This is a genomic window from Pseudoalteromonas sp. PS5 (genome assembly GCF_004103255.1).
Classification (GTDB): domain Bacteria; phylum Pseudomonadota; class Gammaproteobacteria; order Enterobacterales; family Alteromonadaceae; genus Pseudoalteromonas; species Pseudoalteromonas peptidolytica.
Window position 1 is genome coordinate 1 of the sequence record NZ_RCSQ01000005.1, and the last position, 57,671, is coordinate 57,671.

The following is a 57,671-nucleotide window of genomic DNA, read 5'->3' on the forward strand; positions in this document are numbered from 1 at the left end:
ATCTCGGGTTAATTAAGCAAATTGGTATTACTTATTAAAAAGTCATCACACTACACGCAAGCCCAAGCTCTTTAGATAATGGATGATGGTGATCCGCCACCAATAAAAAAGGCTGCAACCTTAGTTGCAGCCTTTTAGCAGTGAAAGTAACGTTGTTCGATTAACCGTTCAAGCTACTTGTCGCACTGTCTTACTCACCACTTTTGAAAGCGGTTTGTTGAGCGCTTTCTATATACCGCCAGTAGCATGATCAAATATATCCATATCGATACCGCACCAGACGATTTGTTTTGCACTTTAACATTATTGGTGTCCGAAGCTTTTACAGTCACACTAACGGTACCAGCAACAGCGTTACCATAACCATCACTAAGCATGTATGTAATAGTGTCAACACCAACAAATCCAGCTTTTGCAATATAGGTTAACACCCCATCTTGAGAAATGCTGACCGTACCTTGAGCCGCTGACGCTTCGATAATCGTTAGCGTGTCTCCATCAGCATCACTGTCATTTGCTAGCACATCAATGTTAATGCTAGCACCAGCATTAACCTGAGCTAAGTCTGGTTTTGCAATTGGTAGACGATTAGCAATTACCTGAATTTGCACCGTACCGTTGCTACTTGCTCCTTGCGAATCGCTCACTACATACTTAACTGTATCAACCCCAGCAAACCCAAGGTTAGACAAGTAGCTGAGCTTCTCACCCGATATAATTGTTACTTTACCATTAGTCGCTGAAGCTGAGCTAACGGTCAAGCTATCACCATCTGGGTCGCTGTCATTTGCCAATACATCAATCACTGTCGCTTTGTGGTGCATGGCTGTCACTAGCTCACCCTGTACAACAGGCGCTCGGTTACCCATTACTTCCACCACTACCTGACTATGCGCAGTACCGCCTTGGCCGTCGGTAATACTATAAGTAATTACATCTGTGCCAACAAACTGCTCTGCTGCAACATACATCAGTGTTTGCTGTGCTGTAATTGTCACTTCACCAAACTGAGCAGAAGCTTGAGACAGAGATAAACTATCGTTATCAGCATCACTATCATTCGCTAACACATCAATTTCAATGCTGCTATTCCAAGGTAAGCTTGCGTTGTCTGCATTAGCTACTGGCTTAGCATTATCACTGTGGTAAACCGCAACACCACTTGGATCCACCACGGTACCATTAGCTTCTCCATCTGCGTCATTTGGTCCGCCATCTTGTACGACAATCTGAACACACCAATGACCTTCTGTTAGACCCGGTTGCCACTGCGTAGCTCCCGGTGGAGGACAGTAACCGATAGCACCAGCAGAGCTGAACACTTGGTTGTTTTCGTCTTCAACAAAGTCGCTCCAGCCTTTGGCTTGGGTAAACTTACGGTAAACTGCATTTGCTGGAATTGGTAACTGCTGCGGTAGCACCAAGCTATAGTTTTGACCTTGCTCAGGTAATCCATAAGCGATGTAGTCATAAATACCACCTACGTTAGTCGCTTGTGTATCATTTACAAGACCGGTTTGCGATCCAGATTCAACCTGCAAGCCACCGCTGCTGCTTAGTACCGAAACCGCTCCACGACGTAAACAAACACCAGGATCACCTTCAGCTAAGAACGCAGTTTGATTATTAACTTGTGCAGGTACGACATTACACTCGTTAATCGCATCAAGATAATCGGCAATACCGTCACCATCACTATCTTGGTAACCCTCTTCGCTATCCGGGATAAGATCACCATCTGTGTCCGTATCATTCAAAGCAGCTAACTGCTCGACAACTTCAACATAGACTGTCTCAGAGGTATTTAAGCTAGGTGAACCATTGTCAGTTACCATTGATTTCACCGCGTGTACCCCAAGCGTTGTAGCGGTTGGATCAAACACAAATTGCGTAGGTTCGGTACTGAGGTTACTTAAATCTGATGACCAACTTACCGTTAATGTATCGGTTTTATTAGCATCTTTGGCCGCTGCTTTAATGGTTACAAGTCCACCAGCTTGACTTACCTTGATTCTCGTTTCGTTTTGTTGCCAAACGTTGAGATCTAACGTTGGTGCCACATTACTTTCACGAATAGTAATCGTAGTTTGATGTTTATTGCCCAAGTTCAATGCAGATGACAAGCTAACCGTTACCGTCTCGTCTTGCTCTGATGCACCATCGGCTGCCACATCAAAACTGATTTCCGCCTGTGTTCCCTTATCTATAACGACTGTTCCACTTCGTGCAGTATGGTCATCAAAAGATGCAGTACCACCAATGGTATAACCAATTTCTAGTGGATAAGTCGGTGAAGTTCCGTTTAGCAGTACCTGTACAGTCACCGTTGAACCTTCAGATACAATTTGATCCTTACTCAAAGAGATAAGCGGGTTTACATTCAGCCTTTGAAGTTCAATAGACTCAAGTCCAGAGCTATCCACAGTACGCCAATAGACATCATGTTTACCCGGAGCAAATACCATTTTTGAGTCAACTAAAGCTACTGGCAGTACATTACCCTGTGCATCTTTTGCTGAGGCAACACCTAGGTTTACCTTGGTGTAAAGTGCTGTGGCATCTACCGTCAGATCCGCCGGTACTGTAAGGGTTGGTGCTTGAGTATTATCATTGCCCTCTATCACCAAGTTAACTTTCGCACTCGCGCGACCCTTATTGCCATCGGTTACCGAATATGACAGTGACACTGAGCCTGTAAAATCGTCAGGTGCTTGATAACTTATTGTTGCACCGCTTACCGTTGCGGCACCAATACTTGCTGTCACTCCTTCAACTTTCAGTACATCACCATCAATATCGGCGTCATTGCCTAATACCGCAATGGTATAGTTATCATTAGCCGTTTTGTTGAGTGTTAAACTATCGTCTTGTGCAGTCGGTGCGTCATTCACAGGGTTAACTGTAATTGTGACCGTTGCAACATTGGACGTAAGCGCTTCATCACGGGCTACGTATGTAAAACTATCTTGACCATTGAAGTTGGCATTAGGAATATAAATCCAGCCATTTTCAACTGCGCTTAATACACCATTTTGAGGCTGCGTTTGCGCCGTTAATGTCAAACTATCGTTTTGTGCATCACTTGCCTTGGCGACAATATTCACACGGCTGTCTTCATTAACCTGTACTGCTTGGTCATCTGCAATTGGCGCTGTATTTCGTACAGTCACTGTGAGGTTAAATGGCGCCAATGAATCTGACAGTGCCCCATCTGATACACTGATCAACACATTAGCTGTCACACCAACATCACTACCCGTAGGCGTGCCTGATAGCTCACCAGTTTGCGGATTAAATGATGCCCATGACGGTCTGTTAGTAATACTGAACGTTAAGTTCTGGCTATCAATATCTGATGCGCTTGGTGTGAAGCTATAACGGTCTCCTTCAACTACTGAACGTGCAGGCTGACCTGAAATCGAAGGTGCATCATTCACATTAATCACAGTCACAGAGAAGGCTTCAAGGCTTGCTTGTAATGTACCATCAGACACCGTCATCACCATCTCACCGGTCGTGCCTACATTGCTTTGACCAGGTGTACCAGACAATGTACCTGTATCACTATCAATAGTAAGCCAGCTTGGTTTATTGGTAATGGTGAATGTCAGCTTGTCACCGTCAATATCTACCGCTTCAGGAGTAAAGCTATATAACTGCCCCTCATTTACTTGTACTTTTGGTGAACCGGTAATTGTTGGCGCATCGTTGACATTTGTTACCGTCAAATTGAATGCTGCCAAGTTTGTACTTAACTCACCGTCTGAAACAGTAATAACAATCCCTTCGTTATTGCCAACGTCAGCATTACTTGGCGTACCACTTAGTTTACCGGTGTTCTCATCAATAGTTAACCACTGCGGGTTTTGCTTAACAGAATAAGTAAGCTGAGTTGAGTCAACATCTTGTCCGATAGGAGTAAAGGAATATGCAGCCCCTTGCGCAACCGTCGTCACTGGGGTGCCTGTAATCGTCGGTGCGTCGTTCACCGCCTTAATGACAATAATGATTGAATCAGAAACAGTACCTGCGAGTGCATCAGTCAGTTCCACGGTAACACTTCTGTTCAATGTGGAAGGATTCTCTGATGTGTTCTCATAGCGAAGCGCTCTAACGAGCGATTGTACGATAGCATTATTCGCTGCGCTTAAGTGCACAGTTAACTTATCACTCGCAGTCACCACACCGTCATTCTCGGTGCCACTTGTCTCTTCAATAGCGCCGATGATTGTACTTTGGTAACTAATGTTGCCATTGCTGATGCTAAAGTCGCCACCTGTGGCAATACTTAAGCTATCTTGCGCCAATCCATTAGTTGTCACTGAGGCAACTAGTTTAGCCCCATTGCCTTGCCAGCTATTGTCTCCATCTGCGTCATCCGCAGTTGCTTGAGAGTCAAGTACTGTCGCCGCAGCATTTTCTGTGTATTCTACAGAATCTGCTAAAGCCAAAGTAGGCGCAGTGTTCACTGATACATTAATCGTCACATCAGCGTGAGCAGAAGTACCACCTTCACCGTCAGTTAGGACAAAACGCACAACACGTTCGCCCGCCGTACCTGCTGAGTTTTGGCTGTTATCATACTCTATTGCGTTAATCACAGTTGCGACAATCGCATTGGTCGCACTGTTGTTAAACGTAATAGTCAGCGCGCTGCCGTTACTACCGCCTGTGTAGCTACCCACACTTGTTTGGTTGTATTCAACTTGGCCATTGTTAAGCGAGATTTCAGTACTACTGTCATCAATTGCTAAGACGTCTTCCGCAGTTTGTGCACCACTGGCAATCGACACAGTTAACATCCCACCATTGAAGGTGTCAGTATCAATGTCAGTAACAGTAACTGCACTGTTTTGATTAACAATCACAAAGTTTTGCGCTGAGGCATTGTAATCAAACTGATCACCATTAAGGTTATTGATAACAGGTGCGTCGTTGACATCGGTAATATCAATATTCACTGTTGCCAGCTGCCCTGAACTACTGCCATCACTGCCGCTGATAGTGATCAGTGCTTGATCATTACCTTGGCTATTAGCCTCACCTGTGTATGTAAGATTTGAAACCGTATTGAGGTAGGTATCAATCGCACTCGGTGCCCCTGTTAAAGTAATGGTTTTCCCATCTGATGATAAGGTAGCAGTTACACCAACCGCCGAACCATCAGCAGGTGTATCAAATGACCCCTTATCCACTTTAATCGTCAATGTCACGCTCGCGCTATCTGGGTCAATAATCGTTATAGCCGATAAATCCAAGCTCGAGCTCGCATCTTCTGTTACAGAAACATTGGCAGGCGGTGTCGTTACAGACACAGCATCATTAACTGGATACACGGTAAAATTGAAGGTTTGCCCAGTCACTGGTGCCGCATTGTCCTCACCACCATCAGCAAGCGAGAATACAAAGCTATCTGATGTGGTTTCACTGCCATCATGCACATAAATTAGCATCTTGTCGTTGACATTTTTTTGCGTGAAGGTTGTGTTGAGCGACAGTTTTTCGCTGTCAATTGGATTCTTATCTTTATTTGCATCGATATACAAATCGCCATGTGACGGTAATGTAGTCACTGTATAAGTCAAACTTTCGCTATCATCATCTACATCCTCAGCCATGAATCTATCTTTTAGGATAAAGCCTTTGCTACCTTCGCTTATGCTCAAGCCAGAGTTGCGTAACTGCTTTGGTGCATCATTGACAGATGTGATAGTGATTGTTGCTGTATCCGAGGTATTTGAGAATGCGGAAGTACCACCTTTAGATGTAGCATCAAACGTGCCACTAGCTGTACCCGCCGATTTATCCCACGCAACAAAAGTCATTCTTGATGTACCGTTGTAGTTTGCATTTGGAACAAAGCGTACTTTATGTGTATTTGCGCCACTGAGCGACCCATCTAGCAAGCGAGCTACGGCTGTTAGGTCAACAATTTGGTCTGATGTCACACTGAAATCATCCCAAGAGCTACCGTTATCCGTAGTATATTGCCATTTACCATTGGTATTATCGACTGTGGTAACGGCAATGGCTTCAACGGCACTGCCATCAACATCACCGATTGAGTTATCAACCACTAGCGTAGCAATATCAACACCAACGTTATTGGCATCTGATACGTCTTCAATAATTGATGTAAATACAGGCGTTTTGATATCATCTAATGTTGGTGCATCGTTCACTTCCGTAATGCTAACAACCGTTTGATTTGTACCCGCACTAGTTGCAATACCATCGTTAAATGCCCACACAAGTGTGACTGATGTATCTGGCGCTTCAGAGCTATTTGAGTAAGTAATACTTTGCAATACACCTGCAACAATGGACGTTGTGGCGCTGCTGTTAAAGGTCAACTTCAAGGTACCAGCGCTGTTAGTGGTAACCGTACCTACAGCAACATTACTGTACTCAATATTCTGGCCTTGCACTAATGCGCTTAACGCACCTGTGTTGGCAAAAACATCGCTGGCATTGGCCGCACCGCTTCGTGTGATAATCAGGCTTGCACCATCATAATTACCACTGTTACTGCTCAGAGCATCAAGCTCCGTATCCGATACCGATACATTAGCATCTAAGATCACTGCTGAGCCATTTTCAGTAAATGTAGGAGTACCATCAAGGTCAGCAAAGACTGGCGCATCGTTTTCATCCAACGTAATAGTCACCGTTTGTGTGCCAGACTCAACAGCATTATTTGTTGTGATTGCTGCAATGTCGATGATCACAGTTTCGTTATCATCAACAACACTGTCATCCACCGCAGTTACTTTAAATGTTTTAGAGGCGCTGCCTGCGGCAATTGCCACACTGCTGCTGATATTGTCAGAGAGACTGTAATCAGTACCTGAGCCTGTAGCCGTGCCTGTTACATTGATACTGACCGTTACCGCATTGGTTGCTGTTACCGCGTTACCAGCTGAATCTTTCAAAGAAAGCGTTAACGTTGCAATGCCGCCTTTTTCATTGACTGTTGTATTATCAACACTCAACTCTACATTCGGCGCAACCGTAAAGGCAAAGCCGGTATTATTACTGAAACCTGCAAAGGCATTACCGCCATTATCGGTTAAAAAGCCCGCATCCATACGGATGGCATAGCGCAACCCTGCTGACAGATCAGCACTTGGGTTAATCGTTAAGGTATCACCTGATAAGCTGATCTTAGGACTGTCAACTGCAAAGGTTTCAATTACATTGCCGTTACTATCTACCAACGTGATAGTGCCGCTAGTGCCAAGTTGCATCGCTTCTGTGAACTTCAGCGTTAAGTCACCAGTTGCTGAAACACCAAAACCACCATTGGCAGTTGAGGAGCCAGCAGTGTCAATAGCAGGTGCCACACCATCAATAACTAACGCCTTGCTGGCAGCAAGCGAGTTGGCCGCACTTGGTGTTGCCAGCGTTAATGTTGCATCATTGCCCGCCGCATCTTTAATTGTGCCACCGTTCAAACTCAGCGCAGTCGTTGAAATATAATCAAGGTCACTGCTAACATCACCCGTTTTCACGGTGTAGTTAAAGGTTACAACAGAATCAGATACCGACGTGAAGTGTACAACTCTATCAACATCACCGGTTTCAAGCGTTAAAGTGGGTGCGCCTGTTACAGTGATATTTTCAGAAAACGTCACCTGAATCGCAATTTCATCACCCACTTTATAAGTACCATCAGCTTTTGAGGAAGAAACACTCGAAACCGTAGGGGCAATGGTATCAACCAGTACGTTGTCAGTATTAACGCTACTTAGCGTGGTATCAAAGGTATTGCCTGCCGTATCGTTCAGAGTTGCGTTGTTCAGCGCAAAACTGGTGATACTGATTCCATCTAAATCTTCATCGCCTTGCACCACAGTATAAGAGAATTGTAATTGGCTAGTAGGCGATGTGGTTGTGCTGGTATCAAGTGCAACCGCTTTGCTACCAATGGTCAGATTAAGTTGAGGCTTACCTGCGGAAGTATTTAGCGTCACCGACTCGGATAACGTCGCGGTAAAATCAAGCGTTTCACCCGCTGTATAGGTTTTATTGCTCGGTGGCATCAGTGAAGACACTTTAGGTTGTGTAGTATCAACACGTATACCCGTTAAATCAGCCACATTGGCCAGCGATACATTTAAACTATTGCCCGACGAATCTTGGATTGTGCCACCATTGGTATCTACCATACTGCCCAGCTCTAGACCATCTGTATCATTATCGCCAGCCTGTACTGTGTATCTAAAAGTCAGCGCGGTTTTGCTGCCGTTACTATTATGGTAACTTGCATAGCGCGTTGTGCTCCCTACTTTTAGGGCGATACGTGGAGTGCCAGAGGTTGTGGTTACATCCAATGCTTCCGATACATTAACCACAAAATCAATGATGTCATTTTCTTTATAGCTTGCACTCGTGGACGTAGTAACCGAGCTTACCGTCGGCTTAATTGTATCAACCGTGATGGTAAAGGTTTTTTCAGCAGAGGTATCCACCCCACCGTTGGCCGTACCGCCATTATCTTGTACTTGCACCGCGATAGTTGCAGTGCCATTCACATTCAATGCTGGCGTGTAAGATAACTGACCACTTGTGTTAATTGCTACATTGGTGACCACATTATTCGCATCACTTTGTTCACTCACCAAGTAACTAGTGACCGATTGTACTGCGTTCGCGTCACCATCACTGCTCATTGACGCAAAGTTAGCAACCACTTGTTGATTACCCGCTGCTGCGTCTCCGCCAATTGAAATATTGCTACCCAAGCTCAGCGTTGGTGCATCATTCACTTCGGTAATATCAATGTTTACCGTTGGGTTGCTCGCCAAGTTATTAGTGCCATCGTTGGCGGTGATGGTGATCAGTGCTTGGTTGTCACCACTGGCATCAGTTGCTGATTTATAAGTGATATTGCTTGCGGTATCTAAAAAGGCGTTAATATTCGCAGCACTGCCAGCAAGGGTGATCACTTTTTTATCACTCGAAAGTGCGCGACTAGTTAACGTACCAGCGCTCGATAAGCTTTCAAATGTGCCGTTATTGACCGTTAAGGTTACCGTGAGGGCATCGTTATCGACATCCGCAAATTGCACTGCAGATAGAGTAACGTTACTTGCAGTATCTTCTAACACACTAATATCTGACGGCGAGCCAGATACTGTCGGCGCTGCATTAGGTGCCGCTTCGGTGGTAAAGTTCAGAGTGGTGTTATCGCTGATGCCCGCAAAGGCATTGTTATAGCTGTCTAATATGGCACCGCTATCAATTTTAACCGCGTAATTTGTGCTATAGGCAAGATCGCTTGCTGGATTAATATACAATTTACTGCCACTGATACTCACCTTGCCTGCGCCAGGAGTGGTGGTTGTGCCATCCGAATTTGTGGTAACAGAAAAGATTTCTGAGCTGGCTGCGCTAACGTTATATAAGGTGATATTACCCGCGCCAAGCTTGATATTTTCGCTAAATGCTACCGTGATATCTGCGCTACGTGAAATACTGGTTGCGCCATCCTGAGGACTTGACTGCGCACTATCTAGGTTTGGAGCAGCTCTATCTACCGTATGCACCGCACCAGTAAAGCTCGTTACATAACCGTTATTGTTATTACCATTACCATCGCCATCAACAATGTTAGTATTACTGTTTAAGTCCAGCCTTAAAGTGCCTGCACCGCTGATATTGCCCACTGTGACATCAATCGTGCTGCCAGAAGAGCCCGACACACTGTTCACAAACCCTCTAGCGTTTCCCGATACGGTGGTTACTGTAAAGTCATCAATTGAGACATTTGAAGCTGACTCATCAAAAGTCACGGTGTAAGTAACAGATGAGTCCCCAGCACTTGGACTGTCTTTTAGGTTAATAGAAGAAACAACAGGGGGCGTGGTGTCAGTGTCGGGTTGCGCATTGACATTGTCAACAACCAAACTAAGGAATGAGACGTTACGAATACCTTCTCCACCCGCGTTTTCATGTACTGTAAATTCAATAGAAGAGACGCCCGCAACTGGAGAGAAAGAACCAAAAAGGTCAGCTAAACCAGCCGAAGTACTGTTTGAAAGTTCAGTCAGCTCTGTCAGTTTAAATGTTGAATTTAAAAGTGTATCACCATTGGCATTTTTAAAAACGACTTGAGTAGCTGTAGTCAGTTTGACTTGTGTTGAACCATAAGCATGTATTTTAATATCAGTGACGTCAAAGTGTGTTACATTGCTTCCATTGGCTTTAAGTATAAAAGTTTGTGGCGAGCCTCCACTCACCGGGCTAATAGTGTCATCACCTGGATCTGCTAAATTATTTGATATCAAATAGCCGCTATGGTTAGTTACGGTTCTAAACCCTGTACCGCCAGAATCGACGCCTCCAATGTCAGCGAAGCTGATTGTTTGTTCTGTATTTGCACTAATGGCAAAAGACGTTGATGTAATAAGCAAAATGGCTAGCGTATTTAGCATTCTAACAATGCTCATTGATAATCTCCATAACACTGCATATACCCTTTCAAGGCAGATTGGCGAAAGCCCACCTTAATTTGGCCGCTATACATAACTAATTCCTCAAAAATAATGAAGGCGCTCACGCTCAGAGCTAAGCGCCCTAAAAACCACTAGCTTCGTGATGGATAAACGCCATCCTCGGAAATTACAAACTTAATAACAGTGCTTGGTTGGACATTGTATATTCGCCCTGATGCGCCAGTATTTCCTACATCGACTTTAACATCAACAGTAGTATCTATCTGACTAAATCCGCCATTTATCTGTACCGCATTCCCAGCCATTTGTACATCCGATGTGGTCGAATACGCCTTGGTAATAGGCGTTGTTACTCGACCATCCACAAGCTCACCAGTTGCCCAATAAGCCCCATCGGCATTGTCGGTATTACCCAAACCGCTTTTCGCATTTACGGTTAAGTTACCAACAAAACCCTGCGCAACACTTGTCGCTTCCGTTTGTGCTGTGGCTGTATGGCTGTGTGCTGGTAGCTGAGAGGGATCCAAAGTAATAAATTCAAGACCATATAAACCGCCTTGTATTTTGGGTTGTAAACCAGGGCCGACTCCATCTCCAATCGGACCACGGCCACGAAAATCAGGCAAGCCAAAGCTTACACGGCCATCACCACCATAGATGGTGCCCAATAGCGAGAATAAGGCCGTGTTAGTACTAATACTTATAACTCCACCCGTACAAGCGAAATACCCTCGAGGTATAAAGTTGTACCCTACCATTTCGATATCGCCAATTGATGGATCTGCGCTCATTATTTTATTCCTTCTTTTTTATTTTAAATTCATTCCGGCTTGTAAGTTGGCCTGCATAGCAAAGCGGTATCCATCAAACACCCCTTCGCTACTGCTTACCACATCTACTTTTACCGCTTGTTCGTTAGTTAACGCCAGCACCAGACCGCCTGATACTGACAAAGTAATAATGGTGCCCGCTTTCACGCCGTAAGTTGGCTGCGAGCTAATAGTCACTTGTAATAACTGACACACCGCGTGACCAATGCGCAACCGAGCGCCACCAAAATACGGGTTTGCAGCACGAACTAACCTCACTATTTGCTCTGCACTGTCGGTTTGTAAATGCACAAACAAGTCTGACTCATTCAGTGCGGGCAAACTCTTCGGGGTAAATGGTCGGCAAAGCGCTGTTTGCTCCAAACTATCTACATCACTAACCAGCTGTTGTAACAGGTTAGGTAATTGCATGATTAGCTTTTTGTGTAAGGTGCCCGCAGTATCGTGGCAGTCTATCGTGACATCATGGCTCAATAAAACGGTTTGCTTTCTCACACAGACCGCTATCAACGCGCAGCTAGATTGCTGACTATAAATACTATGAAACACCGCATGTTCAGCAGTTGCATTGCTATTTTCTGCAATTTGAACCTGCACGATATTTTGTGCGCTTTGCAACTTACATAGAGGTTCATAGGGTAAATGGTAACTAATGAATCGACTCCCTTGCCAAGTTTGCTGAGCAGAAGCCAAAACATCTTCATCTAAATTTGTATGATAGGCATGTGGCACATCAAAGTGCTGCGCCGCCGCAGCATGTTGTTGAGCAACTGACTCAGGGCAGTACACGCTTAATATACCAGCAAGAGCATTCATCTGAGCTAAGCATTCAATTGCCGGAGTTGCAGCTGGTGAGCTGGCCAATAAAATCACTTTTTCCATATTAATCCCTTACGCCAAAGTAGGTAAAAAGCCAGGCATGCCACAGAGCTTGTAATAAAACTTGAGCTTATCGCCCCCTTTAACGAGTAAATCGTCTGGTTCAGACGCCTTGGGTTTAAAATCAATACACACCGACATATCCGCTAACGGGTGCGTGATCCCAGAGTCGTATTGATCAATCACCTCTTCGTCATCGACAAACAGCTTGGCGCTGAGCAATAAAATACGCTTAGACATATCTTCCACATTATGTGGAATGGTCACTTGATTTGCCTCAATCAAATCAAAACCATCGCCCAAAGGCATAATGGCAAGTTGCTTTAAGGTGGTAATATTCAGTGTAAAAATGGTGCCAAGGGAGAGTCGCTCAGCGCGGATCTGTTCGTTTATAAAACTTGAGTGACTACGCTCTTGCTCTCTCCATTGATCAACAAATTCCCGTTGTGGCACAGTAAGTAGCGCTTCTACAACTATTTCGTTTGGCAAGAGGTAAGCATCATCAGCTAGAAACGTTGCAAGGTGGCGCATAAAACTCATGTGTCCTTCTTTACTCAAACCATGCTGCATCGCCTCTATCACTAAAATATCAATCGGCACGCTTGGTTTATACTCCATTACATCCATACAGAGTATCTCAATATTGTCAGTGTCCAGACCCAGACTCTCTACAGTTCGCTCCAACACTTTTTTTGCACCGGGCTGAATGTCTATTAATGTAATCTTTAACGGGCGCTGATAACGATTATGTGCATTGACATAACACAGAAGCGGTAAAACAAGGGGGGCAAATGGACCACAAGCAGGATAAACCAGATGCAGTGGCTCTTGGCTTTGTCCTTCAACCTTTGATAGCACTTTATCAAGCCCACGAATAAACGCTTTGACCCGATAAATATCGTTGACTGTCGACACCGCATCTTTGACAGCCATCACTAATCCTGTGGCATTGACATAGGAATGTGTCACTTCTTCTTCGGGAAGCGCAAGTTCTTGATAAAGCTCTAGTAGAGACTCTGAAAAATCAGCAAAAACCGCCACCAGCTGATCATGTGTTTGTGTTTTTGCAAGTAAAGTTTCAACTACGCTACAGCAGTGTTTTATCAAGACACTACTGCTAGCAAACGCATCGCCTTTTAATTGGCGGGTAAGTTGACTACGCAGTGATTGGTTAAATAGTCGCTCTAAGCTTGGATCAACAGAACTGAGCTGTTGCTTTTCACCCCAAGTTTGAGATGGTTCGTTGCTTTTTTTCATATTCGCTTTCCTAAGCTTCGTGAAGGTGTGGACACTATATGACAATACACACGGCGGCACACTTGCATTATGATTTAAAGCCAGTTAAACCATATAAACTTTCATGTGCGATAATTCTTTTTAGTAACCTCATTCTAAGTAGCGCGAGCATATCGTATCAACAAGATTCAATGACATTAAAAGCACCCGCATTAACCTTATGAATTAGCTGATAAAAAATTAGGAATTTTGATTTTCCCATTAAATAGCATTGTTTTGATAATGTCAATTACACCCTATTACACCCAATTTCTTTATTGTTAAAAAGGCGCCACTTGCTTTCATGGTAAATAGCCTCGCTTTTTAGGCTTCATGAGAAGTAATAAATCAGATGCGTAATAAAAGTATTCCTGTTGGTGAATATTTAGGGATTAGATCACGCGGTATAGAGCGATATTCAATAAACATCGAAGGTCATAAATAGAGTCAAACTCTTCATTCAAGCGCAATTAGTGAGTATCAAAGTTCAGGATGAAGTAATCATGTACATGCCTGTAATATCAACTGAAGTATTTACCTCCCTTAAACAATAAAACAGGGCTTCAAATGAAGCCCTGTTTTATTGTTGTATATCAATGCGCCTAAAAGGCTAATTGATTTTTTGGGTTGGCTGCGTAGTGGTGGTGTCGTTTGAGTCGGAACCTGAGCCGCCACCGCACGCAGCGAGAATCGTTGCCGAGACAATTGTTGTCAATACTGCTTTGTACATGATGCTTTCTACTCTTGTAAGTCTTAAAGAATCGGAAATGCACCATGAATAAATAGCTGATAAAAACGCAATAATTCGAAATACCTTCAAATGTTGCGCAGAAGTTTTGGCATTTTCTCATTATCTGTCATAACTTTAATGTATAAATACTGTTGGAGTATGGCTGTGAAGTTTAAACACAAAGTTGTATCCGTCTCTGCGTTTGTACTTTTGTTCGCGTTACTCGTTTTATCTGTCATACAGTATCTGTCTGTACGTACAGCGATAAAAACCCAAACAGCGCAGAGTATCAATGAGATAATTCAAGGAATTGGTAATACCGTCACAGCACAAATGAAAGGGGCAACCGACTTAGCTGCGCTCACAACCAACCTAGTCGCTGCAACAAATACTTTAGAGGACTCTTTTCCCATACTATCGCAACCACAGCTTACCGATGCTTTTCTACTTATCGGGTATGGTGAAGAACAAACGGGTCGATACGTTGCCAGCGACCCCGGCTGGAACCCAGGTGCTAATTGGGATCCGAGAAAACGGCCTTGGTATACCGATGCAAAAAATGCACGTGAACTCATCATTACTTCCCCCTATGCCGATGCGGTCAGCAATGAAATCGTTGTGTCGATAGGTGCGCCTGTTTTCAAACAAGGTCAATTTAGTGGTGCTATTTTCTATGATGTGAGTTTAGCCAAACTTGGCAAAATGATTAACTCATTTAACCTGCTTGATGCTGGGTATGCGTTTATGGTGAGCAAAAATGGCTCAACTATCTCACACCCCGATGTCAACCTAAATGGCAAGCCTTCAACAGAATTCCTCGGCCAAATCAAACCATCTGAGTCGCTACAATACGTTAAGGTCGATGGCGAAGATAAATTGCTGTTATTTAAAGAAGTGACAGACCTAGACTGGTATTTAGGGGTCATGCTAGACGAAAACACTGTATTTGCCGCTCTCTCGCAACTAAGAAAAAATGCAGCCGTTTTTGCGTTTATTTCCGTTGTGCTGGCAACACTGTTGTTGTCGCTCGTTATAAATTGGCTACTAAAACCTCTTGATGAAATCAACACTGCAATGGCTGCCATTGCAAAAGGCAATGCCGATTTAACGGTACGACTAAACACAAACCATGAACCCGAGTTTTCTGCCTTAGCAACGAACTTTAACGCTTTCACCAACACATTAAGAACACTTATTGTAAATATTCAACGCTCAGGGCATGAAGTGCTCAGCGATGCTCAGCACACATCTCACGTCGCGGCTCAGTCTCGTCAAGCCATAGAAACACAATTAGAAACGATAAGGGTATTAAATAACGCGACGACGCATATGTCTGAAACAGAGCATCAAGTAACTAAGTGCGCCCAAGAGGCAGCACAAGCGATAAAAGATACCGATCAGGTTGCTATTCAGGGTGAGGCTATCGTTGCCGAAACTACCAATACTATTGGAGCATTATCGAATCAAATCAGCTCAGCTATGAATGTTGTCACAGAGCTTGAAAGTTCATCTACTGCCATCGAACAAATCCTTTCTGTGATAAACAGTATTGCAGAGCAAACTAACCTACTTGCCTTAAATGCAGCAATTGAAGCCGCAAGAGCTGGCGAGTCAGGTAGAGGCTTTGCGGTTGTTGCCGATGAGGTACGCTCGCTTGCTCAGCGCACTCAAGAGGCCACAACCGAGATCAGAGGCATGATAAACCAACTGCAATCAGGATCTGAAAGCGCAGTTACCGTTATGAAGCAAAGCCAAGATTATGTAGAGAAAACCGTAGATAAAGCTGAGCAAACTCGCCACGCGCTAGAGGATATGAGAAGTGCTATTCGCCATATTGTTGAACTTAACTCTCGTATTGCCGATATGCTACACGAGCAAAATGACATTGTAAGCAACGTTAATAATAGTAGCGCATCAATAAAAGAAATTTCTGAGTCAGTATACAGTGAAGCGAGAAGTGTTGATTCAACGATGCAGTCACAAGTTGATAAAATTACTGGTCAAGAGCAATTACTTGAGCAATTCAAAGTTTGATTATCACTAAACTAAACCGTTACTATAGAGGTAAAAGAGGCAGTAAGTGCCGTAGTGCCAAGAGATTAAAATGAAAGCAAATTTGCAGGAATTATTTGAACAGTACTTTCAAGTAGCGGAGCAGGTTCAAATAAACCTATACCCAGTAGACGATAATATGGTACCTGAAAATGAGTATCAATTAGAGGCTGCCATTCCCCCACTATTCAAGCTTGCCAATGAAATCAATGCACTGGACCTTAATGCCCTGAGGCCCCTACGCAACCTAGGCGATACCGCTAATGAACTCGCGGCCTACTTACAAGCACAATCACGCAAAATTGACCTAATCATTAGCCACATTCTTGCCACTGAAGAGCCTGACGACAGCAGCTTATACTGTGACAGCTATGGTGGTGGAGGCTTAACGGTTACATTAGAAGACGAGTATGAAGTAGGTCAGTCGCTGCGAACGAAAGTATTTTTACGCAATGAAGCTAGTGCTATTTTTTGCTACTCCCAAGTATTGGCCAAGCAACAATCAAAGTATACCCTAGTGTTCACCGCTATCAGAGAAGCTGATCAAGAATTATTGGTTCGCGCCAGTTTACATGCACAAACCAGACAACTAAAACAAAAACAGCAAAAGGAGTAAAAATCACACAATCAAACTCAGCAACCTCAATTAAACGCGTCAAAATTTACTGACACCTCTGAGGTTAATGATAAACTATAGGCTTATTATTCTATGGTGATGATTTAATGAGTTTTACTTTACTCCCTGAATGGGCAGAACAAGATGCAGTGATGCTCACTTGGCCGCATTCGCAAACTGACTGGAGAGATATTCTCAGCGATGTAGAGCCTGTCTATGTCGTACTTTGCCAACATATTACTCAAGTTCAAAAAGTGGTTATTGTGGCGCATGATGAATCGCTAAGAAAACACATTGAACGTTTATTAGCAGACGCCAATGTTGACTTAGCCCAATGCCAGTTTGTCGTTACGCCCTGTAATGACACTTGGGCACGTGATCATGGCCCGCTAACAACACAAAATAGCACCATGGAACTGTGTGTAAAAGACTTCACGTTTACAGGTTGGGGTGATAAGTTTGCCGCTGAACTCGATAACAAAATCAATAAACAACTTGCCACACAAGTGTTAAACCCCAACTGCACCTTTGAACCTGTGGATATTGTACTTGAAGGCGGCGGTATTGAAATAAACGAGCATAAAGTATTACTGACAACATCTGAGTGCTTGTTGAATCCGAATCGTAACCCACATTTAAGTAAAACCGAGTTAGAGCTGGTATTGCAAAAAGAGCTCGGTGTCGAGTCTTTCTTGTGGCTTGATCATGGCTACCTAGCAGGAGATGATACAGATAGCCATATCGATACCCTAGTGCGCTTTGCACCACACAACACTTTAGTGTACGTAAAATGCGACGACAAAAGTGATGAGCACTACGATGCGCTGAATAAAATGGAACATCAGTTACGCTCGTTTCGTACGCCATGCGGCAATCCCTACAAGCTGATTGACCTGCCGTGGCCTAGTGCTAAGTATGATAGTGACGGGGAGCGATTACCTGCCACTTATGCAAATTACCTTATTTTAAATAAAACGGTTTTAGTGCCAATTTATGGTGATGAAAAAGACCAAGAAGCACTGGGTAAAATCTCCCTTGCCCACCCTGAAAGAACAGTAATAGGCGTAAACTGTTTACCAATCATTCATCAATTCGGTAGCTTGCATTGTATTACTATGCAGTTACCCAAAGGTTTTTTAAGGTAAGTATCATGGCTGAAAAAAACATAAAAGTCGGTGTTGTGCAGCATAGCAACTCGGCTGTTCTAAAAAGCAACTTTGCTAAGACTTGTGATGGCATCAAAGCCGCAGCGGCGCAAGGCGCAAAACTAATTGTATTGCAAGAACTACATCGCAGCTTATACTTTTGCCAAACAGAAGACACCGATCTATTTGATTTGGCAGAAACTATCCCAGGTCCAAGCACTGAGACCTTAGGTGCATTAGCCAAAGAGTTGAATGTAGTTATTGTTGCCTCGTTATTTGAAAAACGTGCAACAGGGCTTTACCACAATACTGCGGTTGTACTTGAGTCTGATGGTACTATCGCTGGCAAATACCGTAAGATGCACATTCCCGATGACCCAGGCTTTTATGAAAAGTTTTACTTTACGCCTGGCGACATGGGTTTTACACCGATCCAAACTTCAGTGGGTAAACTTGGCGTCTTAGTGTGCTGGGATCAATGGTTTCCTGAAGGTGCACGTTTGATGGCGATGGCTGGAGCTGAGTTTCTTATCTACCCAACAGCAATAGGCTGGGATCCAAGAGACGACAAAGCTGAGCAAACACGCCAACGCGATGCCTGGATCATTGCTCAACGCGCTCACGCCGTGTCTAATGGTGTTCCGGTGATTAGTGTTAACCGTGTTGGTCACGAAGCGGATCCTTCAGGACAAAGCGAAGGGATCCAATTCTGGGGTAACTCGTTCGTGGCAGGTCCACAAGGTGAGATGCTATTACATGCTTCGGAACAAGACGAAGCCGTCTGTGTGGTAGACATAGATTTGGCTCGTAGTGAATCAGTTCGTCGGATCTGGCCGTATTTAAGAGACAGACGAATCGATCACTATCAAGATCTTTGTAAAATCTATCGCGATTAATAAATAGGAGTAGTCAATGGCGAACGTGCAGTGGAATAATTTACCATGGGTAAAATCTAATAAGGACAAAATCACTTGGGGTAACCTAGTTGGTAGTAGCCTGTCACTCTGTTTAAGTGAAAGCATTCAAAAACACGATAACCTCGTGGTGCTCATTACTCCTGATACTCCTTCTGCACTTCGTCTTGAGCATGAACTGGCGTACCTGTTAAACGACACGCCAGTGATGATGTTTCCAGACTGGGAAACTCTGCCCTATGACCACTTTTCACCGCATCAAGATATCATCTCGCAGCGCCTAGCAACACTAAACACGTTAAAGCATGAGAAGCAGTCAGTGCTGATCATTCCTGTGTCAACACTTATGCTGCGCACAGCGCCACCGAGCTTTATTCATGGTATGAGCTTGCAGGTTAAAAAGGGAGATACCGTTGATGCCCAAAGTCTCCGTGAGACGCTTACACAAGCAGGTTACCGACACGTTCAACAAGTTATGGAGCATGGCGAGTTTGCAGTACGCGGCTCGATTATAGATTTGTACCCTATGGGTAGCCCTCTTCCTTTTCGATTAGACTTTTTTGATGACGAGCTTGACTCAATCAGGCATTTTGACATTGAAAGTCAGCGTTCAAATGACGAAATCGAAGCGATAGATCTGTTGCCAGCTCACGAGTTTCCAACCAATGCCGAAGATATTGAGCGATTTAGGATCAGCTATCGTGAAGCTTTTGGTGCAAGCAGTGAAAAAGACAGTATTTATATGCAGGTTAGCAAGGGCAACTGGCCTGCTGGTATAGAATACTACTTGCCGCTGTTTTTTGATTCACTCGCTACTATATTTGATTATTTACCTAACGACGCCGTCATTATGCCATTTGGGGATATTGAGTCTGCGGCTCACACATTTTGGCAAGATGTATCAAAACGTTATGAAAACCGAAAAGTAGATCCGCTTCGTCCACTGTTGGCACCTGCCAAGCTATACCAACCGATAGAAACACTCTTTGAAGGCATAAATCGATTTCCGAGAATAAAGCTAAGTCAAGCAAAACTCGGGACAAAGGCTGGCCATCATAACATCAATGCAGAGTTGATAGATGATGTCCGTATTGAGCACAAGCAGAGTAATCCATATCAAAAAGTGCTTGATTACATCACTCAACAAAAGAAACAAAAATCCAGAGTGCTATTTAGCGTGGAGTCTGAAGGACGACGAGAGTCGTTATTAACTCTACTCAAGCCCACAGGCCTAAAACTAACTCCCTTCAAGCGGATCGGGGATTTTATAGCCTGTGATGCTGATGTTGGCATTATCGTCACCCCACTGGCGACCAGTGTCAGAGTGCAAGAGACTCGCTCCCTTTCTATTATCACCGAGCAAGAGCTGCTTGGTGTAAAAATTTCACAAAAACGCCGCCGAAAGCATAAATATGAACAAGGTCAAGATGCACTGATCCGAAACCTAGCTGAATTAAAAGCAGGCCAGCCGATTGTACATCTAGACCACGGTGTCGGTCGCTACTTAGGGCTAGAAACAATAGATGCCGCCGGTGTTGCTACTGAATTTGTAACAATCACCTATGCCAATGAAGCAAAATTGTACGTGCCAGTGTCATCACTGCACATGCTCAGTCGCTACTCTGGTGGTGAAGAGGCCTCAGCACCACTGCACAAACTTGGCAATGACGCGTGGGAAAAGGCAAAGCGTAAAGCGGCTGAAAAAGTGAGAGACGTGGCTGCTGAACTTCTGGATATTTACGCAAAACGTCAAAGTAAACCCGGTTATGCTTTCAAGGTTGATGCAAACGCCTACCGAGATTTTTCCGACAGCTTTCCATTCGAAGAAACCGACGACCAACGCAACGCCATCACCGCGGTATTGGCTGATATGCAGTCAAGTCTTGCAATGGACAGGCTCGTGTGTGGTGATGTTGGCTTTGGTAAAACGGAAGTTGCGATGCGCGCTGCATTTGTTGCGGTTAATGACAGCAAGCAAGTCGCGGTTTTAGTCCCTACCACTTTGCTTGCTCAGCAACATTTTGAGAACTTCAAAGATAGATTTGCAGATTTACCTGTTGAAGTGGGCGTATTATCCCGATTTAACTCAGCAAAAGAGCAAAAAGAGACTCTGCAAAAGCTCGAAGAAGGCAAAATTGACATTGTTATTGGCACGCATAAGCTTATTCAAGAAAATATAAAATTCGCTGATTTAGGCTTATTGATTGTCGATGAAGAGCACCGTTTTGGGGTCAGGCAAAAAGAAAAAATCAAACAACTCAGAGCCGATGTTGATATTCTAACGCTCACAGCAACCCCTATTCCACGTACATTGAATATGGCCATGAGTGGCATGCGAGATTTATCAATCATTGCTACGCCACCGGCAAAGCGGTTAGCGGTGAAAACCTTTGTCCGCGAACGAAATGACGAGTTGATCCGCGAGGCAATATTACGCGAAATCAAGCGCGGTGGCCAAGTGTACTTTTTACACAACAATGTAGAGACTATCGATAAAATAAGTGCTGACATTTCAGCCCTAGTTCCCGAAGCGAATGTAACAACGGCACACGGGCAAATGCGTGAAAAAGAACTAGAACACCTGATGGGAGAGTTTTATCATCAAAAGTACAATGTCCTTGTCTGTACCACCATCATTGAAACTGGCATAGATATACCATCAGCTAATACTATCATTATGGATAGAGCTGATAGGCTTGGTTTAGCGCAGCTTCACCAGCTACGTGGGCGAGTTGGCCGAAGCCATCATCAAGCCTATGCCTACCTACTAACAAAAAATGCTCAAGCGTTGACCAAAGACGCAGTTAAACGTTTGCAAGCGATAGAGCAGTTAGAGGATCTTGGCGCTGGCTTTGCCCTCGCTACCCACGATTTAGAGATCCGTGGTGCAGGTGAGCTATTGGGTGATGATCAAAGTGGTCAGATCCAAACCGTTGGATTTACACTTTACATGGAAATGTTAGAACAAGCCGTTGAAGCCCTCAAAAACGGTAAAGAGCCAACTCTTGATAACTTACTTCAACAACAAAGTGAGGTTGACCTTAAGTTCCCAGCCCTACTTCCTAATGACTATATTCATGATGTTAATATTCGTTTAAGCATGTATAAGCGGATCGCCAGTGCTAAATCTCTACAAGAATTAGATGAGCTGCAAATAGAGCTAATAGACCGATTTGGCTTACTGCCGGATGCAGCGAAAAATTTATTTGCTGTACAATCTGTTAAGCTAAAAGCAACTCAACTTGGCATCAACAAAGTTGAAGCAAACCCTAAAGGTGGTTTCTTCGAGTTTAGTAGTCATACAAAAGTTAACCCAACATTCATCATTGGCTTGATACAAAGTAGCCCTTCAACCTATAGGATGGAAGGTGCAAATAAACTGAAGTTTATGATTGAAGAAAAAAATGGCCAAGAAAGGTTAAAGCTAATAAAAGCCATGATAGATGACTTTGAGAAAAAGGCGGTAGCATGAAAATAATAAAAAGCATAAGCCTATTGGCAGCGCTAGCTGGCAGCCAGTATGCTCATGCTGTACGCTGGTTTGAGGTTGAAATAATCGCGTTTGAGCAAGCATCAGCCAACGCACTGAAAGAGGACTTTAGTATTGAACTTACGCCTCTGCCACGCAAAAATATTAAACCGCTATTGCTTGAAGGGTTTAATAACACCGGTCATCAATTATGCTTACAAGGCAGCGAGCAATTTATAGAACCGAACTTGATAAAGGCCCTTACACAGGGCAACTACTCTACTATCTGTAACCCTGATGTAGACTATGTTGCAAAGTTTGACGAGTTACCTCTTACACCCCGTGTTGAACCACAAGAGTATATGAATGCTATCTATTTGCTCGACAAAACTCAGCTAAATTTTACAAATAAGATTAATGAGCTGAAACGCAAAGGGTTAAACCCCATATTACATACAGGGTGGCGCTTTCCAGAACAAAGCAAACGACGCGCACCAAATATTGAAATCATCGCGGGTAAGCAACATAAGCCACCGTTGAGCTATACTGTCACACAAAGCGGCGATAGCTTTTCCGCCCTTACTCGCCCTTTCGATGTTGAAACGCATAATCCTCAAGCGCATTTTCAACTAGAAGGGCAAATCAAGATCCATGTAAGGCATTACCTTTACGTGACAACAAACTTAGATTTACGATACGAAGAAGGTCAAGATACTCGTACCGCAAGAATGTCTCAATATACTCGGGTGTATAGTGGAGATATACATTACTTAGACCACCCAAAACTTGGTGTGATCTTCCAGATAAGAAAATATAAACATTAGATGGGCAGCATAATGAAAAAAATAGTACTTGCATCGATATTACTCGGCCTTACAGGCTGTTCTAAAGTAACCGTTGAAAACTACAATAAACTAGAAGTTGGTATGGACAAAACTGAACTAGAGCAAATTCTCGGTTCAGCAGATAACTGTGAAGAAAAAACACTTCACACTAACTGTATTTGGGGAAGTGACGATAAACATATCAAAGTTACACTGCTTTCAGATAAAGTAACGCTGTATTCAAAAAAAGGGATTGAGTAAAGGTAACCCCTTTTCAGTGAAAAAATAAGGCCACATCAAAGTGGCCTTTTTTCGTTAATGCTTCAACTTAGAAATTGTAAGTTAAGTTAACAAATGCTCTTCTTCCCCACGGGTCATAAATTGCTGAGTCCACCCCAGAACCACCGACATACTCAGGTAGAAGTTTATCAAAAATGTTACGCACACCTAGCTCAACGGAAAGATCGTCTGTTGCTAAGTAACGAGCTGATAAATCATGATATACCGTGCTTGGTGCATACGGGTAAGCAGCATCTTCAGGCGTATCGCCTTCTTTTTTACCATCCACCGTATACGTTTCTTTCAAGTCAATGATAGCAGATCTATCGATAAAGCGGCTGCTCCAAGTCACTGATAAATCATCGAGACTATATGTTGCTCTGAAGGTTGCTTGCCACGATGGATCACCTAGCTCTCCATCTCGACGATCTGGCTTATCAGGGTTATTTTGGAACGCGTAAGTATCATACTCAAACACATGGTTTACAAATAGGTTAAACTTAGTTTCACCCGGAAGCGAGAAATCAGCAAGATCAAGATTATAGCTAAAGTCAGCCTCTACACCCGATAAAACGCGTTTTGCGGTATTCTGGTAACCAGACTCAACAAACGTAACAGAGTTGTTGTTTGGATTTCGTGTAATTTGCGAGCAGTAAATAGGGTCAAGTGCTGGACCATCAACACAGTTATTCACGACTGCTTGAGGTTTAATTGACTGAATCGCATCTTCAATTTCAATATCGTAGTAATCGATACTAAATGAAAAGTCTTCAAACGCTGTTGCAACAAACCCGACTGTAAATGAAGTAGATTCTTCCGTTGTCAAGTTTGGATTTCCACCAAGGATTACCCGTTTACTGGCATTATCTTGACCGACATGATCCGCAGGTATTCCAAGTGCCGCACAGTTTGCTGCACGATTCGGGTTATTTCCCAGTCTTGATTTATCACATGGATCCCAAACACGAGCAAAATCAGGGCTACGAGGTGAGAATGCTTCGGTTACGTTTGGTGCTCGTACCGCTTCACTGTAGGTACCACGAAGACTATACCCTTCAATAGGTGACCACATAAAGCCAACCTTCCACGCATCAACTTCACCTGCATGCGAGTAGTCTGCTCGTCTAAACGCACCGTCAATACTTAAATCATGTGCTAAGAAAGCATCTGATAGAATTGGTAGGTTTACTTCTACAAACCACTCTGACACATCATATTCACCATATGTATCTGGTGTAGCAACCTCATTCAATGCACCTGATTTGGTTAATTCGTCGGTAACTGAACCAGATGATTCCCATCGTTTTTCATAGCCAAGTGCCATTCCCATCGCACCACCAGGCAGCTCGAACCACTCAGCACTATCAAATGATAATGAACCGCCAAAGTATCTTTGTTTGATTGTATCTTGGCGAGTTACGTTAGCACTCACCCAAGCTTTCGCCTCATCAGAAACTTGATCATAACCAAATGGGTTATACGGTACACAGTTTTTCACATCAACGGTTGCAGGGCTTGAATAGTCGTCACCTTGCATAGATGGTACATTTGCGCGGCAGTCTGCTTGGCCAGTCTTGGGGTTGATCACTGCATCTAATGCCGCAACCCAATTACCTATAATTAGATCATTAGCTTGAATTCGGTCATTTTCCGTACGCCCATAAGAGTAATAGACATCATAGTCAAACAGGGTATCACTGATGGTAAAATCACCTTTAACACCTGAAACAAGTCTAAATGTTTCGCGTTTATTTCTAGCTTCTCGGTTACCGATCTCGTCGAAAAACTTATTTATACTTATTTCTTCTAGGTTAACCTTATCATTTTGCGCCGCTTTAGCCTTGAAGAAGTCTAGTGTTTCTTGCGATACAAAAGGGTTTTCTAATAAGTTAACGGTATCACCATCACCAAAACGATACGCTGGCTGAGCCTGCTGAGTAATATCAGAGCGCACGTATTTTACATCTGAGTAAAACTTAACGTTGTCATTGATTTCGTAGTTAAAGAACGACCCTACTGTGACCTTGTCACGCTCTGGAAGGAAGTTTTCATATCTTGATGTTGAAAAACATAGCTCACAGCCATCAGGAAAACTACCAAAAGCTTGCGAATTAGACAAATCTCTCGTAGGCATTAATTGACCGTTGCCTGCGTTATCAAAAGTGTAATTCGTTCTATTATAATCTAAAACCGCAGTCTGACTGATCCACTCTGATAGGACATTTGGTGCCCACACCTTATCAGGAATACCATCATCTTCTCCAGTATCTGCTGGATTATCAGCAATGCTACTTTCAGTATAATGGCGCATATCACGCTCCATTACTTCAGCAACAGAATCCTTAGTAATATATACTGTAGCGTTACCTCTACCGTCTGCTGTAGATGCGCCGCCCACTAAGCTAAATGTCTTGTTTTTATTACCAATACCGTGCAGTGAGTCACTATAGCCAACTTTTAGTTCAAGCCCTTCAAAGTCATCTCTGGTAATAATGTTTACTACACCAGATACCGCATCAGAACCGTAAATCGCAGAAGCACCACCTGTGATAACCTCAACACGTTTAATCATTGATGTTGGGATTGTAGATAAATCAACTACGGCCGAGCCTTGCTGACCTGCAACGTGACGCTTACCATTTACAAGTACCAGTGTTCTATCTGTACCTAAACGGCGTAAGTCGATTGTACTTGAACCCGCATTTTCACTGCTACCAGTGTTAGCTCTTAATGTACCTGTCGCACCAATTGCTGGTAGCTCTGAAAGCACCTGTGCTAAATCAGGTATACCAGCTTGTTCGATTTGCTCACCTGTTAAAGTAATAGTAGGTGAAGGCTGAGTAAGCTCATACCGCGCAATACGCGAACCTGTGATCTGAATTCTTTCAAGCTCCTTGGCTTCGTTATCATTCTGCTCGGCTAATGCCGTTCCAGACAACGTTGCCGCAGCAAGAAAAGACATTTGAATTGAGCTAAGAATTTTATTTTTAGCAAACATCGAATTTCCCTTTGTTGATATTAATTATTATTTTAAATAATGTTTTTGCGATGTTTAGACTTGGTAACAACCAAACTAACCCTTTCTTTTTTACCTGTTTTGAAAACAAAATAAAAGCACACTTTCTCACATTTTTTGTCATATACGCTCACTTCCGTAAACTTATCAAAACAAATTAACCAAAATGGGAGCTATTTCTAATCACATGAAATAAATGGATATTTTTAAAAACACCACAGAGCCTGTAGTAAAAATGTAAAAATTAACAAACTGTCAAATTTGTAGAGCTAGCTATAGAAGTGCTTAATTATGAATGATAATTTTGGCTGATTAAGACATAGCCAGGCCTTAAACCTATTCGGTAAAATCTAAACAAGTTGAAATATGGATTAAACTCTATTTTATGAGATACAGAAATTGTTTTATTTTTAGAAACAATCTACTTCACACTGTTCTCGATAAAAAGTTTCCAATAGATCACTAAAAATTTTCTACTGCAAATTTTTCACTCGAACTAAACCGCTAGTAAACGATTGATTAACGGGCTGAGATATATAATCGCGCTCGGGGTGACTCTATCTGATATAGTTCATGAGTATTGAAACTGCACAGGCTGCGAGCCAACTTCAGACTAACTTAGCGCCGAAGAAGGCAGTTATAACTGACAGAAACATCGATACTGCGGGCGCTTATGGAGGTTAATATCCGCTTGTTTTTATAGCTTATCTTTTATGACGTGAGAATTACTTACCGGTATATGATGACAGTTTATACTTTCTAGAGCTACAAATGATCAACCGATAGCCAATAAAAAAGGGTCATAATGACCCTTTGCAACAAGTAGAAACTAGCAAAAACAAAGATCAGCGCATTGCCATCATCATTTTAGCTGGCTCCTCTAGGAAGGACTTCCACAAATTATTGAATCGCGCAATTGTACCACCATCAATAATACGGTGGTCACCAGACCAACTTACCTGCATAATTGAACGTGCAACCACATTCCCTTTGGCATCAAAGCGCGGTAGCTGCTGAACCTTACCAAGTGCAACAATAGCAACTTCAGGTTTATTAATAATAGGTGTCGCGACTGTACCACCAATTGCGCCTATGTTAGAGATAGAGATAGTACCGCCTTTAAGTGAATCAGGAGATACTCGCCCTTCCCTAGCCGCCTCAGTCAACTCAGTAACTAATTGGGCGACGTCCACAATAGACTTGTTTTGGCATGATTTAATATTCGGCACCAATAAACCCAGTTTACTGTCTACAGCCATACCAATATTGTGGTCATCGAAGTAAGTTACTTCGGTGCAATCATCATTTACTTTTGCATTTAAGATAGGGAACTCGTTGATTGCAAGTGATAACGCCTTGATAAAAAATGGCATCATCGTCAGCTTGATACCTTGTTTAGCATATTGCTCTTTTAAGGTTCCACGCAGTGCAATTAAATCCGTCAGATCAATCTCATCACAATATGTAAAATGCGGAATAGTCGATACTGAAGCCACCATCTGTTTTGCCATTGCGGCTTTCATACCGCGCAGAGGTTCAACTCTTGTTCCACCTTCTGAGGTAGACAGCGGCTTTGGCGTTTCAACTGGTGCTGCTTTACTTGACTCAGACTTGACCGTATCGCGATTAACACCGTGCTCAAGGAAATGCTCGATGTCCTTTTTGTATACACGACCATTTTTACCAGAACCGGGCACTTCACACAGGTCAACGCCTACTTCACGTGCCTTTCGGCGCACTGCTGGCGAAGCAATCGCTTTACCATTTTTTGGAAGACTTCGCGTCGCATCACCAGTTGCCGTCGCAGATTGCTCTTTGCTTTCTTTGGGCTTGTGGATGTCCGCCACTGGATCACCTGATTTTCCAGCATGTGATGATGCCAACCTCATCTGAAATAATGGGCTATGTACCTGTGCAATCTCACCTTTTTGGTAATGTAACTTTTCCACAATACCGTCGTATTTTGCAGGGATTTGCACCAGTGCTTTGTCCGTCATCACGTCGCAAACGGCTTGGTCTTCTTTGATTTCATCGCCCTCGGCGACAAGCCATTCAACAATCTCGCACTCAACGATTCCCTCACCAATATCTGGTAGAATAAAATCCTCTAATACTGAGTTTGCTGAAGTGCCTGATGAAGACTGAGGTGCCGACTGCTCCGCTGGTGATGTTTGCTCGCCAGCAACGTCCATTGCAAACAAAGGTTCGTGCACTTTCGCAATTTCGCCTTTTTCGTAATGTAGCTTTGTGATCACACCATCATGTACCGCTGGGATCTGCACTAGTGCCTTGTCAGTCATGACATCGCAAATTGGTTGATCTTCTTTTACCTCGTCACCAACAGCCACTAACCATTCAACGATTTCGCACTCTACAATGCCTTCACCAATATCGGGTAAGATAAATTCTTTAGCCATAACTTATCCTTAAAACTCCATAGAACGTTTAATAGCAGCAAACACTTTAAGTGCATCTGGCACATATTCTTTTTCCAGTGCTAAAGGATATGGCGTATCTAATCCACAAACCCGCTCAATTGGCGACTCTAAATGTAAAAAACACTCTTTTTGAATGGTAGCCGCGATTTCTGCACCAAAACCATTAGTAATTGGCGCTTCGTGGCTCACAACTAAACGGCCGGTTTTGATCACTGATTTTGCTACCGTCTCAACATCCCAAGGAAGAATGCTTCTTAAGTCGATTATTTCACAGCTAATACCTGCCTCTGCTGCTTTTTGCGCTGCTTGTTCGATGATCTCCATTTGCGCACCCCAAGCAAGAAGCGTAATATCCGATCCTTCCTCTATGACTTCCGCCTTGCCAAGCTCAATGCTGTAATCTTCTTCTGGAACTTCACCAACAGACGCTCGATACAAGCGCTTCGGCTCAAAGAAAATAACCGGGTTATCGTCTTTAATCGCAGCACGTAGTAAGCCTTTAGCTTGGTAAGGGTTACGAGGCACGACAATCTTAAGACCAGGTGTATGGGCAAAATAAGCTTCTGGTGATTGTGAGTGATATAAGCCACCTGCAATTCCGCCACCGTATGGCGTGCGAACCGTTAGGTTACCTACATTGAACTCATTACCTGAGCGGTAACGGAATTTTGCAGACTCGTTTACTATCTGATCAAACGCAGGAAAGATATAATCAGCAAACTGGATCTCAGCAAGTGCAGGAGCACCAAATGCCGCTAGGCCATTGGCAAAGCCCAAAATACCTTGTTCGGTCAACGGCGTATTAAAAACACGGTGCTTACCATACTTTTCTTGTAGACCAGAAGTTGCACGAAATACACCGCCAAAGTAGCCAACATCTTCACCAAAAATACAAGCCTGTGGGTGCTCTGCCATGGTGATATCTAACGCCGAATTAATGGCGTGTAACATGTTCATTTTAGCCATTATTTTATTCTCCCTGCGGTAAGTGGATATGCGTCAGGATAGGTTTTAATATGTGCCTTCAATTCTTCATATTGTTTTTGTAATGATGGAATTGGGGTGTCATAGACATCAGAAACCAAATCTTCTAGCGCAGGTTTTTGTACTTTTTCTGCTACCTTTAACGCTGCTAGAATATCTTCGCGGATCTTTTCTTTTTCGAGATCATCCTGCGCTTCATCCAGCCAGTCTTGCTTTAGGAGCCATTGCTTAAACCGATTTACCGGACAGCTGTTTTTAAACTCAGCTTCTTCATCTTTTGTACGATAACCAGAAGGATCATCAGAAGTAGAATGAGCACCCAAACGATATGCGATAGATTCGATCATCACAGGCTCACCATTTTCTACAGCAATTTTACGCGCGGCTTGTGTCGCAGCATATACTGCAAGAGCGTCAGCACCATCTACTCGAATCGTTTTAATTCCATATCCAACACCACGAGCAGCGATACCGTCGCCTTTAAATTGTTCATCCGCTGGTGTGGAGATAGCATAGCCGTTGTTGCGAGCATAAAAAATGACGGGTGAGCCATGCACAGCCGCCATATTTAGACCTGCGTGAAAATCGCCTTCAGACGCGGCTCCTTCGCCAAAGTAGCAAATAGTAACGTTTTCTATTTCAGACGTTAACTCCCCGGTCTCTTTATCAATATGCTTCAGCTTTTGGCCATAAGCATAACCGGTAGCCTGCGGGATCTGGGTACCTAAAGGCGATGAGATTGTCAAATAATGCAATGCCTTGGATCCGTAGTGCACAGGCATTTGACGACCTTTACCTAAATCTTTCTCATTGGAGAATAGCTGATTCATGAACTCTTCTAATGAAAAACCACGATAATGGATTGCGGCTTGTTCACGGTATTGAGCCATGATCATGTCATCTTCTTTTAGCGCTGCGGCACTTGCCGTAACGGCTGCTTCTTCGCCAAGACACTGCATATAGAAGCTAATACGCCCTTGACGCTGAGCACCTTGCATACGCTCGTCAAGTAAACGAATAAAACGCATTGTGGAATATATTCTTAATGCCGTTTCTTTATCAATTTCTGGTGCTGTTGCACCGTCTAAAACATCGCCTTGGTCACTTAAAATCTTTAATGTAGGGATATTGAGTGCATGACCATCTATAAATTCCAGCGCATGGCTGATATTTAAGGATATATTATTGGGGTTAGTCATAACCTACCTTCTCTTGTTGTCATAACAAACTTACTGAGCTCAACCCCTGTCCCCTCACATACAACCAGAGTACAGCTGATGTAAGACGAAAAGAGCCATAACTCACCTCGCATTTATGATTGTGTTAATTGGTCTTAATGACTTTTGTGGTTAGCGTGAGTAACTGGTCTAACAACTTATCAAAGACTGAATAATATTTGCGATTTAAGTAAGTAAATTAAATTAAAGCTATTCAACTTTACGTTAACGTAAACGTTATTCAACTAATCCTAGATGAATAACCGCTAAAATACATCAATGTTTTTGGAAAGATTTCGATACGATGGAAGGATTATTTTTACATTATTGATTTATATAAAGTTTTCATCCACTTCTAATGGTACTACCGTTAATAATGCACGTTGACCCAGTGCAACATTGGCATTAGGGAAGATAATTGCCTCACCGTCGACCTCTGCAAAGTATTGTTGATCTCCGTCAGTAGCCAATAGTTCGCCTCTCGCAAATCCAGTAAAATTCACCGCAGAATCAGAGAATGGGAAAGAAAATTCAGGCTGTGTCCGATTGATAGTACGGTGTACCATAAATAACTCAAACTCATCTGCATTAAATTCTTTATATTCTACATTTTTTTGGCTAATTAATGCTTTTAGCGTTTCTTTGGTTTTTGCAAAGCTCGCCATATTATTTTCACCAAATGGTTTTACCTGCCCAAGTTCGATGGTAAATGCGTCGGCCCCAAACTGGTAAGAAGAAAAGTAACTAAATGTCGTTGCCGCCGAGCGCATCATTAACACGGTGTTGACACCGCATGACAATAAAAACTGCAGCTGTGATTTCTTCCACGGCTTACCATGTAAGAAGGGGTATACTGCAAACTTTTCGTTTTTCGAACCCCGAATAGCAGTATGAAGATCGTAATGACATCGGTAGCGCTCGCTTCCACCTTTTTCAAAGAAGGCTCGAACGTATCCCTCTAGTTTTTGCGCTCTAACCTTTTCGGGGTTATCTGTTTCTTGATTATGTGCGCCGTTAAATAAGCGGTTTAAATTCTCATCGACAAAGCGCTGGCCAATGTTTATGGATTTCGGGTTACCGAAAATAAACAGCACACGCTGCGCTAACGTCAGCTTACCAGTGATAATATGTTGGATAAGCTCGTCACATATCTCTATCGGTGCTGTTTCGTTTCCGTGCACAGCGCTAGACAGTACGATGTCTTTTGTCGTCTCACCCACTGGAGTAAACTGGATCACACCGGTATCTAGCACTTCAACTAAGGTGCCATTGTTTAATGTGAAACTGACAGGTTCTAGAGTAAATTCGTTATTTCGTGTGAGTGTAAGAAAGTCACCGTTTTGTTTTAATTCTGCTAAGTACGTCATAATTCCAAATTGATATTGTTGAATAATCCGCATTGGGATACAAAAAAGCCATACGAGGAGTATGGCTTGTAGAAGCTTTTTATTAACTAATTACCGAATCCACAAGCGCTTTTGCCGCTTGTTCCAACTCAGCAAGGTGTGAATCACCTTTAAATGATTCAAGATAAATCTTGTAAATATCTTCAGTGCCCGATGGCCGTGCCGCAAACCAGCCATTTTCAGTGACGACTTTAAGACCACCAATAGCAGCACCGTTACCTGGTGCATTAGTTAAGACCTGAGTAATTTTATCACCTGCTAACGTATCTGCTTTGATGTTATCTGCGCTTAACCCCTTTAACTTGGCTTTTTGTTCACTGCTCGCTGGCGCATCAATGCGTTTATACACCGGCGCGCCAAATGCTTGCTCAAATGCCAAATAATGCTCAGATGGTGATTTTCCGGTTACAGCTAAAATTTCCGCCGCGAGTAACCCCATGATAAAGCCATCTTTGTCTGTACACCAAGTAGTACCATCTTTTCTCAGAAAAGCAGCACCAGCACTTTCTTCACCACCAAACGCTAGTTCCCCTGTTGCAAGCCCACTTACAAACCACTTAAACCCAACAGGCACTTCGTAAACTTCACGACCATTTGCACCACACACTTTGTCAATCATGGCGCTAGATACCAAAGTTTTGCCAATTTTTATCGAGCTATTCCAAGTTCTGTGCTTGATCAGATAATCAATTGCCACCGCTAAAAAGTGGTTTGGGTTCATCAGACCATCTGGCGTGACAATACCATGCCTGTCGAAGTCTGGATCGTTACCAATACCAATATCATAGTCATCTTTTAACGCTATCAAATTGGCCATCGCATAGGGTGATGAGCAGTCCATACGCACTTTGCCGTCTTTATCAAGAGGCATAAATGCGAAACTGGGGTCAACTACATTATTTACTACGCTAAGATTCAACCCGTAGTGCTTAGCAATCACCGGCCAAAAGTTAATGCCTGAGCCGCCAAGTGGATCTACACCTATATTGACTCCTGCCTTGGCTATCGCCTCCATATCAATAATATTGCCTAAGTCCGCAACATAGGGGGTGATCAGATCTTCATATTTTATAAACCCTGAACGCTTGGCCTTTGCAAACGGAAATAACTCTACTTCAACCAGGTCTTCTTGTAATAATTGATTTGCTCTATCTTCAATCCACTTTGTGACATCGGTGTCTGCTGGGCCACCATTCGGTGGATTGTACTTAAAGCCTCCATCTTCTGGCGGATTATGTGATGGCGTCACGACAATACCATCAGCAAGCTCATGAGGGTGTGCTAAGTTGTGCGATACAATTGCATGGCTGATAACAGGAGTCGGCGTATAATCATCATTTTCTTGCGTGATCACCTGCACTTCATTTGCCACTAACACTTCGATAGCCGAATTAAAAGCAGCTTCCGATAAAGCATGCGTGTCTTTACCTAAAAACAGTGGGCCAAAGATATTGTTATTTTTACGGAAGTCACAAATAGCTTGAGTCACGGCTAGAATGTGTGACTCATTAAATTTGAAATGAAGTGAACAACCTCGGTGGCCACTGGTGCCAAAAGCAACACAATGCTCCGGATGTGCTTCTAAATCCGGTTCATTCAAATAGTATGAAGAAACCAGCTTAGGAATATTAACTAACTGCTCTTGCGTTACCTTCTTACCTGCTTGCGGATGGATCGCCATAAGATTTCCTTACTTATAGGTAGTCTCTGATTTTTTCGGCAGCTTCATCTGTGTAACCTAACACCTTAGCTACTTCATGAAGCATCATTTTCTTTCTCGTTGTATTCGAGTTTGTCATTACCCAGTATTCACTATCAACAATATTTTTTGGATTCATACTGCTGCCGCTTTCAAGCAAAGCCTCTTTACTGGTTGCAAAATAAATCCGATCTCGACCTTTAATTTCGAGCACGTTGTTAAACTCAGATTTGTGGGTGCGATGTAGCGCTGAAAGTATAAATAAAAAGCGCCCTACAACTCCCTTTTGCATCGCTAATTCTTCTTTATTTAGAATATTAAAGACATTTGCAGCTGGTTTTGCAGGCTGGCTTTGCACTTTTGGTTGAGCCTCTTTTTCTGCTGTTTGAGCCTGCTCTTCTTCCTGCTGTAAGCCGGGTTTGGATTCTGTCCCAGAATTAAGTTTTAATAAACGACGTAAGATTTGCGAAGCACTTTCTCCAATACTTTGAGTATTACTTGCAATGTATTGATATAGCTCGTCATCTATTTCTATCTTTTTCATGCGTTTCCTGTCATCTATGCTAATTAGGAGCAACTCATTTCAATTGTCACGTAGTATATCCAAATTTAGCTTATTACTCTATGGCTTTGCATTTTTCCTCTTCAATGTCACAATTACCCGCAAATTTGGAGGAAGCATGCTGGTAAACTACCAACAAACTGGTGACGCAACAAACCCTGCCGTTATCATTATACATGGGCTGTTTGGGTCCCTTGAAAATTTAAACGTCGTCGCAAGAGCACTCGCATCGAATTTTAATGTGATCAATGTCGATTTGCGAAATCATGGCCGGTCATTTCACGATGTTGATATGTCCTATCCTGTGATGGCCAATGACATCAAAATACTGCTTGACGAGTTAAAGCTAGACAAAGTACATCTCGTTGGTCACTCTATGGGAGGAAAAGTCGCCATGCAGTTTGCACAGTTATTTGCTGAGCAAACTGATAAATTGGTTGTTTTAGACATCGCCCCTGTAGCTTATCACTCTCGACATGATGCAATTATTGCCGCATTAAATGAAGTACAACAACGCCAAGTATCTAGCCGCAGCGAAGCAGATGGTATTATGTCTACCTATATAGACACCCCAGGCGTACGTCAGTTCTTGCTCAAAAGCTTAGCTAAAAATGAAGCTGGACAGCTTGCATGGCGCTTTAATTTAGATGTAATTACCGAAAAGTACGACACAATAACAGACAACATTAATGAATCTCATTCTTGTTTGTGCGATACTTTGTTTATCAAAGGGAATAATTCAGATTATATCCTTCCAGAACATAAAGATAGCATCGCGCGTCTATTTCCTAACGCCCGAGCAAAAATAATACAAGGTGCAGGCCACTGGCTACATGCAGAAAAACCAGATGCGGTAAATCGTTCAATTATTGATTTTATTCAATAAAACAAATCGATTTGCCGTTATAAACTTAATTTATGCATGTAGATTGTGATATAGTAGCCGCCGTTTAAATATTGAGTAGAGCTCAGATGGTCAGTCAATTTATAAATGAATTTGAAACGCTAGGGCTATGGTTTGCGCTAGCAGGTATATTCTTTTTCATCGGTATGGCAATTCAAGACGTACTGAAAAAAGGCGATGTACCAAAGTTCGGACGTTATATTGTATGGCTCGTACTGTTTCTAGGCTGTTCAGGTTTTATCGCTAAAGGTCTGATCCAAGTATTTTGGCAAGGCGCAGGTGTGGGATAATGGCCAAAGCGGAGACAGATAGAACGACCATTGACTTATTTGAAAATGAAAAACGTCCTGGGCGTCCGAAGACAAACCCGCTTCCTCGAGAAGTGCAGTTAAAGGTTAACAAGCGCAATCAAATAAAAAGAGATCGTGCTCGTGGTCTAAAAAGAGTAGAATTTAAGGTTTCATCAGAGTTATATCAAGCGCTAAGTGATATGGCTGAGTCGCAAAACATTAGTCGAAGTGCACTCATAGAGACCATCTTACAAGAAAAGTTAGCGGTTAATAGATAGAAGGTAAGCAATTAATGGCAAGCGTAGGTATTTTTTTCGGCAGCGATACTGGTAACACTGAACACGTTGCTAAAATGATTCAAAAAGAGCTGGGCAAAAAACTGGTAGACGTAAAGGACATTGCAAAGAGCAGTAAAGAGGAAATTGCTGAATTTGATTTACTCCTTTTTGGGATCCCGACTTGGTACTACGGTGAAGCACAGTGTGACTGGGATGACTTTTTCCCTGAGTTAGAAGAAATTGATTTTGAAGGTAAGCTAGTCGCTATCTTCGGTTGTGGTGATCAGGAAGATTATGCCGAGTACTTCCTTGATGCAATGGGTATGATCAACGACATCGTTTCCGAGCGTGGCGCTATTGTTATTGGCCATTGGTCAACTGACGGCTACGATTTTGAAGCGTCTAAAGCTGTTGTAGAAGACGGTAAATTTGTTGGCCTTGGTATTGATGAAGATCGTCAGCCTGAGTTGACAGAGCAGCGTGTTAAACAATGGTGTGCGCAAGTATACGATGAAATGTGCCTAAGCGAGTTGGAAGATTAATCCATTTGCTTTGCACTTGTTGCCCTAGCAAGTTATTCTTAGGTTTAGCGTCGTGAATATTGACCTAAGACAAATTATAACCAACAGATTGAGACAGATTTAATGACTGATCACAACTTAGAGCTTAAAAAGGCTGGTTTAAAAGTAACACTGCCACGTATCAAGATTTTAGAAATCCTTCAATCTCCTGATAATCAACATATCAGTGCAGAGGATGTATATAAAATCCTTTTAGATAAAGGTGAAGAAATTGGACTCGCTACAGTATATCGAGTATTAAACCAATTTGATGATGCTGGGATTGTCACACGCCACCACTTTGAAGGCGGTAAATCTGTATTCGAACTTTCTGGTAGCACACACCATGACCATTTGGTATGTTTAAAATGCGGCAAAGTTGTTGAGTTTGAAGATGACGTCATCGAAACAAGACAAGAAGAAATTGCCAGCGATAATGGTATTAAACTTACCAACCACTCACTTTATTTGTATGGTGAATGTGAAGATAAAGAAGCTTGTAAGAAATACGCAGAAGAAAATGGTAATTAACCAAATCTTTTGCCTCTTTAAGCAATAGGCCAGCGTCAAGCTGGCTTTTTTTTATTCAAAATTGATTTTCTTGTGTAGAGGAAATTAATACCAATTATCTTAATTGAGTGGTCTATATTGAGGCGAGAAAACCTTGTCGATAACTCCGCTAACGCGACCTGTTAGCGTCAGATTTACTCCTTCAAATTGAGCAAGTATTAAGTCTAATTGGTATAACGTGTAGCATCAGTTCGTTTAACTATACCAATTGGTATCACACGCTTGATGACATAAATGCTTTTGGGTTTTTTGGAAAAAAGCTATCAGGTTGGCGCTCGCATAAGTCAAACTCACGTGTGTTCTTGTAAGGAAGCTTCATAAAGCCCGCTACACCATAATCTTGAATGCTAACAGCGTACTGCATGATCCGAGTCAATAACGATTTAAACTGTGCTTCTTTATTGGCGTCAAGTAGTCGGTAGTAATAGTGAATTTTCATCCTATCTTGTAAAGATTCAAAAATGATGCAACCAGTATGGTGAATTTGATTGAGTTCGAACACACATTGGATGATCTGTTTTGGAAGCTGAAGCTGCTCATCAGGGTCTTTACCGTCTTCAAAATAGGAGTGTGGCCGTGTAATTTCATTACTTGATATGTCACTGACACTATATTCGAGCTCAGGAAGTTGTTCAAATTGAAAAGCACTAGTGCCGTCACGAGTCAATTGAATAGTTTGACGCGCGTCGAACAAGCAGCATTTAAACAAACCTTTTTGTTTTATCCCCTGTGCAATCATTACGGCGGCGTTCAACGCGTCTTTAAATGCCAGATTCAATGTTTCATCGTGTAAAATCAGGCTTGACTCGACAAATACTTGAGTATCTTTCCAGTGAAAACTCAAGCCACCTACTACAGGATATTTTGCCAAACGGCTGATAGACGCCAAAAACGCTTTCTCGGTGTCGCCGGTATCAAATAAAAACTCTTTATAGTATCTGTCGAGCTGCGCATCATTTACATCTCTTAGATTGTGCTTATCGTCAGCACGGCGCAAAAACTGCTTTCGGGAGCTATATACTACCGTTTCTGGCTTTACTTCAGTCTCATGTGTCCAAAATGGGATGCGAGATTTTTTTTCTGAAAGGATTAACTCTGGCAGATACATTTTCGCCATTGCAGGCATGTTACGCACAAAGTAATCCCCTGCACTGTCTCTCGTTGCTTTGTCTTTGCTAAGCATGCCATCCAGCACTTGGGCAAATACCTTGGGAAGCCCCAGAGCGCTGGCTGGGAGTACCTTTGCGCCAAACCGACATGATTGTGCACTTGCCAGCGCATAAATTGTTGATGCTACTCCTTGCTCATCAAAGCGTGGCGAAGACTGCGCCCCTGACATTTGCTCATCACCAATAAAATACACATCTCCCATCCTAGCATTGGTTGTGCTCACATCAGATGACATCAAGTCCATAATATTACTCGCGATAGGCTCACCGAAAATATCGACTTGCGCATAAACCGAGCTACCCCAATCAACTAAGGAGAAATTATCTGTCGCCTCATCCCAAACAATATTAGATGGTTTTATATCTCCGTGTACAATAGGCTGAGGAGACATGCCATTGCGGCGCTCACGTAGGTCAACCAATACGTTTCTCAGTTTCAAAGCAAGACTTACTAATTCATGCGCTTGAAAGCGGCCTTTCCTGAGCGAGATTTTCTCTAAATCTTCTCCTGGCGCACGCTCCATCATTAAAATACCTTGCTTTTTTGCTCGCTCAAATGCATAAAACTTAGGGATCATTGGATTGTCAAGTTGCGACAACATGTAACCTTCGTCTTCAAGCCTGTCGCGAACACTTTGGGCAAGTGTGATCCGAGAAAATTTAAACACCCACTCCTTGCCAATATCACTTGTACCTGCGAATACAAAACCAAATGCACCAGATCCAATCACCTCAACGTTTTTATAGCCAAGTAGACTCAGTTGCTTTTTACAAATATTAAGCCACTGACGGTGTTTTTTTGCGTCAATATGAGACAGTAGATAAATAGACTGTTGCTCATTGATATAAAAGTGCTGGATGGATTTTTCAGACATAATATCGGATAACGAAAAGGCTATAAAAAAGGCCGACATAAGTCGACCTCATCAAGAGTTAACCTTGCTGTTCTATCTTAGCCCACGAATCACGCAGACCAACAGTTTGGTTAAACATCAGCGCTTCTGACTTATTGTCACGGCAGAAGTAACCTAAGCGCTCAAACTGATAACCTTGCTCTGGTTTTGCGTTTGCAAGTGCAGGCTCTAGTTTAGCATTAGCAATAGTCACCAAAGAGTCTGGGTTTAATACTTCCGTAAAATGATCAGCTGCAGCTGGGTTTGGTACCGTAAACAAACGGTCATACTGACGCACTGGCGCTTCGATACAATGTGAAGCAGATACCCAGTGAATTACGCCTTTCACCTTGCGACCATCTTCCGGGTTTTTACCTAAAGTATCAGGGTCATAGCTACAGTAAATTGTCGTAATATTACCGTTTTCGTCTTCTTCAATACGCTCAGCTTTAATCACATAAGCGTTACGAAGACGTACTTCTTTACCTAGCACCAAACGTTTGAACTTTTTATTCGCTTCTACGCGGAAGTCTTCTTGTTCAATATAGATTTCGCGCGTAAACGGCAACTCACGCTCGCCCATCTCTAATGTTGGATGATTAGGCGCTCGAAGCATTTCAACTTTATCTGCGTCAAAATTTTCAATCACTAACTTAACAGGGTCAAGTACCGCCATAGCACGTGGTGCATTTTCGTTTAGGTCGTCACGAATACACGCTTCAAGCATACCCATTTCAACCATGTTGTCCATTTTGGTTACACCAATGCGCTTACAAAATTCACGAATAGCGGCAGGTGTATACCCACGACGACGAAGACCTGCAATCGTCGGCATACGTGGGTCATCCCACCCTTCAACATGATTATTTACAACTAGATCATTAAGCTTACGCTTTGACATTACTGTATATTCGAGGTTTAGGCGAGAAAACTCAATTTGCTGCGGGTGACACTCGATGCTGATATTATCCAATACCCAGTCGTACAAACGGCGGTTATCTTGGAATTCTAGTGTGCATAGTGAATGCGTGATCCCTTCAAGCGCATCGGAAATACAGTGCGTAAAGTCATACATTGGATAAATGCACCACTTATCACCAGTTTGATGGTGGTGGGCAAAACGTACACGGTAAATAATCGGATCGCGAAGCACCATGAATGAGCTTGTCATGTCAATTTTAGCGCGCAGTACACATTCACCCTCTTTAAACTCGCCATTTCTCATTTTTTCAAATAAGGCTAAGTTTTCTTCCGGTGACGTATCACGATAAGGGCTATTTTTGCCCGGCTCAGTTAACGTTCCACGATATTCACGCGCTTGCTCGGGAGATAAAAAACAAACATACGCTTTACCGTTTTCAATTAGCTCTACGGCGTAGCTGTACAACTTGTCGAAATAGTTTGATGAATAACAAATCTCACCATCCCACTCAAAGCCAAGCCACTGAACATCCTCTTGAATAGATTTAACGTAGTTGATGTCTTCTTTTTCTGGATTGGTATCATCAAAACGTAGGTTACACTTACCTTGATAATCTTGGGCAATACCAAAATTTAAGCAAATTGATTTTGCATGACCAATATGCAAAAAGCCATTTGGCTCAGGTGGAAAACGTGTGTGCGTAGACGCATGTTTGCCACTGGCAAGATCCGCATCAATAATGTTGCGAATAAAGTTTGATGGGCGATTTTCAGTTTCCGCCATAGGAAATCTTTCCTCTGAATTATGCTCTAAGTTAACCTCGGCATTATTACAAAAACTTAGCCGAACTTACAGCAATTATCTGCGCTGTATCAGGATTTATTCATTAGGTTAAGTATTAATCAGCTTTTTGTGACAAATTTTGTTCTAGCGCAATATTTCCTTCACAACTTCATCCTATAGTTGCGCCATTAAAGTACTCAACCACCGAGTATTGCTTAAATTACGTTACCTAGGAAAGGACAAAGTAATGGCTTCAATGAATCTAAATCGTGTTTACATCTCAACTAAAGCTAGAAACAACCAATATATTCTTGCCGAGTTTAAGCCGGACGATGAATTTTATGCGTGTTTTGACTCTGTTGCAGCATGTTACGAGCGCTTATCTCGCCAATTATTTGCACTGTGTGATGAATATGAATTACATAATGTTCATGTTATCGCCAATGACAAGTTACCGGTCGTTCGATATCATGATGAAGCCTACACCATGCAAACCGACAAACAAATTTTGTTTTTTTATAACCCTAAATTTCATGAAGCGCACCAAACCTATCTCGGTGATGGTTATCAAGCACGCAAAATTCGCTTGCTATTTTTAGCCACAGGTAATGAATTACGTGCCAATGCAGCACACTTTCATAACAAAGTAAAAAAAGTACTGGATGCGCTTAAAGACGGCTTCTCTTCTGTAGAGCCACAGTTTAGAGTGCGAGACCATCAACACTTGACCTACGACGTATTTGCAAAAGCAAAGGGTGACAAGGAGTCTTATGGCTATAAGCTAAGAGCCTTGTATCCACGTTATCAAGCTCGGCACTGTGCCTTGCCTGATGTACACAGTGAAATGACTTATGTAACATTTAATATTCCTGTGTCTCGTGCAATCAAAACTGAATTTCAAAGCCAAATGCGCTCAGGTGATTACGGACAATTCTACCGCACACTTGAAGATGCGTTTTTATCTGCCTGCGCGGACAAACAGCTCAATATGGTAGCCATGGTAGCAGATGGGCGTTTACCGATTGTTAGAAGTGCAAAAATCGATAAGTCCGATACTAATCGAGAACTGCAAAAGTTAAGTTTTAATACCAGCTCAGATGATCACCAAATCTATTCACTATTTGATGAAACACACCTGGTAGATACTCTACGTTTTGTTATTGTCGCCAATGACAAGGATAAAAAAGACATGGGCTATGGCCGTTTTATGAATCACGTAGAGACTGCAATAAAACGCTTCGTCGCTCAACTACCCATCAATATTGAGAAACAAGATGTCAATGTGCGTTTCTTTCAACACATAAGTTACGACTACTAAGTGCAACGCTCGGGCGCTCACCTTCTTGGTGCTGCGCTCCTAGCTAAGGCAGTGAAATATGTTCGAGCTTATCTTCAGGGATCGTAGCAAATCTCCCTCCTCGCCAATCTTGTTTGGCTTGCTCGATACGCGCTTTGCTAAATGATACAAAATTCCAATCTATATACGGCGTTTTCGAAAAAGCTTGTCCTCCGAGTAATATCACACGACTGTTTTTACTAAAGTGTAATTTTATATCGTCCTCTTCAAGTAATATAAACGATTGTGATCCATAAGATGTATTTGACACCTCTACTTCACCATAGATCACATATATGCCGATTTCTTGTGATTGATTTGGTCTTTCAAGATAGCTGCCAGCCTTTGCCATCACATCTACGTAAAACATTGGAGAAAACGTTGGTACAGGCGCATGCAATCCATAAGCACTCCCTATAATGACTCTTGTCATCACTCCATCGAGTTGTCTTGTTGGTAGCTGCATTCGATTGACATGTGAAAAACTCGGCTCAATTTCAGCATAATCTTCAGGAAGCGCGACCCAACATTGCAAACCATGGATAGCATGGGGTTGCGCTTTGGTTTCAAACGACTCTCTCTCCGAGTGCACAATGCCACGCCCTGCCACCATCCAATTTACATCCCCAGGATGGATCTCAAGTTGATTCCCAAGAGAGTCACGATGGAGCAAGTTACCTTCAAACAAATAAGTGAGAGTTGCAAGCCCAATATGCGGATGCGGCCTTACATCGATACCATCACCAATACTGAATTTGCCGGGTCCCATTTGATCAAAAAAGATAAAAGGACCTACCATGCGTTTGGCGCGCTGCGGAAGTACGCGGTTTACTGCAAGACCACCGATATCATGTGCTTTGCCATTTAGTTGAATTGCCATTACTTTGCTCCATCATATTTTGTTTTATTATGGAGCTCAGTAACCAGAAGTAAAATGCGCAATTAAAGATACAAGCATTCTAGAAAATAGAATCACACCGCTTTATGCCAAGTGAGGCCTGAATATGGTTGCTGCTGCAAACTTTTTAACCGACTTTGCAAACTACCACTATGGATCTCAAGTTTGTGATGATCTGGGTCGAAAAAATACAAAGAATCTCCCTCACTGCTGTTTTCTTTCCACACCCCAACCCCGTTTTCTAATATCGTTTTAGAAAAAGCCGTAAAGTCTTCAGCGGTAATGTTAAACGCTATATGACTATAATCTGAGCTCGGAGCGGGCTCTCCCAAAGATAAACAAAGCCAGACATCACCGAGACTTAAATACGCGCCTTTATCCCAAGATACCCATAGTTCAAACCCTAACAAGCCAGAATAAAAATCTACTGATGTCTTGAGGTTAGATACAGCTATTGTTATGTGATTTAAGCCTGTTAGCATGTCCATCTCCCTACAAATGAAAAAAGCCGCGACCAAAGGTACAACGGCTTTAACAACCAGAATTATTTTTCTTGATGTAGGCTAGCTACAAAAAAAAGCATTACAGCGCCTGCTCAAACTCAGGTAACGCATCAAAAAGATCCGCAACCAGACCGTAGTCAGCCACTTGAAAAATCGGGGCTTCTGGATCTTTGTTGATAGCAACAATGACCTTAGAATCTTTCATACCAGCAAGATGCTGAATTGCGCCACTGATCCCAACTGCAATATATAAGTTAGGCGCCACAATCTTACCGGTTTGGCCAACTTGCATATCATTAGGCACAAACCCCGCGTCAACAGCAGCACGCGACGCACCTATTGCGGCTCCTAGTTTGTCAGCAATACCATTTAGCAAGGCAAAGTTTTCACCGTTTTGCATACCACGACCACCTGAAATTACAACCGGTGCCGCAGTTAATTCAGGGCGCTCAGATTCAGTTTGTTCAATACTCACAAACTCACTCATTTGAGCGGCAATACTTTGCGAGCGCGCTTCAATGTCACATGCAGCTTGCGTATCAGCGGCATCAAATGCTGATGCGCGTACAGTAATGACTTTTTGCGAGTCTAGTGATTTCACGGTCGCAATTGCATTACCCGCATAAATTGGACGCTTAAAAGTATCAGCATCAATTACATCGATAATTTCAGAGATCTGCGATTTGTCTAATAACGCCGCAACACGTGGCGCGATATTTTTACCTGTGGTAGAAGCTGAAAACAAAATGTGCGAAAAGTCACTTGCTAACTCAACAACCAACTCAGATGTATTTTCTGCCAATTGGTATGCGAATGACGCATCGTCAACTGCTACTACTTTCTGTACACCTGCAATCTGAGCTGAGTGTTCCGCAGCCTCGGCAATGTTGTGACCTGCAACTAATACGGTAACGTGGCTTGCGATTTTTGTTGCAGCAGCAACCACCTTAGCGGTTTCCGGTTTTAGTACACCACTTTCGTGCTCAGCAATAACTAATACGCTCATGAGATCACCTTTGCTTCTGTTTTTAACTTGTTTACTAGCTCTTCAACACTCTCAACCATCACGCCACCAGAGCGCTTGGCTGGCTCTTCAACTTTTACCAGCTCAATACGGGGAGCTAAATCAACGCCTAATGAATCCGCAGTGATTACATCTAGTGGTTTACGCTTGGCTTTCATAATATTTGGCAGTGAAGCATAACGCGGTTCATTCAAACGCAAGTCTGTTGTCACCACAGCTGGAAGTGATAGCGACACTGTTTGCAACCCGCCATCAACTTCACGCGTCACTTGCACCTTATTGCCGTCAACTACAACTTTAGAGGCAAAAGTGCCCTGAGCACGCTTAGTCAACGCCGCAAGCATTTGTCCCGTTTGATTGTTGTCTGAATCAATAGACTGTTTGCCTAGAATAACCAGTTCTGGGCTCTCTTGTTCGACGATTTTGGCTAGCAGTTTTGCGACGTGCAAAGATTCAAGTTTTGCATCTGACTCAATATGAATTGCTTTATCCGCACCGAGGGCAAGTGCTGTTCTTAGCTGTTCTTGGCAAGCTTTGTCACCGATAGATACCGCTATAACTTCAGTTGCGGTTCCTGCTTCTTTTAAGCGCACTGCTTCTTCAACTGCAATTTCACAAAACGGGTTGATTGCCATTTTTACGTTGCTCAAATCAACATCACTGTTGTCAGGTTTGACTCTTGCCTTTACGTTGTAATCAATCACGCGTTTGATTGGCACAAGTACTTTCATGGTTACTCCATCATCTGGTTATTCTCTAAGCTGACGTCTACGTCAACAAATTATTTTGCTGGATTCAGACTACTTCCTGTTGACGTAAACGTCAACCTCAAATAACCTTAGTTTAACGAAATTCAAACTAAAGCCTCTCTTTAGTTAATCTACCGTCAAATAGTGTGAGGTTAATTATGGTCGAACGAGAAACCATGGAGTTTGATGTTGTGATAGTAGGTGCAGGCCCCGCGGGCTTATCCTGCGCTATCCGACTCGCTCAACAGGCCCAGGAAAAACAAAAAGAATTAATGATTTGTGTAGTCGAGAAAGGCTCTGAAGTCGGCGCACACATTTTGTCGGGTGCCGTATTTGAGACTAAAGCACTAGACGAGCTGATCCCTGATTGGGCTGAAAAAGGTGCACCAATAACCACTAAAGTCACCGGTGATGATATTTATTTATTCAAAGATGAGCACAGCGCCACCAAATTGCCACATTTACTTGTGCCTAAAACATTTAAGAATGAAGGTAATTATATTGTTTCAATGGGGAATGTATGCCGTTGGCTCGCTGAACAAGCCGAACAGCTTGGAATTGAAATATTCCCAGGCTTTAGTGCCCATTCATTGATCATTGAGGACAAGCAAGTAAAAGGTATAGTTACCGGAGATATGGGTCTTGATAGGAAGGGTCAGCCAAAAGATAGTTACATGCCAGGTATGGAACTCAGAGCAAAGTACACGATTTTTGCAGAGGGTTGCCGAGGCCATTTAGGTAAATCACTCATCTCAGAATTTGAGCTTGATAAAGAAGCTTCTCCTCAACACTATGGCATCGGCTTCAAGGAAATTTGGCAAGTTGACCCAAGCAAACACAAAGAAGGCCTTGTGGTTCATGGCACAGGTTGGCCACTTGACAACAGCACCCATGGCGGCTCTTTTATGTACCATGGAGAAAATAACCAAGTCGTAGTCGGACTCATTATTGACCTTAATTACTCAAATCCCCACTTGAGTCCATTTGATGAATTCCAGCGTATGAAACATCACGACACCTTTGCCCAAGTTCTTGAGGGTGCTGAGCGCGTTGCATATGGTGCTCGTGCCATCGCAAAAGGTGGCTTCCACAGCTTGCCTAAAATGCACTTCCCAGGCGGATTACTTATCGGTTGTGATGCAGGTACTCTCAATTTTGCTAAAATAAAGGGTAACCACACCGCAATGAAATCTGGCATGCTGGCTGCTGATGCTATCATTGACGCCCTAGAGCAAGAGCATGCCCCATCAGATCTCGCAAGCTTTGCGGATCTGTTCAAAGCGAGTTGGCTTTACGATGAACTTTATCAGTCTCGTAATTTTGGTCCAGCAATGCATAAGTTAGGCCGTATTATGGGCGGAGCCTATAATATGATCGACCAAAATATTTTTTCAGGCTCACTACCATTTACCATTAAAGATGAACATGCTGATCATGAGCAGCTTAAGCTGGCATCGAAATCCAAAAAGATAAATTATCCAAAACCAGATGGTAAATTAAGCTTTGACAAACTTTCCTCTGTATTTTTATCGAATACCAATCATGAGGAAGTACAACCATGTCACCTTCAATTAAAAGATTCTGATATTCCAATCAAAGTTAATTTAGCGAAGTTTGACGAGCCAGCACAACGATACTGCCCAGCGGGCGTTTATGAAATCAATGAAAATGAGCAAGGCGAAAAACAGTTTGTCATTAATTCGCAAAACTGTATTCATTGTAAAACCTGCGATATCAAAGATCCGAGCCAAAATATTACTTGGGTGACGCCAGAAGGCGCTGGAGGTCCAAACTATCCCAACATGTAGTACTAATTTATCCTAAATTGCGGGGGCGAAATGCCCCTTTCTTTCCTATACTTAGCTTAAAGTCATCGGAACTAGAGCTAAACCTATGTCGCAACAGTCCGTCACCTTCAGATTTTTAGCAGAGCCTACTGATGTCAACTTTGGCGGCAAAGTACACGGTGGGATGGTCATGAAATGGATAGATCAAGCTGGATACGCTTGCGCCGCTGGTTGGAGCGGCAGCTATTGTGTCACCGTTTCAGTGGCAGGTATGCGTTTTCATCGTCCGATTTTAGTTGGTCAAATCGTTGAGGTGTCCGCGCGCATTGCACACACTGGCAATACGAGCATGCAGATCTTTATACAAGTCCGCTGTGGAGACCCAAAAACTCAAAGGTTGGTCGAAACCAATCACTGCATCATCAGCTTTATTGCCATGGATCAAGCAGGATACCCCATTCAGATCCCGCAATTTAAGGCAAAAACAGAAGAAGATAAAAAGTTAGAAGCGTATGCGGTAAAAATGAAAGAGATCGCTATCCAAACAGAGTCTTTACTAGAGCAAACATTGAGCGACAAATAATTCTGATCAAAAGATAAACAATAAAGCATCAAGTACTTGCTGAGTCTAGTGCCGGCAGACATCAACAAAAAGGCTAACTATATGCGACATACCTCAGCAACACGCTGCTTATGTAAGCAAAAGCTTAATTTTGATATCACCATGGCCTTTCAGCCGATCGTTGATATTAACTCCAAGTCGATATTCTCTTATGAAGCACTAGTGAGAGGAAAAAACGGAGAGAGCGCGTTCGAGATATTAAGCAATGTCAATGAAGATAACCTATATGCCTTTGATCAGCGTTGCAGAGTAACTGCGATTGAGACGTTTTCAGCGCTGAGCCAAACGATGTCAGTTTCCAACGAAACAGATTATTTTTGAAGTAACCGAGCAAGAGCAAGTGATTAGCCGCTCTTTTCTCACAACAATTTTCAAAACATATAGAGAGAATGGATTCAAGACTGCTATTGATGATTTTGGTGAAGGGTATGCTGGCCTTAGCTTGCTTAGTGGGTTTCAACCTGATCTTATTAAACTTGATATGTCGCTGATCACTGATATTCAAAACAATCATGCTAAGCAAGCTATTCTCAAGGCATGATTGTCACCTGTGATATGCTCAATGTGAAGCTACTCGCAGAGGGAGTAGAGACTCGGGCTGAATACGAGTATCTCAAGCAGGCTGGACTAACCTTGTTCCAAGGTTACTACTTTGCCAAACCAGTTATAGAGTCGCTTCCCACAGTTGACTGGCATAAAGTGTGATAAACCCGAGAGAGGACAACACAGAGAGTAATCACTAGAATATTTTAGCTCATATTATTTAAATAGGTATCAGTAAGTTGCTTATTTTTTGACATCATTCACGTTTAAGTTTTGTTCTTGATGCTTACTAATTAGTCATAGCTGTGGTAGGATCCGCGCCGAATTTTTTGGCTTAGGTTGGTTTGTGGTGAGAAATGTACAATTTTTAGTAGTAGACGACTGTTTAACAGTGCGCAATCTTGTACGTAACATCATCCATACTCGCTTGGGCTCAGACAAAGTCATCCTAGCGACAAATGGTGTGCATGCTACTCAAATTCTAGAGTCTCACCCGATTGATATTATTATTTCAGATTGGAATATGCCTGAAATGAATGGCGAGGAACTACTATATCATGTCCGGAACAATCACCAGCTAAAAGATATTCCATTCATCATGATGACCTCCAACGGCGGCCGCGATTTTGTCATTACAGCAATACAAAACGGAGTAAGCCATTTTGTCGTTAAACCATTCAAAGCTGAAAAACTAGAAGCAGCAGTTAACAAATCATGGAATAGTGCAAGCAAACGCCAATCTACTCGACACTCAGCGCTACCTCCACATAAGGCGCTGATATACTCGGGACGCACTCTTATCAATGGACAAATTACAAACATTAGCCGAACAGGTATGCAGCTACAAGCTCCCTATTCTGAAGCATTAAAATTATTCCAAACGACCAAGTTTGACGTTACATTCGAGCACGATACCGGCTTAACACTACTGAATTTAGCCGCTCTACACGGCACTATCGTGCGCATTGAAGTAAACGATGAGCGGGTAAAGGACTGTCTCTTTGGTGTTAGATTTGATCTAGAGGCATTTTCAGAGACAACTCAAGTTAGCGTTGACGCGTTGTTGGACTTCTTAGATAAGCAAGCACCTGACGAAGTCAATAACGATCATTAAACCTACTAGTAGCTTCCGCCTTTGGTATTAAAGTAGATTTCGCGCTAGTGTAAATATCACCTTTTCACTTGCAGCAATAGCCTCTTGCTTACTTAAATTCCCTTCTTTTAGTAGTTGTACGCTCACTTTTTCTGCTTCTTGACTGAGTAAAGTATCTAATTCTTTGGGGCTAACTACACCATCGGATAAGTTTGACACGATAGCTTGTAGTGATGCGCGACGATTTGAAATTGCGCTTATCAGTATAGGTCTGAGTGGCGACGAATGGCATAGGGCTTGTTGGCAGCTTTGATGAACTTTTTTATAAAATTCCATGACAACTATATACCATTTCTTATTTTTTCGCTCGAAGCTTTTCCTTTAGCCCTTGAATAGGCTTAATCTCAGCGACGAGTTTTTTATATTCGTGCGCACGGGTACCAAGAATTTTATCGCACTGATGCTGTGAATTGTCATTAAGTTGGTAAAATAACTGTTGCTTATCCATAGAGAGAGAACCAATCTTATTTTGTTTACAACTTTATACTAAAAATCAAAATAAAATAATTACACCACATTACAGCGATGGCACCCTTTTGAGATTTTGTGAAAAACACAATTGATAGTAAACTCACGCTACTTAGATTTAGATAGAGAAAACGGTGGAACCTGTCAAAATTCAGCCCATTGGCTATATTCAATCACCTTACAAACAAAAATTCGCTATTCCAAGACAACCAAGGCTTGTCCCTGAAGCAAAAGCCAAGTTGCGCTTTGTCGGCGAATTTAATCGCGAAGAATTTGTTCGTGGGATTGACGAGTTTACGCATATTTGGCTGCTATTTCGTTTCCATGAAACGGCTGATAAAGGTTATTCTGCTCTCGTTCGTCCACCAAGATTAGGTGGTAATGAACGCAAAGGTGTATTTGCGACTAGGGCAACTTTTAGACCTAATGGCATTGGCATGAGTGCAGTAAAACTCGAGGGTATTGAATACAAAAATGGTCAACTAGATTTATTATTATCTGGAATTGACCTATTAGATGGTACACCCATTATTGACATCAAGCCATACCTTCCATACTCAGATGCCTTGGTGGATGCTACCGCAGGCTTTGCAGACACCAGACCTGAAACACAAATGTCAGTCAGTTTTTCAGATGATGCTGCAACCTTTATCGAAAAGCAAAAACAATACCCAGAACTAAAACAGTTTATTACGAACGTACTTAAACAAGATCCTCGCCCTGCATACAAGAAAAAACGTGCATCACAACAGAGCTATGGTATGAGTTTATATGATTATAATATCCGCTGGAGCGTAGATGGTGAGCACAATCATGTCACTGAGATTTCGTCAGCTAAATAGTGAACACCGCAGCTTATCAATAAACTACTAAATTATGAAAATGTTTAGGTATTAAAGCTTTTTAAGCGGCAATAGCACTGCTAGAATAGCCGCTAATAAGAGAACAATAAGTAACTTATACTGGAATAAGAATGCGTACGAGTGAATATATATTGGCGACTCAAAAAGAGACGCCGTCTGATGCCGAAGTGGTAAGCCATCAGTTAATGCTTAGAGCGGGAATGATCCGTAAACTAGCATCTGGACTTTATACTTGGCTGCCATCAGGCTTAAAAGTTTTCCGCAAAGTCGAAAGAATTGTCCGCGAAGAAATGGACAAAGCGGGAGCGATTGAGCTTCTCATGCCAGTGATCCAGCCAGCAGAGTTATGGGAAGAGTCTGGTCGTTGGGAGCAGTTTGGTCCTGAACTTTTACGTATTAATGACCGTCACGGCCGCCCTTTTGCGCTGGGCCCAACACATGAAGAAGTGATCACGGATCTTGTACGTCGCGAAATTAATAGCTATAAGCAACTTCCAATCACACTTTACCAAGTGAGCACAAAAGTGCGTGACGAGGTTCGTCCACGCTTTGGCGTAATGCGTGCACGTGAATTCACCATGAAAGATGCTTACTCATTCCATATGAGTGATGAATGTCTTGAAAAAACCTATCATAAGATGTTCCAAGCTTACTGTAACATTTTTGATCGTTTAGGCGTTGACTACCGCCCAGTTATCGCAGACAGCGGTTCAATTGGTGGTAACTTATCGCACGAGTTCCATGTACTTGCAGAGTCTGGTGAAGATGCTATCGCATTTAGTGACGAAAGTGATTACGCAGCAAACATTGAGAAGGCTGAAGCGCTAGCGCCAACTGAAGCTCGTCCAGCCCCAAATAAAGAACTCAATACGTTTGACACGCCGGAAGCTTTCACCATCGCAGAGCTAAAAGCAAAGCATGGCGTGAAACCGCACCGTGGCGTCAAAACACTTATTGTGTATGGGGCACCAAATGAAGACGGTCATCGTGGTCTTGTCGCGCTTATTGTTCGTGGCGACCATGAATTAAATGAGCTCAAAGCTGAAAAACTAGCACTAGTCGATTCACCACTTGAAATGGCGAGCGAAGAAGACATCGTCAAGGCAATTGGTGCAAAACCTGGTTCACTGGGCCCTGTTGGTCTCTCAATGCCTATTATCGTAGATCGCAGTGCCGCAGTAATGGCAGACTTTGTAGCTGGTGCAAACAAAGATGGTGTTCATTATAGTGGTATCAACTGGGACAGAGACGTAAACGACTATACTGTTGAAGACATACGTAACGTAGTCGAGGGCGATCCAAGCCCTTGTGGAAAGGGTAAAATCCTGATCAAACGCGGTATAGAAGTTGGTCACGTATTCCAGCTTGGTACAAAGTACTCAGAAGCGATGAAAGCCGGTGTCCTCGGTGAAGAAGGTAAAAACCAAACATTGACCATGGGCTGTTATGGTATTGGTGTTTCACGCATCGTTGCCGCGGCAATCGAGCAGAATAATGACGACTACGGTATCAAGTGGCCTGTTGCCATTGCGCCATTCGAACTTGCTATCGTGCCAATGAACATGCACAAGTCTCACCGTATCCCTGAGATAGCAGAGAAATTCTATACAGATCTGCAACGTAAGGGTATAGATGTATTATTTGACGACCGTAAGGAGCGTCCTGGCGTTATGTTTAACGATATGGAGCTTATTGGCGTACCGTATACCTTAGTAATAGGTGAGCGCAACCTTGATGAAAATAAGGTTGAGTTGAAAAACCGCCATACTGGCGAAAAGTTAATGCTTGATATTGAGTCTGCGGTAGACACTATCGTTAATGCAATTAAAAGCAAATAAGTACGCTTGAGTTTCCAATATAGGGGCATTCTTTTGTCTGCCCCTTTGTCATATTACCTTCTTCTAACTGCCCTGTATCTGTCACCTTTACCTCTTAGCATTATTATTATTACGCTAAAGAGTCAGGCCATGAAAACAACGTACTATCCGAGTATTTGGATCTCAGATGTCCATTTAGGCTACAAGGACTGTAAAGCAAAGTTCTTGTTAGATTTCCTCAACAAAACAGAGTGTGATGTACTATACCTAGTGGGTGATATTGTTGATCTATGGTCAATGAAACGCCAATTCTTTTGGGATCCCTCTCATTATCAGGTATTGGAATGTATACAAAAAAAAGCTGAAGCTGGTACTCGCGTTATTTACATTCCTGGTAATCACGATGAAACCTTTAGGCATTATGGCGGACAAACACTCTTTAAAGTCGAAGTACACAAAACCTTCATTCATACCACTTCGGCAGGTAAACGCTTTTTACTGCTACATGGTGATGACTTTGATTCAGCAACTCGCTACAACAAACTGATCAGCCTCATTGGTGACACCGCTTATGACTTTTTATTGTTTTTAAATCGTTGGACCAATCGTGTACGACGGTTATACGGAGGCCATTATTGGTCACTGGCATCTTGGCTTAAACAACGTGTACATAAGGCGAGAGAAGCTATTGCTGCTTTTGAAAATGCCGCTATTCATGAAGCGAAAAAGCAAGGCGTTGACGGTATTATCTGCGGGCACATCCACCAGCCTGAGATCCGTGTCGTAGACGGCATCGTTTATTGTAATGATGGTGATTGGATAGAGAACTGCACAGCATTGGTAGAAAACCAAGCTGGTCGTATCGAATTGCTGCATTGGTCAGACGTACAATCTGTCCTCAGTGTCGTTGAAATGGAAAGTATGGAAACCAATAATGTTAAAGCCGCTTAATTAACCTGAGCTGCGGATAATTAATGCCTTTCTAGCAGCCAGTTTTAGCGCAAACTGCGTTGAATTCACTTCCAATAGCTAGCTATTGGTGCGTAACTTCGCCTTGTTTTCCCTAAAACTCTCTGGCTAGACAAGGAAAAAACTAAGTTGTGCTTTGACAATAATGAGTTGAAACATTCCTTATCCAAACCTCAGGTTAATTAGTGGCTTCTTTTTAATCACTCATCCTTTAATAGCTTATGCAGTAAATCGATGCGCTTATTAGTACGCTTATTTTGCACGTATGCCTGAGCGTTTAAGCTCATCATCAGGATCAGCAGTATGTATAAAACAGGTTGTTCGATAATTTCTGGATAACAATATACCAAAAATACGACTGCCGTTAGCATACCTGCACTTTGATAGAATCGCTGTTTATTGTTAGGCCGCAGCAAGTTAAATTCTCTTAGTGTCGCTTCCTTTTGCAACATTTCCTCAGCCAAAGCCTGAGGATAATCCTGATTGTGTTTCATATTTAGTGTTTATACCTAGTGTTAGCACAGTGCATTCTTTGCACTTATCTGAGCTTTTTGCCATGTTGGCTGTATTATATTAGTCTTCATGCTTGCTTAGTTTGAAAAAACGAATAAACAGCAAAGTGTTTATTTTGGCGATAGAAAATAGCTCACTTATTTAAGATGATTGGTAATACATATGTCGTCATTGCCCAAAAAATTATACCTAAAATAAGCACAAGCATACCATATTGAAAGTGTTTCACTATTGGGAAAACCGCTTTATTCGTATGCGCTACCGACAGCGGATACTGCCAATGCGTTAACGCTAGCAGAAGTGGCTCGGCTTCTACGTTCATGCCAGAGAGTGAGACCGTCGTGCCGTATTCTGTGTCAAATACTAACTCAACGATATGATTACGACGAGTAGAAGCGGCTAATCTATCTAGGTCACTGACCGTGAATGTATTCCAGTGTGCTTTAATACTTTTAACTTCGCCCTTGTTTACCTTTCGAGGCTGTTTATCTTTAAACAGTAACGCGGGTAGCAATAGGCTGTCTTTCTCAACCTTAATTTCGTTACAGGGAGAATGATAAACAAAATAGTGTTTATTACTGATAAGCACACACGTCAACCAGTAGCTCAAATAGGTGAGCACCAACAATACTAAACCCGCTACATAATTTTGAGATGAGTAAAGCACAGCGCCAGTCATAAAACCAAAGCCCCCTACTACCATCCAAGCAATATGGCGCTTCTCTTGTGGTGTTGGTAGTGCGCATCGTAATACTGGAAAGCACGCCTCAATCGCTCTATTATTTCTCATAAATGAAGGAAATAACTCAGCAAGAGTTACTGGGGTCTCACGCGCTGCTCCGTCAGTATAGGAAGCTCCAGTTTGACCTTTGTTTTGATCAAAACCTACTCCTGACAATATCTCGTCAAGTTGGCTGGTTTGCCTCAAACACGAAAACGAATAGATGGCAGGCCGCTTACCATTAGCAAGGTAGCTAATGCCTAAATAACTGAGCTGTTTATTCCCCTCCACTGACATGTCAGTTACCGTTTTAAGTGGTATTAGAGATTGATGTATTGTCCAAATATTTCTACTTAGCACCGACAGTTGCTTTGTGATCACAACTTGTTTTTTAAAAGGATCAAACGTTAAGCGATGACAGTATGAAAATAGCACCAAGGCAATGATTAAGTAGACCAGCGCTTCGATGAAACTTGAAGTGAAAAAATGCAGCACTGACGATAACAACAATAACATTGCAATGCCGCTAGTTACTGTTTCACTGACAGACTTTAGTTCTGTGGTTGATGTCATCTTTACATTCCTTGAGTGACAAATATTGAAGCTTAAAACTTCCGCCCGCAATCCTGAAACTAACTAACCTGAAGTCGGGGTAAACATTATGACGAGTTAAAGTTAACTACAACTCCGGCATGTATTAAGGCGCTAATCGTACAGAAAAACGCCATAATTCTCAATAATTACTGCTGCCTTGTACTTTACCTAAACAGTACAGTTTCTTTATTAAACCACTTGACGCAACAGACAAGGAGACCTGCTGCTAATACCGCTGATGCACCAAATATCAGAGCAACATAGCTATAATCAACGGTCCCTTTAATGATTTCTTTTATGGCCAACGCAACATTAGTTATGGGGATCAAGGCCGTCTTAGCCGTCAATTCCATATTTGGCATTAAAGACATCACTATGGGAATAAAAATCCCCATACTCAGTGGCCCCATATAGTTTTGTGCTTCTTTAAAGGTTCTTGCGTAAATGGAAATAGCCAATGTCAGTGATGACAGCATAACTGCAACTGGCAGTAGCAATGCAAAAATTAAGACAAAGTCCATCATGGCCACCGAAGAAAAAGCAGTTTTAATGACATCAAGCTCGACGAAACGACTCGCTATCCCAATCCACAATGCCATACTAGAGACCGTAATAAGGGCACAGAATATTGAACTACTCAGTACAGTTAAAAACTTTCCTAATACCAATTCAGTGCGAGAAATTGGGGTCAATAATAGCGTCTCTAAAGTACCACGCTCTTTCTCTCCTGCACCTAAGTCTATTGCCGGATAACTCGCGCCCATCAGCACTAATGGGATAAGCATGTAAGGGATAAATGCACCTAACTTTTCACCTAAGTTTTCACGCTTATCCGCAGTATCTACCTTGGTAATTGAAATAGGTTGTAAAACAGCAGCTTGCTGCTCTTGAGACAATCCCAAAGCGGCTAATTTCAATGCTCTAAGTTCATCGGAAAATGACATTGCCAGTTTAGATAAACGGTCATAAATAAAGTTAATCGATTGGGCATCATTGAACACTATTTTCCATTCGCTTTTAATGCCCGACTCTAAGTTTTTCGCAGGATCAGCGGGGATAAATATCCCCACATCAATCACACCATTACGGACAGCGTCACTGAGCGCTTCAACACTATCAAGTGCTAGTTCTCCATTATATTTTTTAAAACTTTTATGATAAAAAACTTGTTCTGAAAACTTTTCGGCAAAGGACTCGTTTACAATATAGTACGTATGCACTTCCTGTTTTGCTTCCATCGCGGCTTGTGATGCCATAAACCCTACTAATGCCATGATCACGGGAAACACGAGCATGGGTAGGGCTATCACGAAAAATAGTGTTTTACGGTCGCGCAGAAGCTCCCTGAGCTCTTTCAAAAATACTTCAAACATGCGCAGCTCCCGTTAATAAATTCAAAAATGCTTGGTTTAGCTCGTGACTTTGGCCTTTGGTTTTAAATTCTGCAAGGCTGCCATCGAAACAGGTTATCCCCTTGTCAATTACAGACACTCGGTCACACAACAGTGCCACTTCATCTAAATGATGAGTTGAGAATATAACGGGTGTGCCAGCTGATTTAAGGTCACGGATAAATGAGATTACGGTTTGCGTAGTCATAATATCAAGCCCCGTAGTTGGCTCGTCTAACACCACCACCTTGGGGTTATGCACTACTGCTCGTGCAATATTTGTTTTTTGCTTCATTCCAGTCGACAAATGCTCTGCTCTTTTATCTAGAAAAGTTTCCATTTCCAAGCGTTGAAACAGTGCATCGCATCTGGCTTTTAGCGCTTTTCCTTTTAATCCATGAAGTCGAGCAAAGTATTCTACATTTTCTTTGGCTGTAAGACGGCCGTATAGCCCCGTTGAACCAGAGAGAAAGCCTATTGCCTTACGCGCCACAACTGGCTTTTTTACAATGTCCTGACCGTCAACCAAAATAGTGCCATCGTCTGGGGTTAGTGCAGT

Annotated in this window: 43 protein-coding genes and 1 pseudogene (1 of these 44 running past the window's edge); 21 read left to right on the forward strand and 23 right to left on the reverse strand. The window is 42.6% G+C overall.

The window, feature by feature from the left end:
* Nucleotides 1-194: 194 nt before the first annotated feature.
* From D9603_RS00570 to D9603_RS00585, 4 genes are all read right to left on the reverse strand, one after another.
* Nucleotides 195-10,451 (reverse strand): Ig-like domain-containing protein, encoded by a 10,257-nt coding sequence (locus D9603_RS00570; RefSeq protein WP_128729657.1) that lies wholly within the window; start codon nt 10,449-10,451, stop codon nt 195-197.
* Nucleotides 10,452-10,588: 137 nt separating this feature from the next.
* Nucleotides 10,589-11,248: a tail fiber protein gene (locus D9603_RS00575; RefSeq protein WP_128729658.1), complete on the reverse strand. Its 660-nt coding sequence runs from the start codon at nt 11,246-11,248 to the stop codon at nt 10,589-10,591.
* Nucleotides 11,249-11,266: 18 nt separating this feature from the next.
* Complete coding sequence (locus D9603_RS00580; RefSeq protein ID WP_128729659.1) at nt 11,267-12,169, reverse strand: hypothetical protein; 903 nt, start codon at nt 12,167-12,169, stop codon at nt 11,267-11,269.
* Between the two features lie 9 nt (nt 12,170-12,178).
* A complete protein-coding gene (locus D9603_RS00585; protein ID WP_128729660.1) occupies nt 12,179-13,423 on the reverse strand; it encodes a hypothetical protein in 1,245 nt (414 codons plus the stop codon).
* A 907-nt stretch (nt 13,424-14,330) separates the two neighbouring features.
* Here D9603_RS00585 and D9603_RS00595 point away from each other — a divergent pair.
* The 7 genes from D9603_RS00595 to D9603_RS00625 all read left to right on the forward strand — a co-directional run bounded on the left by D9603_RS00595 (nt 14,331) and on the right by D9603_RS00625 (nt 23,452).
* Nucleotides 14,331-16,205: a methyl-accepting chemotaxis protein gene (locus D9603_RS00595; protein WP_241651537.1), complete on the forward strand. Its 1,875-nt coding sequence runs from the start codon at nt 14,331-14,333 to the stop codon at nt 16,203-16,205.
* A 70-nt stretch (nt 16,206-16,275) separates the two neighbouring features.
* Nucleotides 16,276-16,839: a PilZ domain-containing protein gene (locus D9603_RS00600; RefSeq protein ID WP_125251399.1), complete on the forward strand. Its 564-nt coding sequence runs from the start codon at nt 16,276-16,278 to the stop codon at nt 16,837-16,839.
* Between the two features lie 107 nt (nt 16,840-16,946).
* Entirely contained in the window at nt 16,947-17,984 is a 1,038-nt protein-coding gene (locus D9603_RS00605; RefSeq protein WP_128729662.1) for an agmatine deiminase family protein, read from the forward strand.
* Nucleotides 17,985-17,986: 2 nt separating this feature from the next.
* A complete protein-coding gene (locus D9603_RS00610; RefSeq protein ID WP_194086944.1) occupies nt 17,987-18,880 on the forward strand; it encodes a carbon-nitrogen hydrolase in 894 nt (297 codons plus the stop codon).
* 16 nt (nt 18,881-18,896) lie between these two features.
* Entirely contained in the window at nt 18,897-22,370 is a 3,474-nt protein-coding gene (mfd, locus tag D9603_RS00615) for a transcription-repair coupling factor (protein WP_128729664.1), read from the forward strand.
* Nucleotides 22,367-23,191 (forward strand): CsiV family protein, encoded by an 825-nt coding sequence (locus D9603_RS00620; protein ID WP_128729665.1) that lies wholly within the window; start codon nt 22,367-22,369, stop codon nt 23,189-23,191. The genes mfd and D9603_RS00620 overlap by 4 nt, the downstream gene beginning before the upstream one ends.
* Nucleotides 23,192-23,203: 12 nt before the next feature.
* On the forward strand, nt 23,204-23,452 hold the full coding sequence (locus tag D9603_RS00625) for a DUF3862 domain-containing protein (RefSeq protein WP_128729666.1): 249 nt from the start codon (nt 23,204-23,206) through the stop codon (nt 23,450-23,452).
* Between the two features lie 67 nt (nt 23,453-23,519).
* Here the strand turns inward: D9603_RS00625 and D9603_RS00630 are convergent, their stop codons facing one another.
* The 7 genes from D9603_RS00630 to seqA form a co-directional block, all read right to left on the reverse strand.
* The gene (locus tag D9603_RS00630; RefSeq protein ID WP_128729667.1) at nt 23,520-26,468 is read right to left on the reverse strand and encodes a TonB-dependent receptor; all 2,949 of its coding nucleotides are present in this window, start codon (nt 26,466-26,468) and stop codon (nt 23,520-23,522) included.
* An 863-nt stretch (nt 26,469-27,331) separates the two neighbouring features.
* The gene (locus D9603_RS00635; protein ID WP_128729668.1) at nt 27,332-28,903 is read right to left on the reverse strand and encodes a dihydrolipoyllysine-residue acetyltransferase; all 1,572 of its coding nucleotides are present in this window, start codon (nt 28,901-28,903) and stop codon (nt 27,332-27,334) included.
* A gap of 9 nt (nt 28,904-28,912) precedes the next feature.
* On the reverse strand, nt 28,913-29,890 hold the full coding sequence (locus tag D9603_RS00640) for a transketolase C-terminal domain-containing protein (protein WP_125251407.1): 978 nt from the start codon (nt 29,888-29,890) through the stop codon (nt 28,913-28,915).
* On the reverse strand, nt 29,890-31,107 hold the full coding sequence (locus tag D9603_RS00645) for a thiamine pyrophosphate-dependent dehydrogenase E1 component subunit alpha (protein WP_128729669.1): 1,218 nt from the start codon (nt 31,105-31,107) through the stop codon (nt 29,890-29,892). The genes D9603_RS00640 and D9603_RS00645 overlap by 1 nt, the downstream gene beginning before the upstream one ends.
* A 350-nt stretch (nt 31,108-31,457) precedes the next feature.
* Nucleotides 31,458-32,492 (reverse strand): succinylglutamate desuccinylase, encoded by a 1,035-nt coding sequence (gene astE / locus D9603_RS00650; RefSeq protein ID WP_128729670.1) that lies wholly within the window; start codon nt 32,490-32,492, stop codon nt 31,458-31,460.
* An 82-nt stretch (nt 32,493-32,574) separates the two neighbouring features.
* Nucleotides 32,575-34,212 (reverse strand): phosphoglucomutase (alpha-D-glucose-1,6-bisphosphate-dependent), encoded by a 1,638-nt coding sequence (gene pgm / locus D9603_RS00655; protein WP_128729671.1) that lies wholly within the window; start codon nt 34,210-34,212, stop codon nt 32,575-32,577.
* 13 nt (nt 34,213-34,225) lie between these two features.
* Nucleotides 34,226-34,774 (reverse strand): replication initiation negative regulator SeqA, encoded by a 549-nt coding sequence (gene seqA, locus D9603_RS00660; RefSeq protein ID WP_128729672.1) that lies wholly within the window; start codon nt 34,772-34,774, stop codon nt 34,226-34,228.
* A gap of 136 nt (nt 34,775-34,910) precedes the next feature.
* Here seqA and D9603_RS00665 point away from each other — a divergent pair, with 136 nt between their 5' ends.
* The 5 genes from D9603_RS00665 to fur all read left to right on the forward strand — a co-directional run bounded on the left by D9603_RS00665 (nt 34,911) and on the right by fur (nt 37,355).
* Nucleotides 34,911-35,678: an alpha/beta fold hydrolase gene (locus D9603_RS00665; protein ID WP_128729673.1), complete on the forward strand. Its 768-nt coding sequence runs from the start codon at nt 34,911-34,913 to the stop codon at nt 35,676-35,678.
* A gap of 86 nt (nt 35,679-35,764) precedes the next feature.
* Entirely contained in the window at nt 35,765-35,986 is a 222-nt protein-coding gene (locus tag D9603_RS00670; RefSeq protein WP_010372701.1) for a DUF2788 domain-containing protein, read from the forward strand.
* Nucleotides 35,986-36,264 carry a LexA regulated protein gene (ybfE, locus tag D9603_RS00675; RefSeq protein ID WP_010372698.1) on the forward strand — a complete coding sequence of 93 codons (279 nt, stop codon included), beginning with the start codon at nt 35,986-35,988 and terminating at the stop codon, nt 36,262-36,264. Before D9603_RS00670 ends, ybfE begins: the two co-directional genes overlap by 1 nt.
* A gap of 14 nt (nt 36,265-36,278) precedes the next feature.
* Entirely contained in the window at nt 36,279-36,806 is a 528-nt protein-coding gene (gene fldA / locus D9603_RS00680; RefSeq protein ID WP_125251413.1) for a flavodoxin FldA, read from the forward strand.
* A gap of 102 nt (nt 36,807-36,908) precedes the next feature.
* The gene (gene fur / locus D9603_RS00685) at nt 36,909-37,355 is read left to right on the forward strand and encodes a ferric iron uptake transcriptional regulator (RefSeq protein WP_125251414.1); all 447 of its coding nucleotides are present in this window, start codon (nt 36,909-36,911) and stop codon (nt 37,353-37,355) included.
* A gap of 253 nt (nt 37,356-37,608) precedes the next feature.
* Here fur and D9603_RS00690 read toward each other — a convergent pair whose 3' ends face one another.
* Together D9603_RS00690 and glnS are read right to left on the reverse strand one after the other, a co-directional pair.
* Nucleotides 37,609-39,438 (reverse strand): protein kinase, encoded by a 1,830-nt coding sequence (locus tag D9603_RS00690; protein ID WP_128729687.1) that lies wholly within the window; start codon nt 39,436-39,438, stop codon nt 37,609-37,611.
* Between the two features lie 58 nt (nt 39,439-39,496).
* Nucleotides 39,497-41,161, reverse strand: a complete 1,665-nt coding sequence (gene glnS, locus D9603_RS00695) for a glutamine--tRNA ligase (RefSeq protein WP_128729674.1) — start codon at nt 41,159-41,161, stop codon at nt 39,497-39,499.
* 247 nt (nt 41,162-41,408) lie between these two features.
* On the opposite strand from glnS, the gene D9603_RS00700 reads away from it, so the two are divergent.
* The gene (locus D9603_RS00700; protein ID WP_128729675.1) at nt 41,409-42,479 is read left to right on the forward strand and encodes a DUF3083 family protein; all 1,071 of its coding nucleotides are present in this window, start codon (nt 41,409-41,411) and stop codon (nt 42,477-42,479) included.
* Between the two features lie 43 nt (nt 42,480-42,522).
* Here the strand turns inward: D9603_RS00700 and D9603_RS00705 are convergent, their stop codons facing one another.
* From D9603_RS00705 to D9603_RS00720, 4 genes are all read right to left on the reverse strand, one after another.
* Nucleotides 42,523-43,377, reverse strand: coding sequence for a pirin family protein (locus D9603_RS00705; protein ID WP_125251417.1), 855 nt, complete (start codon nt 43,375-43,377; stop codon nt 42,523-42,525).
* A 92-nt stretch (nt 43,378-43,469) separates the two neighbouring features.
* On the reverse strand, nt 43,470-43,877 hold the full coding sequence (gene fos, locus D9603_RS00710) for a fosfomycin resistance glutathione transferase (protein ID WP_128729676.1): 408 nt from the start codon (nt 43,875-43,877) through the stop codon (nt 43,470-43,472).
* A 100-nt stretch (nt 43,878-43,977) separates the two neighbouring features.
* Nucleotides 43,978-44,904, reverse strand: a complete 927-nt coding sequence (locus D9603_RS00715; protein ID WP_128729677.1) for an FAD-binding protein — start codon at nt 44,902-44,904, stop codon at nt 43,978-43,980.
* Entirely contained in the window at nt 44,901-45,653 is a 753-nt protein-coding gene (locus tag D9603_RS00720) for an electron transfer flavoprotein subunit beta/FixA family protein (RefSeq protein ID WP_125251420.1), read from the reverse strand. The genes D9603_RS00715 and D9603_RS00720 overlap by 4 nt, the downstream gene beginning before the upstream one ends.
* A gap of 176 nt (nt 45,654-45,829) precedes the next feature.
* On the opposite strand from D9603_RS00720, the gene D9603_RS00725 reads away from it, so the two are divergent.
* The 5 genes and pseudogenes from D9603_RS00725 to D9603_RS00740 all read left to right on the forward strand — a co-directional run bounded on the left by D9603_RS00725 (nt 45,830) and on the right by D9603_RS00740 (nt 49,737).
* A complete protein-coding gene (locus D9603_RS00725; protein WP_128729678.1) occupies nt 45,830-47,479 on the forward strand; it encodes an electron transfer flavoprotein-ubiquinone oxidoreductase in 1,650 nt (549 codons plus the stop codon).
* Nucleotides 47,480-47,564: 85 nt separating this feature from the next.
* The gene (locus D9603_RS00730; protein WP_125251422.1) at nt 47,565-48,041 is read left to right on the forward strand and encodes an acyl-CoA thioesterase; all 477 of its coding nucleotides are present in this window, start codon (nt 47,565-47,567) and stop codon (nt 48,039-48,041) included.
* An 81-nt stretch (nt 48,042-48,122) separates the two neighbouring features.
* Complete coding sequence (locus D9603_RS22320) at nt 48,123-48,401, forward strand: hypothetical protein (RefSeq protein ID WP_347232140.1); 279 nt, start codon at nt 48,123-48,125, stop codon at nt 48,399-48,401.
* Between the two features lie 19 nt (nt 48,402-48,420).
* Nucleotides 48,421-48,785 (forward strand): annotated as a pseudogene (locus D9603_RS22325) (EAL domain-containing protein).
* A 187-nt stretch (nt 48,786-48,972) separates the two neighbouring features.
* Complete coding sequence (locus D9603_RS00740) at nt 48,973-49,737, forward strand: response regulator (RefSeq protein WP_128729679.1); 765 nt, start codon at nt 48,973-48,975, stop codon at nt 49,735-49,737.
* 27 nt (nt 49,738-49,764) lie between these two features.
* On the opposite strand, the gene D9603_RS00745 is transcribed toward D9603_RS00740, so the two are convergent.
* Together D9603_RS00745 and D9603_RS21770 are read right to left on the reverse strand one after the other, a co-directional pair.
* Complete coding sequence (locus D9603_RS00745; protein WP_125251425.1) at nt 49,765-50,052, reverse strand: hypothetical protein; 288 nt, start codon at nt 50,050-50,052, stop codon at nt 49,765-49,767.
* 19 nt (nt 50,053-50,071) lie between these two features.
* Nucleotides 50,072-50,224, reverse strand: coding sequence for a hypothetical protein (locus D9603_RS21770; protein WP_170178625.1), 153 nt, complete (start codon nt 50,222-50,224; stop codon nt 50,072-50,074).
* A 154-nt stretch (nt 50,225-50,378) separates the two neighbouring features.
* On the opposite strand from D9603_RS21770, the gene tsaA reads away from it, so the two are divergent.
* The 3 genes from tsaA (at nt 50,379) to D9603_RS00760 (ending at nt 53,875) form a co-directional block, all read left to right on the forward strand.
* Nucleotides 50,379-51,086 carry a tRNA (N6-threonylcarbamoyladenosine(37)-N6)-methyltransferase TrmO gene (tsaA, locus tag D9603_RS00750; protein WP_128729680.1) on the forward strand — a complete coding sequence of 236 codons (708 nt, stop codon included), beginning with the start codon at nt 50,379-50,381 and terminating at the stop codon, nt 51,084-51,086.
* A gap of 131 nt (nt 51,087-51,217) precedes the next feature.
* Nucleotides 51,218-52,945 carry a proline--tRNA ligase gene (locus D9603_RS00755; RefSeq protein WP_128729681.1) on the forward strand — a complete coding sequence of 576 codons (1,728 nt, stop codon included), beginning with the start codon at nt 51,218-51,220 and terminating at the stop codon, nt 52,943-52,945.
* 129 nt (nt 52,946-53,074) lie between these two features.
* Nucleotides 53,075-53,875 carry a UDP-2,3-diacylglucosamine diphosphatase gene (locus D9603_RS00760; protein WP_128729682.1) on the forward strand — a complete coding sequence of 267 codons (801 nt, stop codon included), beginning with the start codon at nt 53,075-53,077 and terminating at the stop codon, nt 53,873-53,875.
* A gap of 218 nt (nt 53,876-54,093) precedes the next feature.
* On the opposite strand, the gene D9603_RS00765 is transcribed toward D9603_RS00760, so the two are convergent.
* The 4 genes from D9603_RS00765 to D9603_RS00780 form a co-directional block, all read right to left on the reverse strand.
* Nucleotides 54,094-54,387, reverse strand: a complete 294-nt coding sequence (locus D9603_RS00765; protein ID WP_128729683.1) for a hypothetical protein — start codon at nt 54,385-54,387, stop codon at nt 54,094-54,096.
* A 152-nt stretch (nt 54,388-54,539) separates the two neighbouring features.
* On the reverse strand, nt 54,540-55,700 hold the full coding sequence (locus D9603_RS00770) for a hypothetical protein (RefSeq protein WP_128729684.1): 1,161 nt from the start codon (nt 55,698-55,700) through the stop codon (nt 54,540-54,542).
* Nucleotides 55,701-55,885: 185 nt separating this feature from the next.
* Entirely contained in the window at nt 55,886-57,094 is a 1,209-nt protein-coding gene (locus tag D9603_RS00775; RefSeq protein ID WP_128729685.1) for an ABC transporter permease, read from the reverse strand.
* On the reverse strand, nt 57,087-57,671 hold the 3' portion of the coding sequence (locus D9603_RS00780; protein WP_125251432.1) for an ATP-binding cassette domain-containing protein. 201 nt of this gene lie beyond the right edge of the window; only the last 585 of its 786 coding nucleotides appear in the window; its start codon lies off the right edge, out of view; the stop codon is at nt 57,087-57,089. The genes D9603_RS00775 and D9603_RS00780 overlap by 8 nt, the downstream gene beginning before the upstream one ends.

Coding starts and splice junctions, on each gene's coding strand:
- D9603_RS00725 (WP_128729678.1), top strand. CDS start 45,830: ATGGTCGAACGAGAAACCATGGAGTTTGATGTTGTGATAGTAGGTGCA.
- D9603_RS00775 (WP_128729685.1), bottom strand. CDS start 57,094: ATGTTTGAAGTATTTTTGAAAGAGCTCAGGGAGCTTCTGCGCGACCGT.
- D9603_RS00625 (WP_128729666.1), top strand. CDS start 23,204: ATGAAAAAAATAGTACTTGCATCGATATTACTCGGCCTTACAGGCTGT.
- D9603_RS00705 (WP_125251417.1), bottom strand. CDS start 43,377: ATGGCAATTCAACTAAATGGCAAAGCACATGATATCGGTGGTCTTGCA.
- D9603_RS00770 (WP_128729684.1), bottom strand. CDS start 55,700: ATGACATCAACCACAGAACTAAAGTCTGTCAGTGAAACAGTAACTAGC.
- D9603_RS00575 (WP_128729658.1), bottom strand. CDS start 11,248: ATGAGCGCAGATCCATCAATTGGCGATATCGAAATGGTAGGGTACAAC.
- D9603_RS00640 (WP_125251407.1), bottom strand. CDS start 29,890: ATGGCTAAAATGAACATGTTACACGCCATTAATTCGGCGTTAGATATC.
- D9603_RS00760 (WP_128729682.1), top strand. CDS start 53,075: ATGAAAACAACGTACTATCCGAGTATTTGGATCTCAGATGTCCATTTA.
- D9603_RS00715 (WP_128729677.1), bottom strand. CDS start 44,904: ATGAGCGTATTAGTTATTGCTGAGCACGAAAGTGGTGTACTAAAACCG.
- fur (WP_125251414.1), top strand. CDS start 36,909: ATGACTGATCACAACTTAGAGCTTAAAAAGGCTGGTTTAAAAGTAACA.
- fldA (WP_125251413.1), top strand. CDS start 36,279: ATGGCAAGCGTAGGTATTTTTTTCGGCAGCGATACTGGTAACACTGAA.
- D9603_RS00600 (WP_125251399.1), top strand. CDS start 16,276: ATGAAAGCAAATTTGCAGGAATTATTTGAACAGTACTTTCAAGTAGCG.
- D9603_RS00665 (WP_128729673.1), top strand. CDS start 34,911: ATGCTGGTAAACTACCAACAAACTGGTGACGCAACAAACCCTGCCGTT.
- D9603_RS00745 (WP_125251425.1), bottom strand. CDS start 50,052: ATGGAATTTTATAAAAAAGTTCATCAAAGCTGCCAACAAGCCCTATGC.
- D9603_RS00730 (WP_125251422.1), top strand. CDS start 47,565: ATGTCGCAACAGTCCGTCACCTTCAGATTTTTAGCAGAGCCTACTGAT.
- D9603_RS00700 (WP_128729675.1), top strand. CDS start 41,409: ATGGCTTCAATGAATCTAAATCGTGTTTACATCTCAACTAAAGCTAGA.
- D9603_RS00585 (WP_128729660.1), bottom strand. CDS start 13,423: ATGAAAAAAAGCAACGAACCATCTCAAACTTGGGGTGAAAAGCAACAG.
- D9603_RS00605 (WP_128729662.1), top strand. CDS start 16,947: ATGAGTTTTACTTTACTCCCTGAATGGGCAGAACAAGATGCAGTGATG.
- ybfE (WP_010372698.1), top strand. CDS start 35,986: ATGGCCAAAGCGGAGACAGATAGAACGACCATTGACTTATTTGAAAAT.
- D9603_RS00595 (WP_241651537.1), top strand. CDS start 14,331: ATGGCTGTGAAGTTTAAACACAAAGTTGTATCCGTCTCTGCGTTTGTA.
- mfd (WP_128729664.1), top strand. CDS start 18,897: ATGGCGAACGTGCAGTGGAATAATTTACCATGGGTAAAATCTAATAAG.
- D9603_RS00645 (WP_128729669.1), bottom strand. CDS start 31,107: ATGACTAACCCCAATAATATATCCTTAAATATCAGCCATGCGCTGGAA.
- glnS (WP_128729674.1), bottom strand. CDS start 41,161: ATGGCGGAAACTGAAAATCGCCCATCAAACTTTATTCGCAACATTATT.
- D9603_RS22320 (WP_347232140.1), top strand. CDS start 48,123: ATGCGACATACCTCAGCAACACGCTGCTTATGTAAGCAAAAGCTTAAT.
- D9603_RS00570 (WP_128729657.1), bottom strand. CDS start 10,451: ATGAGCATTGTTAGAATGCTAAATACGCTAGCCATTTTGCTTATTACA.
- seqA (WP_128729672.1), bottom strand. CDS start 34,774: ATGAAAAAGATAGAAATAGATGACGAGCTATATCAATACATTGCAAGT.
- astE (WP_128729670.1), bottom strand. CDS start 32,492: ATGACGTACTTAGCAGAATTAAAACAAAACGGTGACTTTCTTACACTC.
- D9603_RS00635 (WP_128729668.1), bottom strand. CDS start 28,903: ATGGCTAAAGAATTTATCTTACCCGATATTGGTGAAGGCATTGTAGAG.
- D9603_RS00630 (WP_128729667.1), bottom strand. CDS start 26,468: ATGTTTGCTAAAAATAAAATTCTTAGCTCAATTCAAATGTCTTTTCTT.
- pgm (WP_128729671.1), bottom strand. CDS start 34,212: ATGGCGATCCATCCGCAAGCAGGTAAGAAGGTAACGCAAGAGCAGTTA.
- fos (WP_128729676.1), bottom strand. CDS start 43,877: ATGCTAACAGGCTTAAATCACATAACAATAGCTGTATCTAACCTCAAG.
- D9603_RS00620 (WP_128729665.1), top strand. CDS start 22,367: ATGAAAATAATAAAAAGCATAAGCCTATTGGCAGCGCTAGCTGGCAGC.
- D9603_RS00690 (WP_128729687.1), bottom strand. CDS start 39,438: ATGTCTGAAAAATCCATCCAGCACTTTTATATCAATGAGCAACAGTCT.
- D9603_RS00755 (WP_128729681.1), top strand. CDS start 51,218: ATGCGTACGAGTGAATATATATTGGCGACTCAAAAAGAGACGCCGTCT.
- D9603_RS00580 (WP_128729659.1), bottom strand. CDS start 12,169: ATGGAAAAAGTGATTTTATTGGCCAGCTCACCAGCTGCAACTCCGGCA.
- D9603_RS00670 (WP_010372701.1), top strand. CDS start 35,765: ATGGTCAGTCAATTTATAAATGAATTTGAAACGCTAGGGCTATGGTTT.
- D9603_RS00765 (WP_128729683.1), bottom strand. CDS start 54,387: ATGAAACACAATCAGGATTATCCTCAGGCTTTGGCTGAGGAAATGTTG.
- D9603_RS21770 (WP_170178625.1), bottom strand. CDS start 50,224: ATGGATAAGCAACAGTTATTTTACCAACTTAATGACAATTCACAGCAT.
- D9603_RS00720 (WP_125251420.1), bottom strand. CDS start 45,653: ATGAAAGTACTTGTGCCAATCAAACGCGTGATTGATTACAACGTAAAG.